Raw genomic sequence first — 53,492 nt, forward strand, 5'->3', positions numbered from 1 at the left:
GATGTTTAATTTATTTATGCGAAGAAACCTTGCACGTGGTATTGAGCAGGGATATTATCGATCCGATGTTGAAATAGAGGAGTATATCAGCTTTTATTACACAATAAGATTTCATATTAATGAGAATGTGATAGATACAATACAAGTGGACAGGCTTGAACTTTCGGCCCTTGTTTACCACATCCAGGCAATTAGTACCGAAAAAGGCAGAAATGAACTTAACAGGCAGTTATCAATCAATGCGTAATCCATTTTAGAAACAAAAATACAGCCAGTTCACGTTGTCTGACTTTCTGAGACACTTGATATGGGGATTCCTAAATAGAACAGCCAGACGTCATCGTGCGCTACTAGTTTGAAAAACATAATATGCTTTTTATAAGATGTTTACTTTTTCATATTTAATGATTCAGTTAAAGTTATCACTAATGAAAATATGATATTAAATACGCAGATTATCAAGTCAGTTATAGAGGTCAATGTACCATTGAAAGAAGTTTTTGTTTCAGTGTTTCATTATGATCTGATGAAGTTTTTTAAGAGACTGCCCTGCTCTCCGGTCTTTACTTATTCAGCTTTTAAGATTGAGAGTTTCAGGCCTGGTTTTGAGCATACTATTTATTTCTTAAATGGGAATGGGGCAAGACGAAGACTGGTTTCTTTTCTGCCAGAAATATCATTTTTGGTTAGTATTGATAATTTTAAGACCGGCAGCTATATTGGATTGTGTGAGATAGAGTATCAATATTATTTTTCCCAAAGTAAAAGCAGGCAGGGGATTACAGTAGTCTGCTGTGAATACCGATTTATGTTCAGATACAGGATTACAGAGATTTTATTTTGCATTTTTTACCGCAGGTCAATTCAAAATCATCTTGATGCTTTTTTGGCTGAAATAAGCGTAGCCTCACAAAAGGATTTTTTTTCAGAAAGCAAGATCTAATTTTAACTTTCTGCCGCTATAAAGAAGTCGTATTTGATTTTGAACTTTAAAAAAAAGGATAATTTATTAAATCTTAATTGTGTTTTTAAATAATTAAATATTCGCCCCTATGCATGAATCAGCGAATCGCTGTATTCTGTGCAAAGGGGCGTATCCGCTTAGAACGCCCCGCAATTGTCCCGACGCAGGAAGTGCAATTGCGGGGCGGCGGGCATCAGCCCGCTTTTATAGGTTCTGTCCTGTAAGAGGCAAGGTTCAAAAAGAACCCCCGATACTCGGTCATCCCCTCACGGAAGAGCTTCCAAAGCAGGGAAAGTCCCATTGAAGCAAGTGTGCTATTTATAAATAAATCCTGTTTTTCCAGAGCCTGAGCAAGGGAACAGCTCGGCTCGCTGTGGTCATCCTGCCCCTGCAACAGTTCGTGAAATTCCTCAGTTATCATCGGAAGGCTGGCTACTGTACTGTATAATTTTGAATCAGGCTGTTTGATTTCCCCAATTGTAGAGAGTACTGCCTGACCTGTATTTTTGGCATTTCCAATGTCAAGCCAGTATAAGGCTTTACTGCGATGATAGGTGTCTGCATTGTTCAAATCCTTAAGGATTTGGGCAATCCCAAATCGTGCCGATATGGTATCCACACAGCTGATGTAAATATTTGCCCTCCCGTTATTTGGAAAGGTTTTTATATTGGAGGTATTGAACTGCTCTGAAACCGCTTTCCAAGAAGTTCCGAAAAAACGATTAGTTCTGTTTATGAGAGCTACGGATTTAGGAAGCCCCACTTCGGCATCGGCAAAAAGCTGTCTGCCTAGATTGGCAGGAGTTATTATATCGTCGTCGTATAGGCAGACGTGAAGACCTGTATGCCCAAGGGTTATAAGACTATGGTTCATTCGGGCAAGTTCTGTGAGCATTCGGTTTCCTGTACCGCCTGCGCCAATTAGGTTTACAGTAATAGGATTGGTCGGGTTTATCAGGTAATTATCTGCAAAGTGCATTGATTTTAGCGTGTTCATGACAAAAGTTTTTTAATGGTTAGACCATTTTGTAAAAGGGATTTAACAGGAAACTGTTTTTTACTGTTTATTAGATTCTGCCACAGAGTAATAATATTACCCTTTACAGGACTTTTCTGCCCGATGAGATGACTGAAATAACTATTAAAGAAATACTTCTGCCAAAGCCCTATAAAATCCTGTAAATAAGTATCAGGTTTGATGTTTATTTTTACTGTTCCCATGCAGACTTTTCCATCATTATAAATATTGAAAAACGGGGCATGGCAAAGGGGAGTTTCTTCGCTGATATTTTTGTCGCAGTGAATTGCATAAACCCAAAGGGCATTTTTGGAGGCTTTCCACAGCAGGGGCGGAATGGATGCCCTGCCGTTAGGAATAGACAAACCCTCGACAAAGAACAGCTCAACCCTTTGGGCGGGAGTATGCCAAATGGCAAAGCCGTTACTGTCTGCGTTTATATAAATTACATTTTTGGGAAGCAAGCCTTTCGGCTTTAAAAAATTGCTTTTTAGTCCCTGTGAAGTATCGAGGGCTTTGGCAAGTGCGGTGCTTTCCCTTAGGGAAAGCGGATGTGCATTTATAGCAAAGCCGTTTTTATCCATGTCGTAACTTTCCACATAAACGTTTTTATCGGTGTTTTCCTGATACACAATAAAGGCTTTTACAGGGTGGTAGAATTTTCCGAAACTATTTGTTATATTTTTCATGGGATTTGGTTTAAAAGTGTGCATAGGTCGTTTATGAGCGGAAAAATTTTGTATTCAAAATCAAGCCCTTCTTTATATGGAATATTTTCATTATCATATACCTGTAAGAGGACAGGCTGTTCCATTTCAGAGCATTCGTTGAATTCATCGTTTACAGCCCTTTCAATGTTGTCGTAAAGTATCCCCTGATTATCGGCAATAAAGGAAATGTACTGCTGTGCCCTTATGATGCCGTCATCCTCGTCGAAATTTTCTTTTGAGGTGTTTCTAAAAATGCTCTCATTGGGATACTGCTCAAAAATTGCAAATGTTTTTTTTGCGATTTCCAGACATTTCTGCCCGAAATAATCACTTAAAGTAAAGCTTTCGATTTTGTGCTTAAAATGATTCAAATAATAAGTGTTATATATTTTTTTAAAGATTATATCTCCATAGTATGAGGCTCTGTTTAATTCCTGACGCATAGTGGTTAATTCTTCTTTTTCATCATTTTCCCATTCTTCCAAAAACCAATCTTCGATAGACTCATAATGATATCCCAATGCTGAATATTCCTCCCTGTAATAAGGGATTCCTGCAATGTGATAGAGGTAGGTAAAAACTGACAATAGCAATTCAGCACTTTTTTTCTGTCTTTTGTCCTGTAATAATCTGTACAGGGGCAGAATAGGGATATAATACAGGGTGTTTTCTGTGTTATATATAGTTTTTCCTGCGAGTTTAACTGTCCGGTCATCGTCCTGCACAATGGAAAATTCAATGTCCTGCCCTGATTTACAGAGTTCCTGCTCAGCAAGGTGATGCGCCAAAAGAATATTATAGGGATAAGGCTTGTCGTGTACTTCCCAGTCTGCGCAGTTATGGGCTTTTTTTAAGACCTTCAGGGATTCAAAAAAGCTTTTTTCTGCGGTTTTCTTATCAGGGAAACCTGCACCCCGCTCAAAGAGGGGCAGAAAAGACTGTCTTAGAAAACCATCGGAAGAAGTTCCAAAGGGACTGATTTTGTTCTGTCTGCCTGAACCTGGTGCGCATCGGGAAGCCTGTCCATATCCTTTGCGAACTTTGCTAACTGCTGATATAATTTCCATTGCTTTTTATTTTTAGGCAGACTGATACTGCCCGTTATTGATTTGGTTTTCATAACTTATCCTTTAGTTCCTATCTGTGATACAAATCTGTACAGAACGGCATCGTTCTGTATAACAGGACCCTCAATGGAGGCTGTGGTTAGGATGGGATAGGTCTGGGCATAAAAATTCAGCACCGCCTCGGGGCTGAATGTTTCTGAGGGGTCAGCCAATTCTATTTCCTGCTGTTTGTCCTTAAAGCAGAAAACCCTTTTTAGATGTGTGACGGTCAGCATGATTCATTTTCTTTAGGTTCATTAAACAGGTCAGGGGCGAACTGACTGGAGAGTTCCATCCTGCGGTCTCGAATAATGGATGCATATTCGGGGTAGCTTTCCACGGGAGGCACTTTGATCCATGCCTCACGGTATTTTCCTTCAGCTTGGAGTTCATCTACTTTTTTCATAGATTCCTCGTACTTTTTCTGCTTGTCGGAGATTTGTCCGCCTGCATTTTCAGCGGCTTGTTTGTGCATCTGCGAGGAAGCTTTTGCGGCTTGTTTCTGTTTTAGGAACTGCTCCAAATTGGTAAAGAGCTGTGCGGTCTGCTTAACAGGTTCTGCAATAGCCCCAAAGAACCCTGCATCGAGTTCCTGAGCCGTTCCACGGAGCAGGATGGGAGGGACTTTTTTGAGTGCATCGTCCCCGATACGGCTGTTGTGGAAGAGTACCGATACAATTAAAGTATCGGCATTCTCCTCTGCTATGCTTATTGTCCAGTCCCCTGCAACGGCAAGGGCTGTGACGGATTTAAAAAAATTGGTTTCCATAGTCTTTAAATTTTAGTTTACTGTTTTTTCAAGTCAGTTCTCAAATACATTGGTGTATATACTATAACAGTATTCTTCAAAACTGAGCCAGCACATAAAGGTGTAATGCGGGCTTTCATAACGGTTTACAATCGGCTCTCCAAAGGAATCCTCCAATTCCTTTTTAATATTTTCCAAGTCGTCAAGATGCTTGATGTAAAAGGCTTTACAATCTGAATGATAGATAAATTCTCCTATCATCCCGCTTACACAGCCTGCCTGCTGGATGTCCTGCAAAAAGGATTTTAACTGCTGTTTCTTTCTGCCCTCATAACCTGCTAAACGGCTTATAATTATTTGGTTAAATATCCCGCTTACCTCATAGTGGCGATACGCTGATTTTTCTAAGGCTTTCATACTGTTTTTTTTTGGTGTTTATATCTTTAAATCGGCATACTGCATTAAAACGGCAGGTCATCAGGGTCTTGGGATGCGCTCTGCTGTGCTTTGGGCGTAGCGGTATTTTGGGCAGTTTCCGTTTTTTTGGCAAAGACCAGAATTTTAAGATTGTTGATGTGAAAGGTCAGACTGCCCAGAGCCTTACCGTCAGAGGCTGAATAGACATTAAGCCCGATACGCCCGAAAAGCTGGACAAGCGCCCCTTTTCTAAGCCATTGGGCTGTTTTTACATTCAGCCAGTAGGAGCAGTCGATATAGGTTACAATTTCTTTGTACTCACTGCTTCCTTTTGGTTTGTAGCTGTCATTGACGGCAATACTGAAATTGACTACCTGTTTGTCACCTGATACTTTATGCACTACGGCATCTTTTGTAATACGTCCTGTGATTTCCATGATTTCAAAATTTTAATGATGAATATTTTTTTAAAATTTCTTTTCCCATGTTCCGCAAAATTGTTTTCAAAAGAAAAAACGGAAAAAAAGAAAGCAAGAACCAAGCGGCCGGCTGGAGGATGCGGAGTGCTATAAGTCCCGAAGGGTGGAGAGGCGGAGCCGGCCATTATGCGCATGCAGCATACGGCGGACGCTATCTTGGCTGTCTTTTTTATGCCGTTTCGATTGAAAATTAGATTTAAGCCTTCTTTTAGTTTTCTATTTTAGAAATATTTAATAATTTCGTGTAAACAAAATTGTTTATTTTTGCAGTATGAAAACGACACTCAACCTGATAAAAGGAATCCATCCGGGCTTTGTCCTGGAGCGGGAACTTCAAAAGCGCAACCTGGGCAAGGGGCAGTTTGCTATTTCACTGGGTGAATTCCCCCAGACACTCACGGCAATTACCAAAGGGAAAAGAAGGATGAACATACCTCTGGCCATGAAAATTGAAAAATCACTTTCAATGGAAGAAGGCTATTTGATGATCCTTCAGGTTTATTATGACATAGAACAGGAAAAGAAGAAAAAAAATAAAAACCAAAACACGGCGCACCCCGATTTTAAAAAGCTGAGAAAGATACTTTTCTGGGATACCGACATGAGCAAAATTGACTGGCAAAAGCAGAAAAAGGCTGTTGTCAAAAGAACCTTTGAGCGGGGCAATGAAGAGGAAAAAAAAGAGATTACACATTTTTACGGCCCGGATGCCGTTACCGCTATTTTAAATCCGTAAGCAGGAAAAAACCAAGAAAACAAACTAAAGATGCCACTACATTTTAATACTGTCACCCCGCTTTTGAAACACATTTTGGACGACCTGATGCAGGCGGAAGAATTCAAATCTTTTCGTCTGGTGGGAGGCACTGCGCTGAGCCTGTACTACGGGCACCGGATGTCTGTGGATATTGACCTGTTCAGCGACGCTGAGTACGGCAGTCTGGATTTTAAGGCCATGGACGAGTACCTGAAGGCACATTATTTTTATGTGGACAGTCTGGATATTACACCGACAGGGATGGGCAAATCCTACTATGTGGGCAGAAGCGCTGAGGAAAGCGTGAAACTGGACCTTTATTACACCGATCCTTTTATTGACCAGATGCAGGAATTCAGCGGCGTCCGTCTTGCAAGCAGGGCTGAGATTGCCGCAATGAAACTTGATGTGGTGCAGAGAACCGGAAGAAAAAAAGATTTCTGGGACATTGACCAGCTGCGAGCAGATTTTACAATCAATGAAATGTTTGAACTGCACGCACAGCGATATCCGTACACGCATGACAGGGAGCTTTTAAAGCAGAAGTTTGCGGATTTCAGCAGTGCTGACGATGACTTTGAGCCATTGTGCCTCAGGGGAAGACACTGGGAGCTTATCAAACTGGATATTGTTGATTTTGCTAGCACGCTCAATGGTTAATTTGTTTGAATTTAATTAAGCGATCGGGTCTTCTGCAGAAAAGCCAGAAGACAAAAAAAGGAACTACATGCTTTTAAAGGATACCAAATAGGAATTTTATGTACAATCATTTTTGAATTTTTGTAATATATTCTCCAGCCTATTTATCAAATCATCATATGTAATAATGTCCATTACATTAGAATATTTACGCTTGATAATCTCAAAATCAAAAAGCTGCTCGTCACATAGATTATCATTTCTTCCCAGGATTATCAGCCCTTTTGGGTTTGTTATTTTTATTCTCATGCCAGAAGGTATATCATGTTGATATTTTTGATTCAGAACCTGTTCACCTTGTGCACCCCATTTATTTAAATGGAATAGATATTTCTCTACCTGCATTACGGTTCCCGATAATTCTTTCATCGGAGTGTAATTATCCCTGTAGGTTCTTTTTGTAACCACACAATTGTTGAAAGGCTTTTTTATTTCGATGACATCAACTGTGCCATTTGCGTCAATAAGCATCAAATCGAGAGAACGAGTGGTTGGTTTACTTGGATTGGTATAATAATCTTTAATTGCAACCTCTGAAAAACATTTAATGTATTTGGGATAAATTATTAGTATGATCTCAATAATTTGATTCTGCCAGTCTTTCTCGCTGAAGTTTTCACTATCAGCGAGCATCTTCTTTAATGCTGCTAATATAAATAAGTACTTTTCATATTCATAATTCCTAATTGATGACAATGTATTTAGATTACCAATCTTGTTTCTTCTTTCAAGATACCTTTCAAATGCTTTGCCAGAGTCTTTAACACCATCCAAATATTGTGACAGAACATTTGTTACTCTGGAATTGACATAATGATTTTGTTCTGTTCGTGATGGGAAAGAATTAATAATATCGTTGAAAATATTTTCAGCTACAGCATTTTCCTTATCTCCGCCAATGATGATCTGCTGGCCGGCAAGTCTTTCGAATTTTAAAAGAACAGATATGTTGCTGTTTACAATAAAATGCTTAATTCTTATGTCGATAGATTTATGAAACAATATGTCATTGTCGGCTGCTAAGACCCTTTTGTATATTTTATAATAGTCATTTTCTAATTCCCCTATAAGAAACTCCATACTGTCGCCGTCAGGACTGTCATCAGTAGGAATCATGTCTTGATTGGTAAGGTAAAATGTTTTTTTTATAATTAAATCTTCGTCCTTATTAAAATTTTCGTTAATCCATCTTACCCCATCCTGAGGATAATACTCCAAGTAGACCCGTTAGTTTTGCAAACTAATTATTAAGCTCATAGTTTTCTTTTAATTTTTCATAACTTCAAAAATAGTTAATACAGTCTTTTAAAGAAAAAACAGAAACTTTATATAATTATGAATGATCTTTACCGCAATTATCAAACTTAAAAATCTCATTATAATCATATATTATTTTTAATGTAAGCCACCATACATATATACCATAATGTTCAATAATAAAAGGCGATAAATTTCCATGACTTAATTCATTTCTGAAATTAACACTACTGTTTTCAGTTAAAAAATCTTTTAACTCGTGAAAGACATCGTGCTGGGTACTTTCAATTAAAATGTCCAATATACCACCTAAGGTTTTATCGTGCTGGACTTCTTCATCAATTTTAAATGATATTATATTTTTTGATTCTAAAATTTGTTTAAAACTGTTTTCCAACTGCGGAATCAGTAAGTGCGCTGCTGTTATAAAATCATTATTGAAACCTGCAAAAATTCCATTTACAAAAATTGCTTTTCTATCGTGAAGGATGAATAGAGGATTTGAATTTTCTAACAGCATCCTGACATAGTTTTTATCGATTTTTTTTTCTTCATCCATTCTCCATTTAGTTTCCCTGATAAATGCAATGACAGATTCTCTTATAAATCCCCTATCGAGTATTTGAAAATAAAGTTCTAATGTTGTTTTGCCAACAATTTTACCTCTATGGTCTTGTTTAACTGCACCGTCAAAAAACTGGGATAAAAAACTATTGTCAGCTATGTTTTTTTCGGCATTATTTAAGAAAGATAAGGGAAATGATAATAAATTATTTAACCCTGATCTGAAATCGTAAGTTACTAGTATTGAAAGCCAAGATTTTGATTGGTCATTTATAAAATTTTCAATTTGGTTATTGTGATCACTATAATGCTTTGCAACTGCAAGATGCATTTTTGCATGTTCTTTCTGCTCTGCGATAATTTTAGCGTGCAGCCTATTTTTAAAATCGTCTTCTCCATTTATGCTCTTTAACTCTCTAGAAGCATTTTTATAGTATGATAATATAGTTGGTGAAAAAGAGTTTGGTACTTTATTCCTGCTGTGGTAATCACCATTTTTTTCGTAATTTCCTGCAAATTTAATTTTAGATTCAGTCACTGAAATTAATTTTATCTCCTTTAATGCAGATAGAAGATGATAAGCGCCGGTAAAGTCATCGGCAATTTGTAAAGTCTCAATCCGATCATTTAAAAAAGCATTAAAATCTTCCTGCACCTGTTTAGGGTTTAAGGAAAAAAGTTGAATTAATATTTCTTTTATTAAAAACGGCTGGCTGATATTTATGTCAAATATTGTATGCTTTGCAATTTCATATATATTTAAAAGCTCATTTTCTTTAAAGAGAGCTTTTGTTGCTCTCACAAGTTTTAGAGTATGTAATAAATAGTAGGGGTCATTATTAAAACGAAAAATATCCAGATAAAGAAATGCAGCTATAGGCAGATGCTCCTTTTTTTTGTTAGGAAACTTAAAAGCCAGGTATTCCCTCCATCTTGCACTTACTTCTTTGTTCTTAATATTAACTAAGGCGGAGGAATTGTCGAGCAGCTCATTTGATGCTGATTGAGAGTTATAGTTATTGATATTTTCGTAGCACAGCCGGATAAAAACATCTATAACATTTGAATCAGGATGGTCTGATTTTAAATTGTATAACAATTGTTTTAGGGATGATCCATAGCAGTTATCTGCAATATCTTGTATCTTCTGCATAATTATACTTATTTCTGATTCCGGCTGTAGTATTTAGAGAAATATATTTGGCAGCTAATTCTACTTAAAAAAGATAGCATTACAGGGTAATTAAATCATTTCTGCATTATCAATAAACAGTATTTTTCGATCTCATCAATACATTTACCTACCTCTAATTCTATCTTATCATTTTCAAAAGAATTCCAAACAATACTTTCATACTTTTCCATTTCCTCCAAGTGTTTATCGAATTGCTCATCGGTAAAATTTTTGCGTCCCTGATCTTTCCAATAACGATTTCCCAATCTATTTGCTGCAAATAATATGTCACTTAAAATTTTTGCCATTTGGTCAAACGGAGCATTTGCATCTTTTCCAAAAATTGCTATGAAACGGAACTTTAATGAAGCTAGTTTTAGAAATGGCTCTTTTTCTTTTTCATATCTTTCATAAAACACATAAGCTTCATCTAAAATTTCTGTTTCCTCAGGTTTTTCATTTTCCCTGCGTTTTCTGGTTTTACCTTCTCCAACATAACTTGCAGGGTGCCTGATAATTGCAATTTTTTCCCTGCATTCATAAAATAGGGAAAGTACTTCTTCGGCTAGCTCATATTTTCGCTTCCATTTAGTTTCTCTTCTCCAGGAAGTTATGCCGTATATTGCGGTTACGGATGCTACAACCACACTGATACATTGAATGAGATTAAATATAAAATTTTCGTTCATAATTTCTTTTACTAACTTTTGTTTTTATGGTCAATGCTTGCCTGTAAAAAAAAACCGAATCTGTTGATTTTTGGCTTGATACAGGTTTCCAATTAAATTTTAATTGTCAGAATCTTTCTCTTACTGTTAATTTTAAATAAGGAAATAGAAGATATTAATCAAAAATTTTAAACCCTTTATTTTCAATATCCCTAGGTGCTTTTCGCAGCCCCATTTTATCAACTTTATCGTCCAGATAGGCTGCAAATGGCAGAAAGCTATTTTGTAAAGCTTGATTTTGGTAGTGCTGGCTGGTAAAAAGCCTGCCTAGTCCGTTGTAGCCAACATAATCAGTCTGATAGTCCGTTAAACAATTTTCCAGTTCAATAATTCTGTCCGCAAAAACATCTTTGTTAAAAATTAGTGTGTCGATATCGATAATAACCAAAGGCCTTACATTTGATACATTTAAGCCTTCATTTTTTAAAATCTGCAGTTCCTCCTGAAACCAAAAGTTTATAAATTTATTAAGCCCTACTGTATTGAACATTCTGTAATGTAATACTAAAACGGGAGAAATTATTACATCTTCAGCTGAATAATCAGTATCAAAACCCAATTTTAAGGTAAGTGTTTTTCTAACGTTGCTTATGAGTTGCATCACCGCTTTACCCGTACCATCTTCTTTTTTATACAGCTTTTCACTTAGTGCATGCTGTATTTCCAAGAAATCCATCGACTCCTTAATTTGAGCATTCAGCATGATGTCTTTAGATTCAAATAAAATTATTTTATTATTGTTTCTAACATAATAATCTGGTGCTCCATCAAAATGGGGGTCTAGCTCTTCACCAGTTTTTTGTACAAACCTCTCTCCAAAAATTTCCTTCAAAACAGTATTTAGAACAAATTTCTCCGAAAACTCAAATGTTTTCAATCCGTAAAGATCCTTTGGTTTTTGCTGCTTTGTCAGTTTATCGTTAATTTCCTTGAATTTCCAATATAGTCCATTGTAAACCAATTCCATGGCAAATAAGGGACTTATGATTCTAAAGGTTCTTTCTGATACTCGGTAAATGGGAGTTGCTCTAATATTTTTAAAATCGAAATCCTCTAATACTCCAACGTTGTCGATTGCGAGCTTATTGAGAAACTCGATATCCTTCTCAGCAGCTGAGCCGTCAAGCACTATATCTGTGTGCGCCTCTTTATCTTTTTTTATGATACTTGATGTCAGCGGCAGGATTCTCTTTAGATATTCTTTATAATCTTCCACATCAAAATATTTGTAAAATTCTTGTAGAAGTGTTTTGCAATCTTCCCTCTTGTGCAGAAAATCAAAAAACATTAATGCTCTTAGGAATTGGGTAACAAAAAGCTTATCTATATCGTAATTTGTAAGGTCGAAATTATGCAACTGCAGGAAAAGCAGTATTGCTGTTGCTTTTTTATGAAGAGGTAAAAGATTATCAATTTGGTGAATTGTAGCGTCCCTTACTTTTGTCAACTGTTCATTTAATAAAAGATAAGCTTTAAAAATATCTATTTCTATCTGCTGCTCAGATTTATTGTGGCCGCCTGCTGTACCATCTGTATTAAAAGCAAATTCAAAAAATTTGAGGCTGCTGACAACATATGGAATTTCTGCATTTTCGAGCGTATGGCCATTCTGTTCAAGGTAAGCCATTATATTTTGGGAAGCGATCTGCATTATTTCAGAGTTCTGAGGGGAAAAAAACATCTGCATAAAAGCAATAGGATCTGAATATTGCGATCCTCGATGATTGAATCCAAGAAAAAACGACCCAATTTTCATTAATGTTTTCCTGTCTATACCCAGCAAATATTCGTGCAACTGTTTAGGATTTTCGTTTGGAAATACTTCCGAAAAACTTAAAACCAATTTCATAGAAAATTTCATAATTTACTTTTATTATTGCAATAGTAATATTACATAAATTCATGGAAATAAGAATTAAATTTTGATACTGATTTTATCATTTTTATTTTAGAAAGGAAAAAAAAGTATACTCAAAATTTTATTTATAATCAAGAATCTAAACCTCATTGCTTGCAATCAGATTTATATACTGCTTATTAATATAAATAAAATATATTACTCATTGAATAATTTCGAATATAAAACGAAATAAAAATAAATCTATATTTACCAAAGAAGACTATTTTGATTTTTAGGAATAATCAGCTGTTAGTTATTATTATGTTTCATAAATGCGTAACAGCAATTTTAGTATTATCTGCTGAATTCAAAAAATTAAATTAAAATGCATTTAACAATGAGTTAAGTAAATGATACTTTAGAAATTTACTGATTATAATATTGTTTTCCTATGAGCTGGCACAATTACGTAATAAAGAATACAAATATTGAAGGTGCCCGAGCTTCCTTTGAAGCAGACTGTGGTACCTTATTCAGAACAATGTTTCCTGAAAATGATGTCCGACGTGTTGAAGTAAAACGAGGAGATGGAGGGGTTGATATTTTCATTGGTAATATTGGAGTGGAACCAATCACTGTGATACAATGCAAATTCTTTTTGAATGATTTTGGAAATGCACAACATCAGCAAATCTCCAAATCCTTTAAAACTGCGATAGAATCTACCGAATACAAATGCAAAGAATGGATTTTGTGTATTCCTGGAATACTGGATTTGAAACAAAATTTGTGGTGGAGCAATTGGGTTGAAAACCAAATAACATTATATAATTTAAAAAAAGGTTCGATTAAACTGAAAGATGGAGAGATATTAATCGATTTATTTAAAAAGTATAATTTGTTCAATCAGGTTTTTAAGATTGAAGAAATGCTGCAGCTGGAAAAAATTGACGATAAGTTCGATTTACTTTCAAATGGGAACCAGCTGACTTTTGAACAGGCTGAATTTGAGATAAAAAAAGGATCATATTATCTTGAAAATGTTTCTAATTTTTTTGGGGACAATATGACTACACATTTGGAACGAGAAGAAACGATTAAAATCTATGATTGGGTAAAAAGAGATCTGGTAGTTAACGAAAAGAACGTTTTTATTGTTGAGGCTGAAAAGGGCTATGGAAAAACAGTAATCTTAAAAGATTTGTTATTAAAACTGAATGAAGAGAAGATTGATGCCTTAGGTATAAAAGCTGATAAATATTACGCTTCGGACAGACCGGGTCTTGAACGAATAATTTTTCAGAAAGAAAATATTCATATTGAGGATATTGCCAGACTTTATAATGAGAAAGGAAAATTACTGGTAATTATTGTGGATCAATTAGATGCATTATCTCAATCACTTTCTTCAAATAGAGAATATCTCCAGACGTACAGCAGGCTGATTGCCGATTTATCTTATTTTAACAACGTACGTATTATTATTTCTACGCGATCATTTGATTTAAATTATGATGCTGAGATCAGCTTGTATAAAAAGGCTGAATATTCTAAACTAAAAATATCATTGATCAGTAAGGAAAAAGTGAAAGAAATATTAGCTAAATATCAAATTCATAATCCTTCTGAAAAGTTATAATACCTAACCATTTAGATATTTTCTGCAGAATTCCCGATAAAAAAGACCGTGATACATTGTCATCATTAAAGGATTTATTTGACGCACTATGGGATCAGCTTATAAATAGTAAGAAAGAATTGAATCTGAAACAGATACTATATCAAATTTCAAATAAAATGTATGAGCAGCAGCAAATTATTACAATTAATTTATTTGATGGTTCGACAAGAGAGCTCAGTTATCTTAAAAGCAATAGTTTATTAATTGAAAGTGATAGGGAACTTCAATTTTTTCATCAAACTTTTTATGATTATACATTTTCCAGACAGTTTGTTGAGAGTAAAAAATCTTTGGAAAAGTATATTAAAGAAAATTCACAAAGTCTTTATGTAAGATCTGTTATTAAGATGGTAATTGAATATTACCGTGAATATGACCATAAAGAATATATTAGATTATTAAGAGTGCTTGTCACATCTGCCTCCTATAGGTTTCACTTAAAAACACTTGTAATTTCCAGTTTTGCGACGATAAAAAAACCTACAGCGGATGAAATGAATATAGCTTCCAAATATATTCTTCCAAATTTTAATTATGCGCAACTATTTATAAGTGAAGTTCACTCTTCTGGATGGTTTAATTTTTTGCTAGATAAAGATGTTCCTTCGAACTATTTTCTATATTCAGAAAAATGGTATCACAGGCTATATAAAAAATTGGTTTTAAAAAAGATTATTAGTGTTGATTATTGGCCAGACTACAACTATAAAAAACAAAGTACCGATAGAGTAACTTTAAACTTACGATTGTTTGTTAGTAATTCAAAAGATAATATTGAGGCTATATTAAATTATCTGATAAAAATTCCAGAATTCGAAGGTAAACAGAATTTTATGGAGCACTTTTTAACAGATATAGACCACTGGGATAACCCAAAACTGCTGCCGTTGTTTGATATTTATTTAGCCCCTGAAGATTCAGATACAGTAAAAGATAACTTTTGGTTTTATCATACCCTGGAAAAGATTATTGTGCATGATCCCATTTTTGTTTTCAATAAAATTAAGAAAATTATACTTCGCGATTTTGATGAAGACGGGATGTTTGCTGATTTCAGTCATGATCAGGTGACGCTTTTTGAAAAGATTAATGAAATTCATCCAGATAAATCTTTTGATTTTTTCTTTGAAATTTACAATAGTGTAGCTGAGGAAACCAGATTCGCAGGGAGCTATGAGGAAGTAGGAAGTGTATTATATGACAGCTATACATTTTCCTCCGATATAGAAGATGCAGAGAATGAGCGTGCAGATTTTTTTTTACAGAAAGTTCTAGTAAATTATATTAAATCAAAGGTAAAGGACTACCCATTCTTTATTACTTTTTTCAATAAATATAAAAATTCAGATTCGGTCAGTATACTGAAAATATTGATTCTTGGACTTTTAGAATATACAGAGCTGTATAAAAAGGAAATACTTGACTTGATCAAAATCATTTATTTAAAAAATGGTTTTAGTGCATCAGATGATAAATTTCAATTCTATTTGAGAAATCTTATAAGTAAGAGCATTTCGATGTACGATAGTTACGATAAAGAAAAAATAGTAGAAATATTATTATCTGTTAAGGACCCGCATGAGATGTATTCTTTTTCTGGGAAAGAATCACGAAATGAATTTGGCAGTTACTATGGTAAAAAGAAATATTTATTTTTAGATATACTTCCTAAAACCGAGAGAAACAGTTTTCCGGTCCTAAAAAAAACTCATATGGAACTGCAGAGAAGATTTCCGGACCTGCAAATTAGGGAGTTTAGAAATAATCGCGTCAGATGGTCAGTGGTAGGTGCTCCTTTACCATCCAAAGCCTATGACAATATGAAGATGCAGGATTGGAAAAAGACAATTTTGAAATACGGTGACACGTATATTCGTAAAAGAAATTCACACTCATCCGAGGGCGGTAAAACAGAACACTGCAGAGCATTTGGAGACGCTGTAACTTCTAATCCTGAAAAATTTTATCCATTTCTTGCTGAATTGTTAAAGGATAATAATGTGTCTGCAGATTATCTGGCTTCGGGTATTGAGGCCCTAATTAAATCTAATTTTGACACTGAAATGCTGCATACTCTATATAAGCAGCATATCAGTAGAAAGCTTGATTCCGTTAATTCTCTGCACGCTGTTAGGAATATTGATTATTTTATAAATCATAAAAGTGTCGATGCAGAGATTATGACATTTTTATGTGAATTACTATTAAGTGTTACTGAATCTAATATGATTAAAAATTCAAAAGATCTCCTTAATGCCAGTTTAAATTCTTTGAGAGGTGCCGCAGCACACAGAATAATTAAGTGCAGTTATGATTATTCATTACAGGAGCAGATTTTCTCTACATTAGAACAGATTACAGAGGATCCTGATGATTCAGTGATAGCTGCGATACTATACAATTTAGCTTATTTGAATAATTTTAATTTAGAAAGATCCTTTAAAATATTCTTAAAGCTTATTGATACTGATAATTTAGAAATTCTTAAAAATGCATTTAGGCCTGCATCATATTTTAGAAATAAATATTATGAAGAAATGAAACCCTTTTTTAATAAAATTATTGAAAATGAAGAACTGCATAAAGATGGAGGTATTCTAATAGCTTTAAACTGGTTTTCAGGATTTGATAAAGATAAAATTTGTTTCAATAAGTTTATGTCAAAGAGCAGTACAGCAAAATTAGAAATATTAAGGACAGCGGAGGCTAACATTTTTACTGACGGCCAAATTGATGTAAAATGCCTGGATGTTTTTTTCCATTTTTTAGAAGGAGATAAAGAATTTTCCAGTGCTTATGCAGGATTTGTTCTACGGAAATTTAAAAGGTCAAATTTTAAAGTATTATTGCCATTTATGAAAAAATATGCACAATCAGAAGTGTATAATAATGAGCCGCGATATTTTTTACAATATCTTTTAAAGTGTTCAAAAGACTATCCCATTGAATGTTTGGATTTAGTTAGAAAAATGAATTTTAAAAGAGTTCCGAATGTGCAGCAAAGAGGGCGTTATGATTCTGAACCAGTACAATTGATTCTTTCTATTTACAGCAGTCTTAATAATCATTTTAAAAACAATAAGAAGCAAATTGAAGTTTCCTTAAATATTTTTGACAGCATGATGAAGTTAGATCATCTGAGATTTTCTGCTAATAATGCCTTGGATAAACTTTAAAATAGATTTCTAATTTATAGTATAAACGTAGATTAAACTATAATCAAATCTTCAATATAGGCCGAGCAAATTTAATTTTTAATCTTAAGCCAATTAGTACGATCTGCGTTTGTATTTTTCACTATAATGGCAGCTATTTTTATAGCTATGATTCGCTTATAAGAATGGGGCATTTAAAAACAGGGAATAAAAAATCTGAGGAAATTTTAATGTTTTTACTTTTTTAATACCAAATACGAAAGTGAAGGATCACTTAAAAGCCGTTCCATTTCGGAATGAACAATATCCTGAATATCCTGTTTTATCTGCAGATAATTTCGTTGAATCATGACATTGTCCAGCTTACGAACAGCCGGAATATCTTTATAATTTTCTTCCTCTATTTTAAGGGCCTGATGATCGTTTATAATTTCTGAATGAAATGTTTTAAGTTCAATCCTGCAGTCGGGATTGTCTGCCACCATACCCACAAATTCGCCTGAACTCAATGCTGAAATTTTAGAAGGAGGTATTGCGGATTCCAATTGTTTGGAGCGGCTGATGGAAGTACCACTGCTGTTTATGGAAAGACTTTCCCGATCCTGCATTATTTTGCCGAAGCGCTCGGATAACTGCTTGGAGGTGTCCCCAGTAACCTGTCCGCTTATAATGTTTCCCGTAATATTCATTATTACATCAGCCTGTTCGCGTCCATAGTCTTTTCTGAGCTGGCTGAAATCCTGTATGCCCAGACAAGTAGCCACCTTGTTGCTTCTTGCAGTTGCTATAAGGCTGTCCATATTGTTTAGGTAAATAGTAGGGAATTCATCAAAGATTAAACTTGATTTCATCTTTCCTTTTTTATTGACAAGTTTCACCAATCTATTGACATAAAGAGATAAAACGGCGCCATAAATTTGTATTTTCTGAGGGTTGTTGCCCATACATATAATCTTTGGTTCCATTGGATTATTAATATCCAGAGTAAAGTCATTTCCCGATAAAACATAGTACAGAGAAGGTGAGGAGAGCCTTGCCATTGCAATTTTCGCTGTTGCAATCTGTCCCTCCAATTGATCCATTGCATCGTTTAGGTAAGCAGGTTAAAAATAGACTTTAAAGACGCGGATACCAACGGTAACTTCAAAATAAATCATTATCATCAAAATTACGGGTATGATCTTGAGGCAAGTTTAGCTAAACATCCAATAAAAGAACTAAAAAACAGCGAATTCAGGGAAAACCTTATTTCTTCATTAAAAAAAGGTAACATACAGTCAGTTACTTTCCTGATTAATGGTACTGAGAAGAAACAGTTTGTAGAGGCTAATCCTCATTTTAAAAATATCAATATTTATGATGGCAGTATGCAGCGTATCAACAATCGTGAGAGTAAAGAACAGAGACAGGGAAATGCAGAAGACAAATCAACAGTGAAGGACAAAAAAACTGATCAAGATGTAAATACTCAGGAGTCAGACGCAGGAGAAAGGAAAAACCTTAAAAAGAAAAGGATATCCAATTCAATTTAGTTGTATTAAAATCCAATCTTTATGAATAAACCGCATGAAGTTAACCGAGTAGAAATAGAACTGGCGCATTGGCAATCAAAAGAAGCACGTTTTGAAAAATATTTCCAAGGAAAATTGGCCGATAATAGAGCCCTTCTTACAGCAAAGTTGCAACATTATGAAGGTATCATTGCAAAATATAAATCCTCGAAAAGTCTGGAAGAAGTATTTGCAGTTCGGCTTGTGCTGCATGAACGCAAAAAAATAGTTAAGCAGCTGTTTCCAAATTTCTATGCAAGAATATTAAGGAAGCTTATTCATGTTTTATTTGTTGGAAAGATTAGAGAAGCGAGATATAATAGGGAACAGCAGCAAAATCGCGAGAATGTGATAAAGACTATTATGAAAACCGGCTTTAAAGATGCTGTTCCTAAAGTTAATGAGCAAATGCGAAATGGACTTTCAAAATTTGAGGTGCCGGTCAATTATTATCTTAATGAAAATGAACGCGTAATTCACCGACTGTTTTTTTCTAAAAACCAGAACGAACAGTATGAATTTGACGGATACAGAATGACGATGTACAATGAGTTAAATCCAGATGGGTTTAAAGAACATTTCTTTAAGGCTGATGGCTCCAATGTCTTTAATCTTAAAGAATCATTTAATTTATTGTCAGGAAGAGCAGTGGAGAAAGATGGAAAGTGGCTGCAATTGGATCTGTGCGATAGAAATGGTGAAGATAATTACAGGGTTAAAGAGTTTCACTCAGATTTTGCTTTTGATCTGGAAAAAACTATTCTCAGCCTTCCGTTAGAACAGCTTCGTGACGAATCTTCTAAAACAAAACTGTTTCAGTCATTAAGAGAAGGTAATCTGGCTGAAGTTACTTTTTCGAAGAACAAATCAGAGACAAGGTATATTGCATGCAGCCCTCAGTTCAGGTCAGTAAACATTTATAACGAGAATCTACATAAAATAAGTCTGGCTGAGGCTGTGAATAAGAAATACAGCAGAACTGTCAGACAAAATGAAAAGCCTGTTATAAAGTTAGAGGAAAAAGAATCCCGTAATAAAGTAAAAAAAATAATCCGATAAAATTTATAACTATGGAAAGTTTAAATGCATTGTCAGATTTTTTCACTGCAATTAAAAAAGATTTCAGGATCAGTACGACGCATATCGCTATATATGCCGCTCTGCTGCAGTGCCGGGCAGATAAGGGTTTTATAAATCCTATAGAGGTATACAGGCATGAAGTTGCACTTGTAGCCAAAGTGCTATCTGCCTATACCTATCATAAATGTATCCGTGAATTAAGTTCATATGGATATTTAAAATATGAGCCATCTTTTAAGAAGACTCAGGGGAGTAAGATTTATTTTATGGATAGTATCAATTGACAATACAATTGATTTTAAAATAGGATTATGAAAGAGTGCACATTTGAAAATCTACCATATATAATTGGAAAATTATATTCAAAAGTTAGTAAAATAGAGAAATTAATTAAAATCAGTCAAATCTCTGCAAATAATTCCGATGAAGAATTGATGACAATAGAAGCTGCTGCTGAATTATTAAAATTATCTGTAGCTACAATATACACTAAGGTCTCCAAGAATGAAATTCCGGTAAATAAGCAGGGAAAACGTCTTTACTTTTATAAACAAGAGCTTCTAAATTGGATAAAATCAGGAAGAATAAAAACTATAGATGAAATTAAACAAAATGTTGAGGTAAAATTTAGTTCAGATAGATATTCAAAATAGTTTTATTTACCTGTTAATGAAGTAAGATAAAGACATCACGATTTATACGTGATGTCTTTTTTATAAATGAAGCACACAAATTATATAAAAGATATCCTAGAGGTCGTTTCCCTTTTTTTCTCATCTATAATTTTGGCATAAATTTGAGTAGTCTTTACACTTTTGTGACCTAACATTTTTGACAGTGTAAAGATATCTGTACCGGAAGAAACCTGCAAAGTAGCGTAGGTATGCCTGAAACAATGAAATGTAATATGTTTCATTATTCCTGCTCTGGCAACCCAAACAGGCAGTACTCTGTCAACCTCCCATTTTTTTAGACCGTGAAAAACTTTCTCATTTTCTCCCTGTATTCCTAATATTTCGAATGCCTGTTCTGAAATTGGCATTGTCTGAAGACCTTCTGTTTTCTTCTGCTTGAATCTAATATAGTACCCATCATTTTCAATATATTCAATTTCGGCCCATGTTAATTTTGCGATATCAGAGTATCTCAGCCCGGTCATAACAGAGAATACCGAAATTCTATATACGATATCATTAGAACAGGGGGTTGAAAATAGCTTTTTGGCTTCTGCGTGAGTTAGAAAATTTCGTTGAGATTCCTGCTCTTTTATAGAGTCGACAGAAGCATTTATATCCTTTCTTAACTTACCTTCTTTATGTGCCAGCTTCAATGTAGCTTTGATTTTATTATGATAAGACAAAGCTGTATTTCGGGACAAAGTTTTTTCCGGATCCCTCAGACTTTTAGCTTTTAATAAATAATATTTAAAATCTTCTATAAAAGATACTGTTATGTCTTTGAAAGCAACTTGCCGGCCTTTAAGAAATGATTCAAAATGGATAATGGAACAATTCCAGTTTTGGTAATTATTTCCTTCTTTCTTTTCCGCAGCTTTTTTAAAATACTTTAAAAATGGTTCATTTTCATTTTTTTGAATTTCCATTTGTTCTTTTTCAAAAGCGGAATATATCGCATCCTTGTACAATTCATTTTGTTTTCGAATTCTTATTAATTCAGCAGTATGGCTGATCTCAATATTTGAGATTTTTTGAATTTGATTCAGTGGTTTTTCATACAGATACAATTTAAGGAATTCTCTTCTGGTATATTCATTTGTCTGATGATTTAGTATTGGCGGGTAATAATCTAAATAAAGAGATATTTTGCCTCTTGAAATTACTTTTTGTCTCAATGTTACACTTGTCTTTTTCATATTCTTCCTGCATTAAATATAATATCAATATCATTTTTCGCTACATAATTAAATTTTCCAACAGAATATTTAGATATGCCATGCCGCTGTATCAGCATATACAAAGCTCCTGGAGATATTCCGAACTTTTGCTGGATTTGGGTTATAGTATAACAATTATCCAATCCTGGGAATTCCTGTATTGGGCGAAGTACAGTTTGATCTAAGGGGAGTGTAAAGAAGGTGTCCATATCACTTCTTCGGATTACGGTTCTTGTCCCAAATTTTGCGATGTCAAGTTCTCCTCTTGATATAATTCTGTAAATAGTCCTTCGGCTGATTCCAAATAGGGCACTAGCCTGTTTCACGCTAATGAAATCTTTTGTCTTTATGACTTCAAGCTGGGGGTTTTTGGCAATTTCAGTCTGCCTGTTGCTTTCATCAATTTTTGATTGTCTGGTTCTTGCCTTGTAAGCTCTGCTGCTGCATTTTAGGGAGCAGTACTGTGTTTTTGTTGTCTGTGCTGTAAATTCATTTTGACAGAATTGACAAATACGGGCAATCTTCATGTTTGTACTCATAGAAATGTGACTTTAAGTGTCCCACTGTGACTATGTGTGTCTCTACGTGCCATGATTTGGCCAAAAAAAAATAATTTTTGTACCTCAATAAAACGAGGTACAAATGCGGTACAAATTTAAGCAAAATATCACTTAATATCCAAAAGATAATGTAAATAAAAAACAGTTAAAATATTGATAATCAATATTTTAACTGTTTTACTTGTTGTTATTTTGTGATGTTTTGTCCTGCTACTTTCCGATGCAAAAGTTAGCAAAAATATTCCCCAGTAATTCGTCATTACTGACTTGTCCTGTAATAAGTCCGAATTGATACAAAGCTTCACGAATATCCAGAGCTATTAAGTCGCTTGATAAATTTGTTTCAAGACCAAATTTTACTTTTGTAATTTCATCTAACGCTTTTAGTAACGAGTCATAATGTCTTGTATTTGTTACAATTGTTTCATTATTTCGAAGCGCACCTGTATTTACAAATGAAAGTAATTCATTCTTTAAATCATCAACACCAATTTTTTCTTTAGCAGAAATTTTTAAAAGTTTCAAGTTTAAAGTTTCAAGTTTTTGGTCGATGTTTTTGATTTCATTTTCGCTTAATAAATCGACTTTATTTACAACAACTAAAATTGGTTTAAGTGGATACTTATTTTTAACTTTTTCAATTTCGATAATATAGTCAGAACCTGAAACCTGAAACCTGAAACCATCAAACAAAAAGACTACAACTTGTGCCTGTTCTATTTTTTCGAAGGTTTTTTTGATTCCGATGCTTTCTACAACATCTTTTGTTTCACGGATTCCTGCAGTGTCAATAAATCTGAAACCTATTCCGCCAATAACAAGCTCATCTTCAATTGTATCACGTGTGGTTCCTGCAATTTCAGAGACAATCGCCCGTTCTTCGTTTAATAAAGCATTTAATAAAGTCGATTTTCCAACGTTTGGTTCTCCAACAATAGCCACAGGAATTCCGTTTTTAATTACATTTCCAACCGCAAATGAATCAATTAAACGTTTCAAAACAAACTCAATCCTGTTTAATAATTCATAAAATTGGGTTCTGTCCGCAAATTCTACATCTTCTTCTGCAAAATCTAATTCCAACTCAATTAGAGAAGCAAAATTCAAAAGTTCTTCACGCAATTTGGCTATTTCATTACTAAAACCGCCACGCATTTGTTGCATAGCAATTTGATGTGAAGCTTCATTATCTGATGAAATCAAATCGGCAACAGCTTCAGCTTGTGATAAATCCAGCTTTCCATTCAAAAAAGCTCTCAGGGTGAATTCCCCAGGATCTGCCATACGGCATCCTTTTCTTAATAATAACTGAATAATTTGCTGCTGAATATAAGTAGAACCGTGGCAGGAAATTTCGACAGTATTTTCACCTGTATAGGAATTAGGGCCTTTAAATACTGAAATTAATACTTCGTCCAGTGTTTTGTTATCATCAACGATATGCCCTAAGTGCAGGGTATGTGTCTTTTGTGTGGTTAAATCTTTATTTTTTATTGATTTAAAAACAGAGTTCCCAATAGCAATAGCTTCTGAACCTGAAATTCGAATGATGGCAATAGCTCCGGCTCCGGAAGGCGTAGCCAAAGCAACTATAGAATCTTGATTTATCATAAGGCAAAGGTATAAAAAAAGGCTCAATTTTGCCAATAAGACTGCCAGACTTAAACCTGACTTTTAAGCTTTCAAAAAGTGGTATTTAAGAAATTATTAACTGTTAAATTACTGATAATTATCAGGTTAAAATCTTTTCAGAATCGTTAAATTTGAGTAGAAACTAATTAATCCAATATAAAATGAAAAAGATATTATTTCCAACCGATTTTTCTGAAGCTGCAACAAATGCATTTATTCATGCTTTAGAATTTGCCAAAATTGTTAATGCTGAGCTTATCTTACTTCATACTTTTGAAATTCCGGTATATGACAGTCAGTTTTTTCCTGAAAATTATGCAGCAATTTACAGTTCTATTGAGTTGGCGAAATTTGAAATGTTTAAGGACGAAATACCAAAATTGAAAGCTATAGCTACGGAACGAAATTTAGAAGGTATTGTGATTAAACATCGTTTAATGGATGGTGATTTGATATATAACTTGAAAAATGTTGTTGCCGAGGATAATATTGACTTTGTAATTATGGGGACAAATGGAATTTCAGACTGGACAACATTCTTTTTAGGATCCAATACAAGTTCTGTCATTTCAGGAGTTGAAGTTCCGGTTTTATGTGTGCCGATAGATGCTAAATTCAAAAAAATAAAAATAATTGGTTTTACAACTCGTTATCGTGAAAAAGATAAAAAAGAACTGAGGAAAGTATTGAAAATAGCCAAAAAAACTAATGCCAAAGTTCGAAGTTTATATGTTAAAACTACAGCTTCAGATGTTTCTCTGGAAACCATAAAAGAATGGGAAAGAGAGTTTTCTGATGAAAATGTAGAATTTTTAGTCCTGCCAAGTGACGACGTAAAAGAAACAATAATCGATTTTATACTCTTTAAAGATATTGATATCCTCACCACTATTACCCATAAAAGATCCTTTTTTGAAAGTCTTTTTGATTCGGGTTTTACTAAAAAAATAACAAAAGAAGTTTCAATTCCTGTATTAGTGATGCATGATAATTAAATTTCTGAAGTAATTAAGGGGCAATTTTGTAATGGTATAACTTATATTTGTGTTTCATTAAATTATAAACATGGATTTTTATCAAAACAAGGTTGTTCATTACACAGAAGCATTAAGTAAAACCAATAAAAAATATAATAGTATCAGTATTTTAAGGCTTTTCAGTATTTTTATTTGTTTGTATTTGGGATTTTATTATATAAAAACAAATGAAATCTTATACTTAATATGTGCTTTTATATTTTTTATGGGTTTTGTTTTTTTAATGCGTTTTCATTCACGTTTATCTTTTCAAAAACAACTTACTACAGCACTTTTGAAAATTAATGAAAACGAAATTATTTATTTAAAAAGAGAAAAAATTCCGTTTGAGAATGGTATTGAGTTTAATGATTTTCACCATCCTTATGCTTATGATTTAGATATTTTTGGAGATCATTCACTATTTCAAAATTTAAACAGAACAGCTACTTTTATTGGAAAAAAGACACTTGCTAATCAATTATTGTCACAATTTCAAAATAAAGCAATTTTAGAAAATCAGCAGGCTGTTAAAGAGCTCAAATCAAAAATAGAATGGAGACAGGATTTTTATGCTCTTGCGGCTGTCAGTACTGACACGAAGGAAGCTTATGAGTCTTTAATGTATTGGAAATCATTTAAAAATGATAATTTACCTAAAGTTTTAATTGTGGCTTCTGTAGTGCTTCCAGTGTTGTTTTTTGGACTTTTAACAGCCTATTTTATCACTTCAAAAATAATTTTATTATCTTATTTAACGTATGTTTTTATTGCCAATTTGGTTGTTTTGGGAAGATCATTAAAACGAATTCAATCAGAAATAGCTAAAGCAGATAATATTGATAAAATTATTAAACAGTATAGTTTATTAGTTCAGAAAATTGAAACGGAAAATTTTCAATCTAAAAAATTAATGGATTTACAGCAGCAGCTTATTTTTAAAAATGCAACAGCAAGCAGCCATTTAAAAGATTTATCCGAATTGTTTTCGAGAATGGATACCATTGGAAATTTTGTAACGGCAATTTTGTTTAACGGGACATTTTTATTTAATCTTCATGTATTGAGATCGCTTTTAAAATGGAAGGAAAACTATTCGGCTGAGCTTGAAAAATGGATTGCCGTTATTGGTGAATTTGAGGCTTTAAACAGTTTGGCGAATTTGAGTTACAATAATCAGGATTTTGTTTTTCCTGAAATTAATTCAGAATATAAAATTGGTTTTAAAGATTTAAGTCATCCATTGCTGAATCCGGCAACAAGGGTAGGGAATGATACTCATTTTTATCCGGAATCGTTCATGATTTTAACGGGTTCTAATATGTCGGGGAAGAGTACTTTTTTGAGGAGTTTGGGTATAAATATGGTTTTGGGAGGAATTGGTTCTGCAGTTTGTGCTTCAGAGGCAACAATTCATCCTTTGCCGGTTTTAGTTTCAATGCGATTATCTGATTCTTTAGCGGATAGCGAATCGTATTTTTTTGCCGAAATAAAACGTTTAAAACAAATTATGGATGTATTGGAAGAAAAACCCGCTTTTGTTCTATTGGATGAAATTTTGCGTGGGACTAATTCAGATGATAAACGCAACGGAACCATTGAAGTTGTAAAAAAAATAATAGCGAAAAAAGCAATTGGAGCAATTGCAACGCATGATATCGAGGTTTGCCTGACAACTAATGATTATCCTCAAATTTTAACAAATCAATGCTTTGAAGTAGAAATTAAAGATAATGATTTACACTTTGATTATAAACTTCGAAACGGAATCTGTAAAAATAAAAGCGCTACTTTTTTAATGAAAAAAATGGGAGTAATTTAAATTTGAGGTTATAAAAAAACTTTTTCTGCTTTTTCGAAAATGAAAGGAGGCAGAAAAAGTTTTAACAGATAAAACAAAATTTAGGTTTTATAGCTATTTATAAGTTTGCTTTGATTTTTTCAATAGTGGTTTCATATTCTGTATCAGTCAAATATGTTTTTTGAGGATTCATTTCAAAAACGCTTCCAAATCCATAATCATCTTTATATTTAGGAACAATATGTACGTGCAAATGCGATAGCGTATCACTAAATGCACCATAATTAATTTTGGCTGGATTGAATGTTTTTGCAATTGCTTTAGCAACAGTAGCAACGTCTTCCATAAATAAATTACGTTGTTCGTCACTTAACTCATAAAGTTCCACGGCATGATCTTTGTAAACTACATTGCAGCGTCCTGTATAGGATTGTTCTTTAAAAAGGAAAAGCTGAGATACTTTTAAATCTCCAATTTTTATCATTAATTGATGTAAGGTGTCATTATTTTGGCAATAAAGGCATTCTGAAACGGGACTCGGCATATTTTTTAATCTGTAAAGGTTCTGTAATAATTGAAATTTCTCTCTGTAAAAATACTTTTTATTTCAAAAGAAAAAACTTTTTCTGCTTTTCAAAAATGAAAGAGACAGAAAAAGTTTTTTAAAGAAATGAAAATTAAATTTTGATCTTAGAATTTATATTTCAAGCTTGCCATAACCTGGCGTGGTGCAATTGGGTTAACACTGTAATTTTCGTGTACTGTATAATTCAACTCGTTTGTAATATTGGATACTTTACATAAGATTGAGAATTTTCTCCATTCATAACCAGCAGAGACATCAATAGTTGTATATCCTTTTATCGGGATATCGCGATCTCTAATGGTTACTGTATATGGAAGTGCTGGTGGAGCTGGCGTTGGTGTAATAGGTGTCCATAGATAGTCATCATTCCATCCGCCTAAACGGTCACCAATATAGTTTCCGATTGCACCAAAAGTAACTCCTTTTAACATTCCGTCTGGCAATTTGTAGAAGAAACTTAAATTAGCTGTATTTGCTGGTGTTCTTGCTACACGATCTCCTTCAATAAAACTTCCGTTAGTTCCTGAAGTATTGGTATAACGCATATCATTATAACTATAACCTGCAATTATATCAAGACCTTCTACTGGTCTTGCCGTAATGTCAACTTCGATACCTTTACTTTTTGTTGCTCCGCCTAATATTTTTATAGAAGTATCTGTATTTAAACTTCCATCTGCTTTATTAGGAGCAGTCTGTGCTAAATTACTGTTGGTAATTTGATAAACAGTAACGTTTGTACTTAATAATCCTTTGAAGAAATCGGTTTTAATACCAGCTTCATATTGGTCAATGATAGAAGCATCTATCGTTTTTAAATCAGGAGTTGTTCCTGTGTTTGGTGTAAATGAGCTGGAATAGCTACCAAATAATGAAATTTCTTTTGTTGGTTGGTATATTAATCCAACTTTTGGAGAAAATGCATTATCCAGTTTTTTAGCAGCAACTGTAGGTATTGCGTCTTGTGGTTTTCCGTTTCCGGATGTTTCCTTGTAAGTGCTAACCTCAGCTTCCTGCCAAGACCAACGAATACCTGCTAATACTTTTATTTTTTCTGTAATAGAAACTAAATCCTGAAAATAGACACCAAAACGATTTGTTTCAGTTTTTACAATTTGAGTAGCTCTGGCATTAGGAATATCATTTCTTTGTGTTGATGGGTCAAAATTGTAAAGATTGATAGTGTCATATATACTTGGGTCGTATATTGGAGTGCCGTCAGATTTTGTACCTGTTTGTAAATATTTTTCATTAAATGCATATGTGTATGCTGTTGCAAATGAATTTTCCCAATCTGCACCAGTAAATAATTGATGTTTAACACTTCCTGTATTAAAAGTACCTTGTAAACTTAATTGGTCTCCAAGTATTTGTTCTAAGTTTTTATTTTGAGTTAATCCTCTGTTCCAGTCTCCATTTGCTTTTACAGTTGATAATTGAGCTGTCGATTTAGAAGTTCTGTTATAATTTTGAAGGGAAGAATTGAAATTAAGCTTCCAGTTTTTGTTGAAATCATGGTTTACTAATACAGAAGTACTGGTTAATTTTGTATTTCCATTAGACCAAAGTGATCCATAAAAATTGTTACGAGGTAAATCTAAAATCTCCTTTCCAACAATTCCTGTTCCAAAATCAGGAGTCCAGTCTGCAGTTAGGTAATCTCCTTGAAGTGTAATTTGTGTTTTTGGACTTATTACGAAAAGTAAGGAAGGATTAACATATAAACGTTCGTTTTTTACGACATCTCTAAAGCTTTCAGAGTTTTCATAAGAGCCATTAATTCGAAAAGCGACTGATTTGCTAAGAGGTCCGTAAAAATCAATAGATGGTTTGTAGTAAGCATAGCTTCCCATTTGCATTGATATTTCGCCGCCACTTGTGAATGATGGTGTTTTGGTGACTAAATTTAATATTCCGCCTGGTGCAACATTTCCGAATAATAAAGCGGCCCCTCCCTTAAGAAATTCAACTTTATCTAAACCGGAAATATCCGGAATTGAACCTGCATTATAACGAAATCCATTTTTAAACATATTATTAGCAGACATATCATATCCTCTGGAGAAAAATGATTCCTGAGCTCCACCACGAGCTGAACTTACATAAACACCGTTGGCATTTTTTAAAACTTCACTCAAACGAATTGCTTGTTGTTGATCAATAACTTCTGAACTAATAACTTGTATGGCTTGTGGGTTGTCCATTGGTTTTAGACCTGAGCGGACAGCTGTTACAGGTTTTGGCTGTTTGTTTGTGGTAATGATTACATCTTTCAGGGTTTCACCTTTTTTATTTTTCACAGTGTCATTAATTGCAGAAGCAGTATCATTACTTGAAGAATCCTGACTGTATGAGGCTAAACTTAAAAATGATAAACTTAAAAGTAAGATGTATTTCATAACGTTTATTTAGAATAATTTAAAATAAAATTTTCTGCAAATATAATAGGTAAGTTTTTTATTTAAAAGTTTATTTAGATTAATTATTGTTAATTATGTAACTGTTTAATTGTTAATTGTTTGTAAAGTTTTTTATCTGGTAAAAATGTAAAATAGCAAGAAAAAGTATGTTTTTGAAGCCAATTTAAAACAAAAAAAAAGCCGTTTTCTGATTGAAAAGGCTTAAAACAGATAAAATTTTAAATTCTCAGAAACAAATTCAATATTATTTGACGGCCATTGGGTATGTAGCCATTTTTCAAATTTCAGAATTCATTTTATGACAAAATTTATACAGGTTATGATTTTTTATAATTGAGGAATATATGATTTTACCTTTGTAATGTTAAAAATCAAAAGGAACAAATCTTTAATAAATTAGTTCCTTTTGAGGCTAAGTTGTTATTAGAATTTATAAGAAAAACTAGCTACTGCATTTCTTGGTTTTTGTGGATTAACAGTTGACCAGCCACCATTAAAATACTCTTTGTTTGCAATGTTATTAATGTTTAAGGCAACTCTGAATTTGTTTGTACCATAAAAAACAGATCCATTTATAACGGTGTAAGATGGGAGTACAAATTTACCGAGTATTTCACTATTTACGATTGCATTTTCACTGGCATAATTTCCTCCAAAACCTAAACCAAAACCTTTCAAAGATCCATAATAAAATTTATAGGTTGCCCAAAGGTTTACTAAATTTTCAGGTCCTGACCACATTGGTCTTTTACCTTCTTCCAGCCAAACATTGCCTATATCTCCTTTTGTTACTTTACTGTCATTATAGCTGTATCCGGCAATAATATTTAAACCTTTTACAGGCGAAGCATTCATATCAAATTCAAAACCTTTGCTTTGTGACTTACCACCTTGTAGGCTTCTGCTTATATCAGCTGGATCGGCAGTCAGTAAATTAGCAACGTTGATATCGTAATAACTTACGGTTGCATTTAATTTATCGCCTAAAAGATTTGTCTTAATTCCAAATTCTAATTGATTGGCATGCTCCGGTTCGAAAGTCTGACCTTCTGTTGCACGATCAGGCGAAACATTTTTAAAACCATTCATATAATTAGCAAATAAGGCTAGTTTATCTTCAAATGGCTGGTATAATAATCCAAATTTTGGAGATAATGCCGTTTGATTATAATCATCTTCATCTGTTGTAATATCACGTTTTGTGTCAAAATAATCTACACGTAAACTTGTCATTGCAATTAATTTAGGTGTAATGTTGATTACATCAGATGCATAAATGCTATAAGTATTATCTCTTAAATTATAATTGCCCGTTTCAGTATTTGAAAGCAATTTATCAACTGATGACTGAGTCAAATAATTTGGATTTTGATCATCATATTGCCTGATTTCTCCCTGAGGCGTAACGTTGTAAACACCATTCCATCCGGTTCCTCCGTACATTACATCTTTTTGAAAATAATCAAGACCAATTACAATTCGATTGCGCATATTGCTAATTTTGAAATCACCAATAAAGTTCTGCTGAATATCAGTGGTTGTAGTAAATGAATTTTCTTTGGTTATATAAATAGAAAAATCTCCCTGTCCGTCTTGATTATCGGAAAGATATGAGTAATATCCATTAGATTTTGTAGATCCTCTGGATAATGCCGTTTGCGAAGTCCATTGATCCGATATTTTATAATTCATTTGTGCCTGTAAGTTGTATTTTGGGTTTTTTATCGATAAGTCATTGTTAGTAAAAGACAACTTTGTGTTATAATTTAATTCATCAATATTGGAAAATTGTAAAGATTTGCTTCTTCCTAAAAATAGCATTGCAGGTGTTGTTTTTTCTTCCTGCATAAATTCGGTATTAATTAGGAAAGATAATTTTTCGTTAACCTTGTAGGATAGGACAGGAGCCACAAAATAAGAAGTACGGAAACCTGCATCCTGAAAACTGTTTTCTGTTTGATAAGCTGCATTTACTCTTATGGCAACATTATCAGATTCATTTACAGAAGTATTTACATCAGCGGTAACCCGGTTAAGACCAAAACTCCCGGCAAGATAAGAGACTTCTGTGCCAAAACCCGAATAAGGTATTTTAGTTACGGTATTTATAAGTCCACCATAAGAAATAAGGCTGCTTCCAAATAAAGTTCCTGATGGGCCTTTTATAACTTCAATTCTTTCAATGTTAGCAGGATCTAAACTACCGTTTGTTAATCCTGGCAATCCATTTACAATATTCGCCTGTGTTGCAAAACCACGAAGGGTATAAAAGGATCCACCGCCTCCGGCACTCCCTGTAGATTCCCATAACTTTTGAATTCCGGGTACATTTTTTAAGGCATCTTCATAATTAGTAATGGCTTGCTCTTTCATTATTTCTGATGAAACTACATTGTAAACCTGTGGATTTTCAATGTTTTTTAAAGGCATTTTAGAAACATACACACTTTGCTTCGGAAAAGTTTTTCCCCTGTCATTGGTAATAATAACTTCTTTTAATTGTTTATTAGAAATGGTTAATTGTAATTGGAGCGTTGTAGTTTGATTTTCGGTAACCGTTATATCCTGAGTAAGTGTTTCGTAACCTGTTAATGAAACTTGTAAAGTATAAGCGTTAGGTTTTACTCTGTTAAATTCGAAACGGCCATCATCATTGGCAGTTGTAGTATATTTTGAATTTTTAAGAACAACATTTACACCAGCTGCGGGATCACCATCGGATGTGGTTATAATCCCTTTTATTTTTCCATTGCTTTGTTGAGAAAAAACACTGGCAGAAGAAATTAAAAATAAACAAATTATAAAAATAAAATGCAAAATTCGGTGGTTAGAATAGTTCATAGAGTTGTGGTATTGTTTAAATGGTATTAGTGGTTTTTGAAATAAATCAATCGATACAAATGTAAAAAATTAGCCTGTACGAAAAAAAACTTAATTTTGCTGCCAAATTAAAATAGAAACAACTAAATGATTATTCCATTTTTAAAAAAAATACAAAACACTCCCAAAGGATATAGAATAGCCAATACTGTATTTTTTTTCGTTTCAGGATTTGGATATTCTTCCTGGGCATCCCGAATTCCCGATATTAAAACACAATTAAATTTAACCGAAGCCCAATTTGGAGCCGTGCTATTTGCTTTTCCGATTGGACTGATGTTTACAATGCCTTTTACAGGAAAATTATTAAACAAGTACAGCAGTCGATATTGTATGCTTTTGGGAGCTGTTTTGTTTAATATTGTTTTGGCCTTTCCTGGATTTGCTGCTTTTGTCTGGCAATTGATACTTATACTTTTGATATTTGGGGCTTCCCGAAATATTTTTAATCTGTCGATCAATGCTCAGGCCCTTGAAGTTCAGAAACTGTACCCAAAATCAATTGTGACACGTTTTCATGCCGTTTGGAGTCTGGCAGGATTCGCAGGAGCAGGTTTAGGATATGTGATGGTAACGCAGCATATCGCACCTTCTTTTCATTTACTGGGAATAAGTGTCGCCATGATGGCGGTAACAGCCTGCTTTTACCCAATGTCGATTCATACTGAACCTATACCGCAGGAAAAGAAAAAATTCCTGTCCATGCCAGATAAGAATATGATTAAGTTTGCCTTAATTTGTTTTGTTTCAATGGCCTGTGAAAATACGATGTACGACTGGAGCGGCATCTATTTTCAGAATATATTGCACGCTTCGCCAAAATTGACAACAGCGGCATTTGTGTTTTTTATGACAGCCGTAACTTTAGGGCGTTTTTTAGGAGATTATGGCGTGATGAGATTTGGTGTTAAACAAATCCTGTTTTACAGTGGAATTTTAATTACACTGGGATTTTCCATTTGCTTTATAATGCCATATGTTTACCCTACAATTTTTGGTTATGTTTTGATTGGAGTAGGAGTTTCCTGTGTAGTTCCGTTGGTTTTCAGCATTGCCGGAAGATCAACAAAATTAAGCAGCGGTTCTGCTTTGACTTCTATTTCAACAATTGGCTATCTTGGTTTTCTGTTAGTTCCGCCAATGGTGGGTTTCATCTCTGAATTTCTAAGTATGAAATGGGCGTTTTTGGTAATGGCTTTATTAGGCGGTCTTATGATTTTGATGGTGAATAAGATTGGGACAGAGGAGTAGGGTTATTTGTTCTCACAAAGTCGCAGAATAAAAAAATCTTTCTTAGTGACTCTGCGACTTTGTGACAGATTTATTTCTTCACCATAATAAATCTCTCCGTAGTCAATTTCCCTTGCAATTTCCCTGTAACTTCAGCAGTTAAAGTATTATTTACGCCTTTGGTATATGTGATTTTTTGAGGATAATCGTGTTTTGGGTTTTCAAAAACCAATTGTTTATCCGATGCAGCAGTTGATGGAAACGCGACAGGTTTATCATCATTTTGCCCTTTTACAGTGGCAAGATAGCTTAATGTTTCTCCTTTTTGTGCCAAAACAATGCTTTCAAAATGTATGGTGTCTTTTCCCTTTATTAAATAGGATGCTGCACTAAAAGTACTGTCATTTAGTTTTTGCCAGTTTTCAGTCAGAACGCCGTCCGGTGAAGTGTTTTCCCAGTTTCCAATAAGCCAGTCGGCTATTTTGATTTTATCTTTTTCGGCAGAATCTTTTTTCTGACAAGAAACAACTGCTAACAAGAGCGTTAAAAAAGTAATTTTCTGAAACATATGTTTGAATATTTGGTGTTTATATTGAAGTACTAAAGTATGAAAAAAATGATAGTTGTTTGCAGTCATTATTGAAAACGTCAGTTCGAGTGTTTTTTGAGTAGTGAAACGGAACAAAAAATGTATCGAGAACCATTTTTAATTCTAATTTTTCTTGTTCTCGATACAATTCCGCAAAAAAGCGGAATCACTCGAACTGACGAAAAATTATAATCAAAAATTCGTTTATCCAATTAAAAGCTTTCGTTCAAAATTGAATAAACCAGTTCCTTAGTAGGTTTTTGATTTTTTAGTTTAGCTCTCACTTCATCAAAAGTTACTTTAAAGTCACAGCCTAATTTATAATCACCACAGCCGTAAGCAGTTTTACCTTTCAGAACCGTTCCCTTTTTACATTTGGGACATATTAATGTATCTGATATTGCTTTCGGAGCTGTTTTCTTCGTTTCTAATTTAAGTTTGAAGCCTTCCTCAAATCGTATTAATCCTTCGACTGTGCCGTCATTGGTTTTAAAGTCTTTCAAATTTACAGTTGATCCTTTTTGAAGCAATCTTAAATATTGGTTTTCTGAAATCTTTTTCTCAGCAAAAACATAAGGCAATACAAAATCACAACCCGACTTATATTCGCTGCATCCGTAAGCCGATTTACCTTTTATGAGATTCCCTTTTTTACATTTTGGACAAGTTTCTGCCAAAATTCCTGCTGCTTTCTTTTTCTCAACTTTAGGCAGCTCTTTTTGGATATTTCCTGCATGCGAAATATTAGCGTGAGTAGTTTCACTCCGTACTTCATATACCAAAGCTTCAACCATGCGTTTCATGTTTTTAATAAATGCAGCTGCGGTAAAAGTCCCTTTTTCAATATCTTTCAGTTGCTTTTCCCAGGAACCTGTTAATTCAGCTGATTTTATTAATTCATTTTGAATGGTATCAATAAGCTGAATTCCGGTTGGTGTTGGCAACACCTGTTTTTTATTTCGAACAATGTATTGACGTTTAAAAAGCGTTTCAATAATATTAGCTCGTGTTGACGGACGCCCAATACCATTTTCTTTCATCAATTCGCGTAAATCTTCATCATCTACTTGCTTTCCTGCAGTTTCCATGGCACGCAATAAAGTAGCTTCCGTAAACTGATTTGGTGGTTTGGTTTCTTTTTCTAAAAATGAAGGCTCGTGCGGACCTTTTTCTCCCACAACAAAACCTGGTAATAAATCCGCTTCTTTTTCTTTTGCGTTTGGGTCTTCGAAAACAACACGAAATCCTTTTTTCAGGATTTCTTTTCCGGTGGTTTTGAACATTACATCGGCTGCTTTTCCAATTACTGTGGTATTGGCAACCAAACAATCGTCGTAAAAAACGGCAATAAAACGTTTTACAATAATGTCATACACTTGCTGCTGATTGTGTGGCAAATTGATTTCTATTCCGGTTGGAATAATTGCATGGTGATCCGTTACTTTTTTGTCATTAAAAACCTTAGGCGATTTTTTTATTTTTTTTTCTAAAAGCGGTTGTGTCAATGTACTGTAATTCGATAATTTTTGTAGAATTCCGGGCACTTTCGGATAAATATCACTTGGTAAAAACGTAGTATCGACTCTTGGATACGTAACGACTTTTTGTTCGTATAAACTTTGTGCGATTTTAAGTGTTTCATCTGCCGAAAACCCAAATTTTGTATTGCAATATACTTGTAAACCAGTTAAATCAAATAGTTTTGGTGCAAACTCATTTCCGTTCTTTTTTTCAACAGAAACAATTTCAAACTCACTTTCTTTAACTTTATTAGCTAAAATTTCACCGTCTTCTTTATTCAAAAAACGGCCTTCTTCATAACTAAAAAGTATTTCTCTGTATAAAGTCTGTAATTCCCAGTAGGGTTGCGGTTTAAAATTTTCAATTTCTTTAAATCGGTCCACAACCATCGCTAAGGTTGGTGTCTGTACACGGCCAATAGACAAAACTTGTTTGTAACCGCCATGTTTTACGGTATACAAGCGCGTAGCATTCATACCCAATAACCAGTCGCCAATTGCTCTTGAAAATCCGGCGTAGAATAAATTATCGTAGTTGGCAGATGGTTTCAGGTTTTCGAAACCTTCTTTTATGGCTTCGGTGGTTAGGGACGAAATCCATAAGCGCTGAACTTCTCCTTTATAATGCGCTTCGTTCATTACCCAACGCTGAATCAATTCTCCTTCTTGCCCGGCATCCCCGCAGTTGATTACCAATTCGGCTTTGTCAAATAAGCTTTTTATAATTTTAAACTGCTTTTCAATGCCCGAATTCTGTACCACTTTGGTTTCAAATTTCTCCGGAAGCATAGGCAGGTTATTCAAATCCCAGCTTTTCCAATGCGGTTTATAATCGTTAGGTTCTTTTAAAGTACATAAATGCCCAAAAGTGTAAGTCACGGCATAACCGTTGCCTTCGTAATAGCCATCATGCTTGGTATTGGCTCCCAAAACGGATGCGATTTCTCGTGCTACACTTGGTTTCTCGGCAATACAGACCTTCATTTTTTTCTTCTAATTTTGAAGGTGCAAATTAGGAATTTAGAATTTGGTATTGAAATGAAATTTTTATGGAGTTTTGCTAGCAGTATTTATTTACGTGAAGAAGGTATTTTAAATATAAATAAATTTCTCACAGCTATTATAATTGTGACACCTTTTGTCAGGTTCTGGCAAAATTAATTAATCGTTTAATATTTCCTTTGTCAGCTTCTCTGATTGATTTTATATATTCTGCTCGTGTTTCGTTGGCCTTTACCATATTTGAATGATTCCAGGTGAAAATAGTTTCTCCAAAAACAGATTCAATTATTATGTCAGCCATTATTCTGGAATGTCTTCCATTTCCATTTGGGAAACAGTGAATATTAACTAATCTATGCTTAAAACGTATGGCTATTTCATCTGGAGGAAATGTTTTATTTTCAATCCAAAATTTTGTATCATCAAGTAATGTTCTTAAATCGATTCCAATATTGATCCATTTTACACCAATGTTTTTTTCTGATCTTCTAAATTCTCCTGCCCATCGCCAAACTTTTCCTAACATTTTTTTATGTAAAGTTTTTATAAATTCTTCCGTTAATATTCTCTCTTTTTCCAGTTTCAAACCAATTACCCATTCAATGGCTTTTTCAATGTTTAATTGTTCATGTTCGTCCAATTCGCCATGGGTAGTTATTGATTTTATTAATATTCCTTCTTTTTCGTCATCATTTAGTGGTGTTTGACCATCCTCATAAACAAATTCTATTCCCATAATGATTTACGCATTTCTCTTTTTATTTCACTTGCTAATTCTTTTATGGCTCTATCTATCTGTTCATCACTATTTTCCTGGTTTTCTAATTTCATATTGTTGCTGGTTCTTAGAACAATTTTTTTTGCCAGTTCTGATGCTTTATAATTGATGAGATTTTCAATTGTCCCATGGTTAGGAACAAATCCATATACAAATTTCATGTCTAATGCATTACCAATCTCTTTAAGGGATTTAATTGATATCGCTTCAGAAGATTCTCTTTTTTCAATGTTTTTGGCACCTTGCTTAGTCATGTTTAATTTATTGCCTAATTGTTCAAGTGTCATATTTAACGTAGTTCTGATAGTATAAACCCAGCCTTGTGATGGAATAATTACTTTTTCAGTTCCTTGATAAGGTTTTAGTTTTCTATCCAGTTGCTCAATTAGCAATTTTTTTTGATTACGCATAGTAATTGTGTTTACAATTCAATACAAAAGTAAACATATTTATTTACAAATAAAAAATAAAGTCAATTTATAAGTTTATATTTTTATAAAAAAGTAAACAAATAAGTATACATTTTTAATTTAAAGTAAATCTATACGTTGACTAATAAGGCTTAAAACTTAGAGGAAATAGGAGTGTGTCTCTAGCTGAATCTAACCTTTTCATAAAATAATGAGAAAGGCAATGGCTAAATTTATTTAATGTTCGTTAAAAAATTCCAGCATTGTTTTCAACGCCTCTTTCGAGTGCATTTTCTCACCATTTTCAAGGGATTCCTGTGCTGCTTTTGATGCTCTTTCACGCATATTTGATTCATAAAAAGAAATAGCCTCCTGTACTGTATTATATTGATCAGAGGTCAGGCATTCGCTTAATTCCAATGCATCAAGCATGGCCATATTAGCGCCTTCGCCTGCAAAAGGAGGCATTACGTGTGCGGCATCACCAATTATTGTTACATTAGGCAAAGTTTCCCAGGTTTGATCTAAAGGCATGCAATAAATCGGACGTGGAATAAAAGGTGCTGAAACATTTTCGAATAGTTCATACCAAATACTGCCCCATTCAGGATAGTCTTTTTTAAACCATTCTAACATTTGTGTTTTATCAGCATAATTCAATTCGTTGGTTACAGCCCAATTTTCATTTGCTTTAAAGCTCGCGTAAAAACCAAGGTCACCACCGCCTTTTTGTCCCATTAATATGTTTTTTGTATTTCCGAATGCCATTATTTTACCGTCATTTAGTAAGGAATCGATATAAGGTGCTGCTTTTTTGGATTCGTAAATACTGCCTTCAAGCATCGTTATGCCAGAATAGTATGGTTTGATGTCTGTGATGTAAGGTCGGATTTTAGAGTTGGCACCATCAGAACCAATTACAATGTCAGCGTAAGCATATGAGCCATTTTTGAAATGCAATAACCAGCCTTCATTTTGTTTTTCCATCGAAATAAAATGACTGTTCCATACTACCGTTTCCGGCGATAAGGATTCCAGCAATATTTTTCGTAATACACCACGATCGATTTCAGGACGAAAATGTTCATTGCCAAAATCTTGCTCAGGATTCGTTTCATGGTCACTGAAAAATATAGTGCCATTTTCGTCCAGGATGATCGTTTTGTCTGCACCAGGCATAAAATTATTTTTAAATTCTTCAAATAAATTAGCTTTGTGAATAGCAGCCAAACCTGATTCATCGTGCAAATCTAAAGGTGAGCCTTGTACTCGTGCATTTTTATTCAAATCTCTTTCGTACACTTTTACATTTACGTTTTGCAATTGTAAAAGTCTGGCTAAGGTAAGTCCGCCTGGACCGCCGCCGATGATGGCGACTTGTTTGTTTTCTGGTAACATTCCGTATAGTTTTTAAATACGGTTCAAAATTATTGCTGTTTCAGGACGGATAATAGTATAAATCGGTCATCTTTATTTTTTAGCAATTCGCTGGGTACTACACCTGAAAATTTCCTGATCTCTTTTATGAAATGGGTTTGATCAGTGAAGTTTAACTCCGGGAAAAGTTTTCCTTTTGCAATATGCTGCAATGATGCCTTAAAGCGTAAAATTTTGCAGAATGCGTTTAATGAAAGTCCAAATTGCTTGTTGAAATAACGGTTGATCTGCCTGCTGCTCCAGATTATTTTTTCTGAAAGTGCTTCTACTTTTATTTCGCCGTTTGAAGCATAAATCAATTCAAATAGTTTGCGTTTTCTTTCGTCAATTTCGCTGGGCAAAAGTTCGTTTAGTTTTAGTACTGTTTTTTGATGAAACGCCTCAAAATCTTTCAAATCATCGGTATTGATATTCCAAAAGTTTTTTGGTAGATTTTTTGCACTGTTTAAAATATCAGCAATAGAAGTTTGTAAAATATATTCAACTCCCAGTGGTTTAAAACTGACTTTATAGGCAAGTGTGTGTGGTGGAATAATTCTTTCTTCCGGTACCGTTTCCAAGCCAATAAGCGTAACCTGAAAAGGGGCTGATTCAGATTGCATAAAAAACAAATCAACTCTTCCGTCAGGCATCAGAACCACTTCTTTTGCTCTGTCTGATTGATTATGAAACATCCCGATATTTTCTACAAAGTCAGCTAGTGGCTTGTCCGGGAGGATGAATTTGTAATAGAAGTCATTGTTCATGTTTTTGATTAATTTTTTGCCGTTTGTTGTACAAAGTCAAACCTTGCAATAACAATGTCAAATTTATATCAAAAAAATGAAGTTGATACTTCTATATTTCAATCAAAAACGTAATTAGAAGTTAATATTTTAAAATCCATTAAGATATGTTAGTAATCACGTAACAAAAGCTGCGATTGCATTATAAATAAAAATTGGCACTCGTTATAAGCGAGCGCCAATAATAATAGGTTTACAGTACAGGAACCCAACCGTTGAATATTTTGGAAACAGTATATTCTTTTGCTTGTGCGTCTGAGAGCGGGTGTGACCATTTTACCCTTGAACTCATATTGCCGCCCAATCCGGTAGATTTGTACTCGCCATAAAAAGTTGTTGATTCGGCTTCCGGTTTACTCCAGTTGTGCCATCCCTCCGGTTTAATATGGTTGGCCATGTCGCAATTTATAAAAACTGTTTTGGCATAATTACCCCATGGACGGCCCAAATAATAAGTTGCCTTGCCCGAATCGGTCCTTAAATTACAATTTAGGAAAACGTACCCAAATTTACTGGTTTGACTGGTACTTGCAGCTGTAATATAGGTGCCGCCTTTTTTAGCGAAAATTTGACATTGGTCAAAAACCGCTGTCGATGCGCCAAAAATAAAGTCGGTAGCACCGGCAATGTAGCATTTGTAGTAATATTGTCTGCTCGTGTCTGTTCGTGTGTATAATGTGTCCTGAAATCCTAAAAAATTGCAATTATTAAAAATAGCTTTGTCACCATCTACACGAACAGCTACAGCCTGTCCAACATTGCCCGAACTGTTCTCAAAAGTAACCGAACTGGCTTTGAAATTACTCCCCGTAATAACAAAACTTGCCGATCCGCTTGTGCCTATTGCTGTTCCAGCACTATTGAGTTTAGATGCATAATCGTTATAGGTAATAATCACGCCGTCTTTGCTTTCGCCCACAATGGTGACATTGATTTTGTCTTTTGGCAGTACCAATTTCTCTTTATATCTTCCGTTTTTTATAAAAATTTTTGTTTCGGCAGTATTGTTTGCGGTTACGGCAGTAAACGCTTGCTGAATTGTTTTATAATCTCCTGTACCATTGATATCTACAACCAGGTTATATCCGGCCATTTTTTGTGTCGATACGCTGGTTTTGGTATTTGATTCCGGCATTGCTGCATCTGATTCCAACGTTGGACTTGTGCACGCAACAACGATGGTTGCCAGAATACACTGGGTTGTTTTAATAAATTTTGATTTCATAATCAGTTTAAGTTTGGTTAATTGGTTAGTAATGATTGCTTTAAAAAAAATAAATTTAACATTTTTTTTGTAATTGTAATATTTTTCTCCTTCTTATTTTGTATTATTCGTATATTCGCTCTTCCTAATTAACCATAACCAACTATAATGAATATAAAACAAGCTACTACTATAGACGAAGTTATCCAGCTATTGGATGAAATAATTGAAATATCAAAAAAAGAACAAAACGCTATAGGTTTGTTTACTATGCTATATCGTGAAGTTACTGTAAGAATCAAAGAAGGGATTGGCAATGGTTCTTTTCAAAATGGGGAGCGAATGGAAAAACTGGATGTCATTTTTGCCAATCGGTATTTAAAAGCCTATTACCAATATAAAGCCAAAGAAAAACCATCCGAATGTTGGGAATTCTCCTTTCAGCAAGCAGAAACTTTTTGGCCAATAGTTGTTCAGCACTTACTGCTCGGAATTAATGCACATGTGAATCTGGATTTAGGAATAGCTTCAGCCCAGGTCAGTACGATAGAAGACATTGAAGACTTAAAATCTGATTTCGATCAAATAAACACCATTCTTAGCAATCTGGTTGGAAGTGTCGAAAAATGCTTAATCAAAATTTGGCCAACGCTCACGATTATACTAAAATTAACGGGTAAAATAGACAACTTCTTTATTGATTTTAGTATGGAAACCGCCAGAGATGGTGCCTGGAAATTTGCCAATGAATTTGTGGCACTTCCGGAAAACCAAAGAGAAGCCTGCATAAAGCTAAGAGATGAAAGAATTACAGAAATCGCCCGATTAGTTTCAAACCCGGGGTATTTTGTTAGTGCCGTTTTCAAATTCATTCGCTTATTTGAAAAAGGAACTGTTGCTCAAAAAATAATTGATTTGAAGATAATTCAGGAAAAAAAGATTGAATGTGCTGTTGTATAATTTCAAAAATTACACAAAGAAAAACTGCAAAGTTCGTTGCAATCACATTTAGTGGTGTTTATAGGATAGCTGTCATGGAAAGGAATTCTTAAAGTAAAGTAATCGCGTTGCAAACGCTACGATTACGCTATAAATAAACACTCGATACAAACGTAGTAGAAACTTTGCAGAGCAATCGCGATTTTCACCAATGAACACTCGCAGGGAATTAAAATTTATGTCTATTATTTCAATAAAGATTGTTTTTAATAGCATAGTCCCTTAATTCATTTTTATAAATTACTTTTGCCGTTTCATAATTTTTTAAAGCAATATTTACTTTTTCTATGTTTTCATCGCTAAAGTCCTCGCCAATTATGAGTTTATGTATTTTATCAAATAAAATTGGCAAGACAACTTCTATTTTTTTTATAGATTCTAAATATTTTATGCCGATATTGAAAATTTCTTCATTATTATCATTTTTAAATTCATTTTTCAAAATTAACAATTCTTCATTATTATTTTTTTGTATTTTAATTGTAAGCCCTTTGATACTGTCAAATTTTACTAGATTTGATCCTCTCAGGGATGAATCAAAATTGAATTTTTTAATAAGGTCATTCCTCATATTATAATCTTTAACTACATTTTCAACAGCATCAAGAACAATAGCTATTTTTTCTCCTTTTTGCTCTTTTTTGTTATTCTGTGCGTTGCAAATAGAAACAATCAACAATAAGATTATAAGACTGGATACTTTTAAAAATTTCTTCATATTTTTTTGGGGTTTAAATTACGTGGATTATTCAATCTTGTTTATAACGTTCCGCGACTTGGCGAAGTCGGCTATAAAATTATCACTAATTATTCCAAGCACAAAGTTTTTTTTTCTCAAATTCTAAAGAATTCGTGATGTGGATCTACTATGTGCGCCAAACGACTGCTAGCGGTAGTTTTACTTAATTAGATTATGTAAAGTACTACTTATATCTTCAAAAAAACTTTTTAAATCCTGCTCAGAGTTTTTAAATAGGTTCATATATTTAAGGTGAATAGTTTCGATTTGAATTTCTAATTCTTTTAATTAGTTTAATACTTTAAAATAAAATCTACTGAATTATTTTCTAAACCGGTATAATATCCCATGAATAAAACATAAAAAAAACCACAAACAGAAGCTTGTGGTTTTTTGTACTTATAATTTTTTTGCCGTACATTAAAAGATAAAGTGGCTTGCTATTTAACTATTTTACTTTTAGGCGTAAGTTATAATCTGCCATAATTTCATTAACATGTTCCTGTTTGATTTGTTTTCTGTTTAAACCCTGCAGGCTTCCTACATATCCTGTAAAGACATGGCTAATAAAAAGCGGCGAAAGATTCGATCTATGAGATGTGTTATGACAGGAGAAGCAATTAACAATATTATCAACTGTATTTGCATGTATAGACGATGGTTTTCCAAATCCTACCTGAACATAGGTTTCCATGGTAATATTATAGGCCGCAATGGAACCTCTTGTCAATTTTCCTGGTGTAGATTCTGAAAGAGTACCACTTAACGAGTCTAATAAAGCTGCTTGTGCCGGAGTTCCATTGTATCCTTCTGTATTAATCCATAATGAACCGTTGTAAAAATAATTATTCCAAATACCTTTCAGCTGTGACTTAACACTTTGGTTAATAATCCGAATATTATTGAAGTTCTGCGAACCATTTTGACTTGTTTTCATATAAAGCTGAACATTATAAGAACCTTTCATTGCTTTTTCAACAGGAACGCCATATTTGTAAACGGAAAAGACATCTGTATAAATCCCGTTTTTTGAAGTTATATTCGTAACCGTTGCAGTGCTGCTTTTATTAAAAAAAGGATAATCAACCGTACTCGTCACCGGTGCATCAGTTGTTGGCGTAGCTTTTGACCAATCGTAAGCAGGTGCAAGATTTTCATGTTCAAAAGTAGCCCATACAAATTCGGGATGATTCTCTACAACTCCAACTACATGCATTCCCAAAAGAGCCACTTTGGTTTTTACTCCATTGATTACTCCCTGAGTAATAAAATAAGAAGAAGGGTCTTTAAGAACACTCGCATCAATCCAGGAGGTTTTAAGTTCTAATGAACCTACAGGAAAAGTGATGCCTTTCACTTTAGAAGGGTCATTTTTTGCTATTGGACCATATTTTAGCATTGTTGTGTACATAAGTCTGTCCATAAATATAGAATAATAGACCGTAGTAGATTTAGGAACACCCGATGGATAATTAGGTGTTTTTAAAATATCAGTAGTAGAGCTTGCCTGAGCAGTATCTGTCAAAACAATTCCATTACCTGGATCTAATTTCTGACCTGCGGCATTCACCTGAATCAGATTGGTCATAAAAAATGGCACTCCATTGACCTCATTGGTGAGCCAAAGAAATTTTTGCCAGGACCATTGATGAAAGTCGCAATTCGTTACAGTTGCATTGTTGGCAAATACGCTTGTTGGTCCTTCATTTGGCGGAGGAGTCTGGCGAGTGTTGTTTACGATCGTAAACCAATCAGCAGGAGCTAAACACTCAGAAGCAGTGGCACTTTTTTTTATATTTGTATAATTGCCTTTTTCTCCGTTTGATTCCTTTTTACAGGCACAGAATGAGATTAGCGTGATTAAAAGTAATACCTTTTTTGTAGTTTTCATATTGGTTTTTTTTGGTTAATTTTTGTAGTTATCTCTTTTGAATACCTGAAACTAAGCAATTAAGAAACTGACTTCTGAAAAAATGTCTTAAGCCTTCCATATTTAGGTATAAAGACGAGAAAAATGTGTATAAATAAAATAGTATGACTTGTGCCCACACAGTATTTCATTGCTCACCATTAAGTAATTATAAATTTTCCGAAAATTCATAATCACTAAACTTATTTCCATACAATTATACTACAAAATACTCCCCAACTACCAAGTACTTATACCTGTTTTTAAAAATAAAAAAGCTCAACTTTTATGGTTGAGCTTTTCAAATTATCTGGCTGGCTAGCGTCCTGTTTGTGAACCTAATATTTTTTGAGGTTATTTCTTTAATTTATGATATCTAAAATTGTGTATAATAATTTTGCTCCTTTTTAATTATATTCTGATAGCGCGAAGACATATTCACGCCATCAGAGTTATCATTGTTGCTACTAAGTCAGGAGACTTCGCAGAGTGTGAGTTGCAAATACGAGTGATCAAACCGACAGATATATCCGCGCGATCTGGTCTAAGATTGTGGACATGAGCGGGCCGCACGCGCTAGCGGAGGGTTTTGATTACCTGTTGTATTGCCCGCTTAATTAGTTTGTTTTATATCAAGTAGAAAGTTCGGGTCAACTGAAAATGGCTTTAACGGTTTGTTCTTTAATTTGATTTCTGTCCAATTTGTTGTCGCAGTAATCCACATGTCGGGAGAATTTAATTTAATGGGAATTTCCAAGTCCGGAACGCCTGCAACCAGTCGATACTTCAATTCATTGTCGGTTATGCTGTACTCAAGGATGGGTAATGATGGAAATCTCAAATACTGGTTAAAAATCTTAGTAAAATCCCTTTTAAAGAAGCTGCTGCAGAATTCTTCCAATTGATAGGAGTAAATAGTTTTATGATAAAACTTCTTATTCAGTGCTCTGAGAAAACCTTGAAACTTTTTGTCGTCATTGATGATTTCCCGTAACATATGAATAATTGCCCATCCTTTGAAATACATGTCGTCTCCTGCATCCTTGAATATCCCGTAGTCCGAGATTAGTGGAGTTCTATTCTTTATTTTATTCGGTAGCCTCGTTAGAAAGAAATCCCTGCCTGCGCTTCTTCCCAGGAGTTCTTCGATAAACAGTTCTTCTCCATAAGCAGCAAATCCTTCCTGAACCCACCTGTCAGCAATGTCTGACATGGTTATATTATTACCGAACCATTCGTGAGCCAACTCATGAACTATCAGGCGATCGGTTTGTAAGTCAAGGTCTGTTAGATTCTTAAATGAAAAACGTCCTTTCCTAAATTTATTTCCGTACGCTATTGCACTTTGATGTTCCATTCCTATATAAGATGATTCTACCATTTTAACTCCATCTTCATAAAAAGGATAAGGACCAAACCATTTTTCAAAAGCTTTTATTGTCTTTTTTGTTTCAGGAATTAAATGACCAATTGCTTTATTTCGGTTGTAGTCCAATACCCAGAAATCCAGGTCTAAATTTCCTTTCTCTCCTTTATAAACCTCATTGATGTTAACATACTTTCCTATATAAAACGAAATACCATAGTTATTGATAGGGTTTGTTACAGCCCAGGTATATTCAGTTTTGCCATTTACACTTCTTCGGGATTTCAGTCGTCCATTTCCAATTAAAACTCCCAAAGAGTCATTTATAGAAATTGTCAAAGAAGCTCCGCGGTCAGGCTCCTCACTATAATGGTCTTTGCATGGATACCAAATACTTCCTCCAACCATTTGACATGCCACAGAAATCCACTCTCGATTTAAAGAATCCTTTGCCCATACAAAGCCACCATCATAAGGTGGGTTTTTCGATTCTTTTGGAGTCCCGGAATAAAAAATATCAAGTTTACCATTTTTTTTATTCAGTTTAGGAGCGTCAATTATATATGCAGCACCATACCTCTTAAACTTTAATTTTGTTGTACCCGTTTTGATACTGTCAATTAATAATGGTTCCTGAAGGTCAATCTGCATAAATTGCGAATGGAGATTTTGAACGATCTTAAAGTCGATTGTATTCTTTCCTACAATTCTTCTTTTGTCAAAATCTATTTCAAGACTTATGCCGTAGTGTTGAACGTCCCACCATAGTCTCTCCTTTGTAATTGTCCCCTTTAATGAATCCTGGCTTACGGGCTTGAACGAATCCTGAGCTGTTGCTATAATTGTCGTGAATGTCAGAAGTAATAAAAGAAGTGACTTATTAATCATTGTAGATAATTTAAACTTTTTAATTATACTCTAATTCGATCGCGCGGATTTGCAATCCGTGCCTGCAAGATTGATGTTTTTCTGTTTATAAATATAGAAAAAAGCTACATAAATTTGTAGCTTTTTTTACTTTGAGTTTTTGTATTGTGTCTCACTGTTGTGGGCACGGATTGTAAATCCGCGCTATCTAGTTGTTTTCACGAGCGACACTCGCACCAGCTAGGAAGAGTTATTGAAAAATTTGATTTGGATATTCAATTTCTAACCACTTTTCTAATTTTTGACTTTTTAAACATCCTAAAAGAATTTCTTGCGATACAAAATAGTCTTCAATTGAAATTCTACCGTCATTATCCATATCTACGGCGTTGTCAGTCATAAAATCTAAAATAGAATTTAATATAAAAGATAAATAGTATTTCAAGTGCGAAATATGAGTATAAATTCCATTTTTAATTGCAGCATTATGAACAATTTCATTACGGATCCTATATAATCTTGTAATATTCCATTTTATGTTATTTTGATGTCTATCAATAACTTCCTGAATTTTATTAGGCTCTTGATACCATTTTTGAAAATATTCAGCTCTAAATTTTAAAAGTTCGGACTCTGTATTGTTTTTAATATCTTCAAAGGTTTTGTTTGTCAATAAATAGTCCATATCCTCTCCATAATTAATTATAGAAGATGAAACGCCCAGCCTTTCTAAGGTAGAATGGAAATCAAATAAATTTCTTTTTACATATATTAAACTGTGGCATTTTGAAAAATAATCACGGATTCTATTGATTGTCTTTTCCTCTATAGTAAATGATGTAAATATAAATTCAAGTCCAATCCAATAATTTAAGAATTTTGTTTCTAATTCAGGAGATTCACTTCCAGTTCGATAATAACGAATTGCGCTCAAAATTTTTTGATAACTTTCCTCTTCGATATTACTTCCTTGAAGTTTTTTAATTTTTTCTAAAAGATTATTAAATACTAATGCATTGCTATTAAATTTTCCATCAATTTGAAAATTGCTAGGAACCGCAGTAGATTTTAAAGGCTCATTTTCCGCAATAGTTAGACAATGTGATTCAACCTTATAGTGTCTAACATTATACCCTAAATGATAAATGTCTAAATCCTTAGATAGCTTATCAATTCCTTGTTGAACAGATTTGAAATGATCTTTTGTTTTATACTCTAAACCTATTAAAATATTGGCTGCATTTTTTTCTAAAAATATTTTTCCTTCTTCTGAAATAATTGGTTTTAATTTATTTCTTTCTTTCCTATCAATTAAAAAATATGAAGAGTCAATTCTATTCAATTCATGAAATTGAAAGGATCGATCCTTGAAAGCAAAAATAATTTTAAAATTTTCATCTTTTTTAAATATTATACTCTCAAAAATTTTAAATTGAATATCAAAGTTTGTTGAGGATTTTCTATGAAATTTAAATATGCTTTGAAATATTTTATATAAATATTGTTTAGAGAAACCATTTGTAAGTAATTCAATGTAAAAATAATCAACTAGTACAATTAGTCTTTTTTTAACCATATTTAATTCCTTTTCCTTTGCTGAATCAATTTGATATTTATTATTTAGAAAATATTTAAAGGAATCTAAAATTCTATAAATTTCATCAAAAATTGTTGTAAAATAATCCTGATTGTATTTTAAGATAAATTTACTTGATTGTTGAATTAATTTATAGTTGTTTCGAGTTGGTTTTGATAATATATCCAGATAATGTTTTTTACTAACACTTTTAAAAATTAAAACATCAGTATCATCTTCTAATATTTTTTTAAGTTCTTTTGATGTAAATTCTACATATTCGTTGTTTGTGAGTACACCATTAATTGATGAATTTATTACAATTATTAATTCTTCGATCAATGATTTTGGATTGTGTAAACGTAATCTATAGCTATCTATTGAATTATAAAAAAGACATTCTATAGATTTGTCTAAAAATATTCGTTCTAAAGGATTAACCTCATATTCTAAATTAAGATTTTGCATTTTGAAATTTTATTTGTATTTTTGTACAATAATACTATAATTCGAAAACTATCAAATTAAACATACAGAAAGGGGCTCGAGTTTTACCTCTGTAAAGTTGTAAACTACAAGTCTAATTCGTTCCCCTAAGAGTTAAAGACCGACTTTATGTCGGTCTTTTTATTACTGTTTTTAAATTTAATCGTCTTTTTAGAATGGTAAATCTGGCTCATTTGTTAAGTTTTTTGTTCTAAATTCTAGTTGATCTTGATTTGATAGAATCCAATGTTCTCCTTTTTCTAGTAACTTACAAGCAAAATATTCTTCTCCATTATTCCAATGCTCATATTCTTTAACGATCTCTATTAAGCCTAATTTATTTAGAGTTCTAATACCAACGCTTGTTGCTATATCGGTATAGCCAGATTTTGCCATTTCATTTTTTAATCTATATACTGATGAACTATCTTCTGATGAAACTTGGTCTTCCATCATTAAAATTAACAATGCAATTTCGTGCCCTTTTAAGCCTTCAGTTTCTACCACAGGCGTAGTATTTAATTGTTTTACTGTTTTTGATTTTATTTGAAATGCTTTTATTTTTCGAGTTATAGTATCTCCTAAAATATTAAAATCACTTGTAGAACTTGTCTTGTAAGTTATAATATGTCTATGCTGAATATCAAATGGAAATTTTCCAATTCTTTCATCAGAACATACCATTATGACATCTTTATTGCACGCAAATGCATATCCCAATTCATACCAAACATTTGGATTGTCGCTTGTAATTTCCGCAAAGCAAATACCACTATCAATAATTCCTTTTTCAATATCATCAATTGGAATCCTAACACTGAGATCTTTGTCAATTCGGTATGGCTTAAATTCAGCTTTTATAATTGCGGGTTCAAAAATATCGACAAATCTTTTGTCAAATTTATCATTATCGAAAGGTTGTATTACAAAACATTTTTCCATATAATTTCATTATTTTATTAGTGTATTATTTGCACCTTATTTTTAAATTTATAGATCTAGTGTTTTTTAATTCTATTACTACGAAAACTATTTCTAATTCCTCAAATATATAAATTAACCTCGAAAAACTGGTTAAAATTATTTTATAAACATAAATGCTTTAAAGAAATCCAAAACCTTACAAAAACCTTGAAACTTCTTTTTAAATAACAAATGCCCCCTAGCCCTGATAGAAGCGGCATCCTTTTTAGGCAAACGAAAATATCTCATTCAACCGAAAATATTATGCCTAAAAAGATATAGCGAATAGCAGGAATCAGCTCCTAAAAAAACCATCAACGAACAACTTTTAACTATCAACTATTTTTCGTAAATTTGCACTCCAATAAAAGGAATTAGAAAATGTTAGATAGACTTCAAATAGTAAAACAGCGTTTTGACGAGATTTCGGATTTGATTATCCAGCCGGATGTTATTTCTGATCAGAAACGTTATGTGCAATTGAATCAAGAGTACAAAAACCTGAAAGCATTGGCTGAAAAGCGTGATGAATACGTGCTTTTGATGGCTAATATAGATGAGGCAAACGAAATTATTGCTGATGGAAGTGATGCAGATATGACCGAAATGGCCAAAATGCAATTGGACGAAGCAAAAGAAAGACTGCCGGAACTTGAGGAAGAAATCAAATTTATGTTGATCCCTAAAGATCCTGAAGATGCTAAAAACGTGATGGTTGAGATTCGTGCCGGAACGGGTGGGGACGAAGCGAGTATTTTTGCCGGGGATTTGTTCAGAATGTATACTAAATATTGTGAGAATCAAGGCTGGAGAACTTCGGTTGTGGATATGAACGAAGGAACTTCGGGAGGTTTCAAAGAGGTTATTTTTGAAGTTACCGGAGAAGATGTTTACGGAACTTTGAAGTTTGAAGCGGGTGTTCACCGCGTTCAGCGTGTTCCTCAGACGGAAACTCAGGGTCGTGTGCATACATCGGCGGCTACGGTAATGGTTTTGCCGGAAGCGGAAGAGTTTGATGTTCAGATTGATATGAATGATGTTCGTGTAGATTTCTTCTGTTCATCAGGGCCTGGTGGGCAATCGGTTAATACAACAAAATCTGCTGTACGTTTAACGCACATTCCAACCGGATTGGTGGCGCAATGTCAGGATCAGAAATCACAGCATAAAAATAAAGATAAAGCATTGACGGTTTTACGTTCTCGTTTGTATGAGCAGGAATTGGCCAAAAAAGAGGCTGAAGATGCTACAAAACGTACATCGCAGGTAAGTTCGGGTGACCGTTCGGCTAAGATTCGTACGTACAACTACGCTCAGGGCCGTGTAACAGATCACAGGGTTGGTTTGACTTTATACGATCTAGGAAATATCATGAATGGTGATATCCAGAAAATTGTTGCCGAGTTGCAATTGGTAAACAATATGGAGAAACTGAAAGAAGCTTCTGAAGTGTTCTAAAATTTTGGAGTATAGAAAATAGAGTAAAGAATAAAGATAAAAGCCGGACTATGAACATGCCCCAAAAAGTTAGACACTATTTGGGGCATTTTTTATGGAAAGAAAAACAAAGTATGACTATGCATTTAGATTAGAATGTGTAGAATTGGTTTTAAAGGAAAAATATTCAGCTGGATATGTTTCAAAATTGAAGCAGACTGCAAGATGGAATATTCGTAAGTGGGTCAGTTTTTATAAGATATATGGTGAAATTGGTTTATTGCCACGAATTAATCAAAGCTATTCAGCCGAATTTAAGCTAAAAGTGCTCAAAAGCATAGAAAAGGAATCTCTTTCCTTGATGCAGGCTGGCATAAGATTTAATATTCCCAATATTTCCATGATTTTAAAATGGAAAAAAGATTTTGCTAACTTTGGGCTAACAGGATTAAAACCAAAACAAAGAGGCAGACCCGTATCGATGAGTGACCATAAAGGCAAAAAACGCAAATCAGACAAGCCCTTGACAAGAGAGCAAGAGCTACTAAAAGAGAACGAGAGACTTCGCTGTGAGAATGAATTGCTAAAAAAGCTTCAAGCCTTAATTCAAGCCAGGAAAAATCCAAAGCCATAAATGAATTAAGGCATAAATTTGGTTTGGAATTACTTCTGAACCTGGCAAATATGGCGCGCAGCAGTTTTTATTATCATCAAAAACAAAGTAAATCACCTGATAAATATAAAGAAACTAAAGAACTGATTAAAGTCATTTATCAAAAGCATAAAGGACGTTATGGCTATAGAAGGATAACCGATGAACTGCAAAACAGAGGGTTGCTTATCAATCATAAAACAGTTCTCAGATTAATGAATCTATTAGGGCTGAAAAGTATTATTAGAGTAAAAAAGTATAAATCTTATAAAGGTGAAAATGGTAAAATAGCTCCAAATATACTAGAACGAAATTTTAAAGCAGAAGCTCCAAATCAAAAATGGGCAACCGATATCACAGAGTTCAACGTAGGGGGAAACAAATTATATTTATCACCAGTAATTGACTTGTTTAACGGGGAAATAATCAGCTATGAACTCACAGAGAAACCAGTGTTCAATCAAGTAGTTATGATGCTGAAAAAAGCCTTTAGGAAAATACCGGATAATACAAATTTAATACTTCATTCTGACCAAGGCTGGCAGTACCAGATGAGCCATTACCAGCATTTATTAAAACAAAAAGGAATCAAACAAAGTATGTCAAGAAAAGGAAACTGCTTAGATAATGCAATTATTGAAAACTTCTTTGGAATATTAAAATCTGAAATGTTTTATACCCAAAAATTCAAATCAATAGAACAATTAAAAAAAGAAATTAATAGATATATAATCTATTACAATAACGAAAGAATTAAATCAAATTTAAACAAAATGAGCCCGATAAAATATCGAGCTCATTATTATCAAATTTAATTATAAATTTGT

Annotated in this window: 47 protein-coding genes (1 of these 47 only partly in view); 17 read left to right on the top strand and 30 right to left on the bottom strand. The window is 33.7% G+C overall.

Annotated elements, in window-relative coordinates:
• Window positions 1-247 carry the 3' end of a TetR/AcrR family transcriptional regulator gene (locus PMI10_RS13345; RefSeq protein ID WP_007808753.1) on the top strand. Its footprint begins 347 nt before the window's first position, so only the last 247 of its 594 coding nucleotides appear in the window; its start codon lies off the left edge, out of view; the stop codon is at window positions 245-247.
• Between the two features lie 189 nt (window positions 248-436).
• On the top strand, window positions 437-943 hold the full coding sequence (locus PMI10_RS13350) for a hypothetical protein (protein WP_007808754.1): 507 nt from the start codon (window positions 437-439) through the stop codon (window positions 941-943).
• Window positions 944-1,157: 214 nt separating this feature from the next.
• Here PMI10_RS13350 and PMI10_RS13355 read toward each other — a convergent pair whose 3' ends face one another.
• From PMI10_RS13355 to PMI10_RS13385, 7 genes are read right to left on the bottom strand one after another with little or no spacing between them, the layout of a single operon-like run.
• Window positions 1,158-1,961: a PRTRC system ThiF family protein gene (locus PMI10_RS13355; protein ID WP_007808755.1), complete on the bottom strand. Its 804-nt coding sequence runs from the start codon at window positions 1,959-1,961 to the stop codon at window positions 1,158-1,160.
• On the bottom strand, window positions 1,958-2,671 hold the full coding sequence (locus PMI10_RS13360) for a hypothetical protein (RefSeq protein ID WP_007808756.1): 714 nt from the start codon (window positions 2,669-2,671) through the stop codon (window positions 1,958-1,960). Before PMI10_RS13360 ends, PMI10_RS13355 begins: the two co-directional genes overlap by 4 nt.
• Window positions 2,668-3,759, bottom strand: a complete 1,092-nt coding sequence (locus PMI10_RS13365; RefSeq protein ID WP_007808757.1) for a hypothetical protein — start codon at window positions 3,757-3,759, stop codon at window positions 2,668-2,670. Before PMI10_RS13365 ends, PMI10_RS13360 begins: the two co-directional genes overlap by 4 nt.
• Window positions 3,760-3,815: 56 nt before the next feature.
• On the bottom strand, window positions 3,816-4,034 hold the full coding sequence (locus PMI10_RS13370; protein ID WP_007808758.1) for a PRTRC system protein C: 219 nt from the start codon (window positions 4,032-4,034) through the stop codon (window positions 3,816-3,818).
• The gene (locus PMI10_RS13375) at window positions 4,028-4,567 is read right to left on the bottom strand and encodes a PRTRC system protein E (protein WP_007808760.1); all 540 of its coding nucleotides are present in this window, start codon (window positions 4,565-4,567) and stop codon (window positions 4,028-4,030) included. Before PMI10_RS13375 ends, PMI10_RS13370 begins: the two co-directional genes overlap by 7 nt.
• A gap of 33 nt (window positions 4,568-4,600) precedes the next feature.
• Window positions 4,601-4,963: a DUF7222 domain-containing protein gene (locus tag PMI10_RS13380; RefSeq protein WP_007808761.1), complete on the bottom strand. Its 363-nt coding sequence runs from the start codon at window positions 4,961-4,963 to the stop codon at window positions 4,601-4,603.
• 44 nt (window positions 4,964-5,007) lie between these two features.
• Window positions 5,008-5,400, bottom strand: coding sequence for a single-stranded DNA-binding protein (locus PMI10_RS13385; protein WP_007808762.1), 393 nt, complete (start codon window positions 5,398-5,400; stop codon window positions 5,008-5,010).
• A gap of 313 nt (window positions 5,401-5,713) precedes the next feature.
• On the opposite strand from PMI10_RS13385, the gene PMI10_RS13395 reads away from it, so the two are divergent.
• Together PMI10_RS13395 and PMI10_RS13400 are read left to right on the top strand one after the other, a co-directional pair.
• Complete coding sequence (locus tag PMI10_RS13395; RefSeq protein WP_007808764.1) at window positions 5,714-6,178, top strand: helix-turn-helix transcriptional regulator; 465 nt, start codon at window positions 5,714-5,716, stop codon at window positions 6,176-6,178.
• Between the two features lie 30 nt (window positions 6,179-6,208).
• A complete protein-coding gene (locus PMI10_RS13400; protein WP_007808766.1) occupies window positions 6,209-6,859 on the top strand; it encodes a nucleotidyl transferase AbiEii/AbiGii toxin family protein in 651 nt (216 codons plus the stop codon).
• Window positions 6,860-6,955: 96 nt separating this feature from the next.
• Here the strand turns inward: PMI10_RS13400 and PMI10_RS13405 are convergent, their stop codons facing one another.
• The 4 genes from PMI10_RS13405 to PMI10_RS13420 form a co-directional block, all read right to left on the bottom strand.
• Window positions 6,956-8,116, bottom strand: a complete 1,161-nt coding sequence (locus PMI10_RS13405) for a Shedu immune nuclease family protein (protein ID WP_007808767.1) — start codon at window positions 8,114-8,116, stop codon at window positions 6,956-6,958.
• A gap of 115 nt (window positions 8,117-8,231) precedes the next feature.
• The gene (locus tag PMI10_RS13410) at window positions 8,232-9,872 is read right to left on the bottom strand and encodes a DUF4209 domain-containing protein (protein ID WP_007808768.1); all 1,641 of its coding nucleotides are present in this window, start codon (window positions 9,870-9,872) and stop codon (window positions 8,232-8,234) included.
• Between the two features lie 95 nt (window positions 9,873-9,967).
• A complete protein-coding gene (locus PMI10_RS13415; RefSeq protein ID WP_007808769.1) occupies window positions 9,968-10,582 on the bottom strand; it encodes a hypothetical protein in 615 nt (204 codons plus the stop codon).
• Between the two features lie 154 nt (window positions 10,583-10,736).
• Entirely contained in the window at window positions 10,737-12,482 is a 1,746-nt protein-coding gene (locus PMI10_RS13420; RefSeq protein WP_007808770.1) for a hypothetical protein, read from the bottom strand.
• Window positions 12,483-12,912: 430 nt separating this feature from the next.
• On the opposite strand from PMI10_RS13420, the gene PMI10_RS21720 reads away from it, so the two are divergent.
• Both PMI10_RS21720 and PMI10_RS13430 read left to right on the top strand, forming a co-directional pair.
• Window positions 12,913-14,100: an ATP-binding protein gene (locus PMI10_RS21720; RefSeq protein WP_007808773.1), complete on the top strand. Its 1,188-nt coding sequence runs from the start codon at window positions 12,913-12,915 to the stop codon at window positions 14,098-14,100.
• A gap of 56 nt (window positions 14,101-14,156) precedes the next feature.
• Window positions 14,157-17,318 (top strand): hypothetical protein, encoded by a 3,162-nt coding sequence (locus tag PMI10_RS13430; RefSeq protein ID WP_157489829.1) that lies wholly within the window; start codon window positions 14,157-14,159, stop codon window positions 17,316-17,318.
• 215 nt (window positions 17,319-17,533) lie between these two features.
• Here PMI10_RS13430 and PMI10_RS13435 read toward each other — a convergent pair whose 3' ends face one another.
• Window positions 17,534-18,379, bottom strand: coding sequence for a TraM recognition domain-containing protein (locus PMI10_RS13435; RefSeq protein WP_007808776.1), 846 nt, complete (start codon window positions 18,377-18,379; stop codon window positions 17,534-17,536).
• Window positions 18,380-18,664: 285 nt separating this feature from the next.
• On the opposite strand from PMI10_RS13435, the gene PMI10_RS22095 reads away from it, so the two are divergent.
• The 4 genes from PMI10_RS22095 to PMI10_RS13455 are packed head-to-tail and all read left to right on the top strand — an operon-like array spanning window position 18,665 to window position 20,580.
• Complete coding sequence (locus PMI10_RS22095) at window positions 18,665-18,829, top strand: hypothetical protein (protein WP_157489831.1); 165 nt, start codon at window positions 18,665-18,667, stop codon at window positions 18,827-18,829.
• Between the two features lie 21 nt (window positions 18,830-18,850).
• A complete protein-coding gene (locus tag PMI10_RS13445) occupies window positions 18,851-19,906 on the top strand; it encodes a hypothetical protein (protein WP_007808778.1) in 1,056 nt (351 codons plus the stop codon).
• 11 nt (window positions 19,907-19,917) lie between these two features.
• Entirely contained in the window at window positions 19,918-20,211 is a 294-nt protein-coding gene (locus PMI10_RS13450; protein WP_007808781.1) for a hypothetical protein, read from the top strand.
• A gap of 27 nt (window positions 20,212-20,238) precedes the next feature.
• Window positions 20,239-20,580, top strand: coding sequence for a helix-turn-helix domain-containing protein (locus PMI10_RS13455; RefSeq protein WP_007808784.1), 342 nt, complete (start codon window positions 20,239-20,241; stop codon window positions 20,578-20,580).
• Between the two features lie 80 nt (window positions 20,581-20,660).
• Here PMI10_RS13455 and PMI10_RS13460 read toward each other — a convergent pair whose 3' ends face one another.
• The 3 genes from PMI10_RS13460 to mnmE all read right to left on the bottom strand — a co-directional run bounded on the left by PMI10_RS13460 (window position 20,661) and on the right by mnmE (window position 23,992).
• Window positions 20,661-21,800 (bottom strand): tyrosine-type recombinase/integrase, encoded by a 1,140-nt coding sequence (locus tag PMI10_RS13460; protein WP_007808787.1) that lies wholly within the window; start codon window positions 21,798-21,800, stop codon window positions 20,661-20,663.
• The gene (locus PMI10_RS13465) at window positions 21,797-22,360 is read right to left on the bottom strand and encodes a helix-turn-helix domain-containing protein (protein ID WP_007808789.1); all 564 of its coding nucleotides are present in this window, start codon (window positions 22,358-22,360) and stop codon (window positions 21,797-21,799) included. The genes PMI10_RS13460 and PMI10_RS13465 overlap by 4 nt, the downstream gene beginning before the upstream one ends.
• A 231-nt stretch (window positions 22,361-22,591) precedes the next feature.
• A complete protein-coding gene (gene mnmE / locus PMI10_RS13470; RefSeq protein WP_007808792.1) occupies window positions 22,592-23,992 on the bottom strand; it encodes a tRNA uridine-5-carboxymethylaminomethyl(34) synthesis GTPase MnmE in 1,401 nt (466 codons plus the stop codon).
• A gap of 182 nt (window positions 23,993-24,174) precedes the next feature.
• On the opposite strand from mnmE, the gene PMI10_RS13475 reads away from it, so the two are divergent.
• Together PMI10_RS13475 and PMI10_RS13480 are read left to right on the top strand one after the other, a co-directional pair.
• Window positions 24,175-25,008, top strand: coding sequence for a universal stress protein (locus PMI10_RS13475; RefSeq protein WP_007808795.1), 834 nt, complete (start codon window positions 24,175-24,177; stop codon window positions 25,006-25,008).
• 70 nt (window positions 25,009-25,078) lie between these two features.
• Entirely contained in the window at window positions 25,079-26,851 is a 1,773-nt protein-coding gene (locus PMI10_RS13480; RefSeq protein ID WP_007808797.1) for a MutS-related protein, read from the top strand.
• A 97-nt stretch (window positions 26,852-26,948) separates the two neighbouring features.
• On the opposite strand, the gene PMI10_RS13485 is transcribed toward PMI10_RS13480, so the two are convergent.
• The 3 genes from PMI10_RS13485 to PMI10_RS13495 form a co-directional block, all read right to left on the bottom strand.
• The gene (locus PMI10_RS13485; protein WP_202948190.1) at window positions 26,949-27,314 is read right to left on the bottom strand and encodes an HIT family protein; all 366 of its coding nucleotides are present in this window, start codon (window positions 27,312-27,314) and stop codon (window positions 26,949-26,951) included.
• A 206-nt stretch (window positions 27,315-27,520) separates the two neighbouring features.
• A complete protein-coding gene (locus PMI10_RS13490) occupies window positions 27,521-29,815 on the bottom strand; it encodes a TonB-dependent siderophore receptor (RefSeq protein ID WP_007808800.1) in 2,295 nt (764 codons plus the stop codon).
• A 444-nt stretch (window positions 29,816-30,259) separates the two neighbouring features.
• Complete coding sequence (locus PMI10_RS13495) at window positions 30,260-32,677, bottom strand: TonB-dependent receptor (protein WP_007808801.1); 2,418 nt, start codon at window positions 32,675-32,677, stop codon at window positions 30,260-30,262.
• 126 nt (window positions 32,678-32,803) lie between these two features.
• On the opposite strand from PMI10_RS13495, the gene PMI10_RS13500 reads away from it, so the two are divergent.
• On the top strand, window positions 32,804-33,967 hold the full coding sequence (locus PMI10_RS13500; protein ID WP_007808802.1) for an MFS transporter: 1,164 nt from the start codon (window positions 32,804-32,806) through the stop codon (window positions 33,965-33,967).
• Between the two features lie 70 nt (window positions 33,968-34,037).
• Here the strand turns inward: PMI10_RS13500 and PMI10_RS13505 are convergent, their stop codons facing one another.
• The 7 genes from PMI10_RS13505 to PMI10_RS13535 all read right to left on the bottom strand — a co-directional run bounded on the left by PMI10_RS13505 (window position 34,038) and on the right by PMI10_RS13535 (window position 41,692).
• Window positions 34,038-34,514, bottom strand: a complete 477-nt coding sequence (locus tag PMI10_RS13505) for a DUF6265 family protein (protein ID WP_007808803.1) — start codon at window positions 34,512-34,514, stop codon at window positions 34,038-34,040.
• A gap of 233 nt (window positions 34,515-34,747) precedes the next feature.
• Window positions 34,748-37,039 carry a DNA topoisomerase 3 gene (locus PMI10_RS13510; protein ID WP_007808804.1) on the bottom strand — a complete coding sequence of 764 codons (2,292 nt, stop codon included), beginning with the start codon at window positions 37,037-37,039 and terminating at the stop codon, window positions 34,748-34,750.
• Between the two features lie 157 nt (window positions 37,040-37,196).
• Window positions 37,197-37,793: a mobile mystery protein B gene (locus PMI10_RS13515; RefSeq protein ID WP_007808806.1), complete on the bottom strand. Its 597-nt coding sequence runs from the start codon at window positions 37,791-37,793 to the stop codon at window positions 37,197-37,199.
• The gene (locus PMI10_RS13520) at window positions 37,784-38,245 is read right to left on the bottom strand and encodes a mobile mystery protein A (protein WP_007808807.1); all 462 of its coding nucleotides are present in this window, start codon (window positions 38,243-38,245) and stop codon (window positions 37,784-37,786) included. Before PMI10_RS13520 ends, PMI10_RS13515 begins: the two co-directional genes overlap by 10 nt.
• A gap of 237 nt (window positions 38,246-38,482) precedes the next feature.
• Window positions 38,483-39,643 (bottom strand): FAD-dependent oxidoreductase, encoded by a 1,161-nt coding sequence (locus PMI10_RS13525; protein ID WP_007808809.1) that lies wholly within the window; start codon window positions 39,641-39,643, stop codon window positions 38,483-38,485.
• Window positions 39,644-39,672: 29 nt separating this feature from the next.
• Window positions 39,673-40,428 carry a helix-turn-helix domain-containing protein gene (locus PMI10_RS13530; protein WP_007808811.1) on the bottom strand — a complete coding sequence of 252 codons (756 nt, stop codon included), beginning with the start codon at window positions 40,426-40,428 and terminating at the stop codon, window positions 39,673-39,675.
• Window positions 40,429-40,660: 232 nt separating this feature from the next.
• A complete protein-coding gene (locus PMI10_RS13535; protein ID WP_007808813.1) occupies window positions 40,661-41,692 on the bottom strand; it encodes a pectinesterase family protein in 1,032 nt (343 codons plus the stop codon).
• Window positions 41,693-41,839: 147 nt separating this feature from the next.
• Here PMI10_RS13535 and PMI10_RS13540 point away from each other — a divergent pair, with 147 nt between their 5' ends.
• Window positions 41,840-42,631, top strand: coding sequence for a DUF5995 family protein (locus PMI10_RS13540; RefSeq protein WP_007808815.1), 792 nt, complete (start codon window positions 41,840-41,842; stop codon window positions 42,629-42,631).
• Window positions 42,632-42,860: 229 nt separating this feature from the next.
• On the opposite strand, the gene PMI10_RS13545 is transcribed toward PMI10_RS13540, so the two are convergent.
• From PMI10_RS13545 to PMI10_RS13565, 5 genes are all read right to left on the bottom strand, one after another.
• Window positions 42,861-43,388: a hypothetical protein gene (locus tag PMI10_RS13545; RefSeq protein WP_007808816.1), complete on the bottom strand. Its 528-nt coding sequence runs from the start codon at window positions 43,386-43,388 to the stop codon at window positions 42,861-42,863.
• A gap of 469 nt (window positions 43,389-43,857) precedes the next feature.
• Window positions 43,858-45,300 carry a hypothetical protein gene (locus PMI10_RS13550; RefSeq protein WP_007808818.1) on the bottom strand — a complete coding sequence of 481 codons (1,443 nt, stop codon included), beginning with the start codon at window positions 45,298-45,300 and terminating at the stop codon, window positions 43,858-43,860.
• Between the two features lie 631 nt (window positions 45,301-45,931).
• Window positions 45,932-47,572, bottom strand: coding sequence for a M1 family metallopeptidase (locus tag PMI10_RS13555; RefSeq protein ID WP_007808820.1), 1,641 nt, complete (start codon window positions 47,570-47,572; stop codon window positions 45,932-45,934).
• 229 nt (window positions 47,573-47,801) lie between these two features.
• A complete protein-coding gene (locus tag PMI10_RS13560) occupies window positions 47,802-49,595 on the bottom strand; it encodes a HEPN domain-containing protein (protein WP_007808822.1) in 1,794 nt (597 codons plus the stop codon).
• Window positions 49,596-49,784: 189 nt separating this feature from the next.
• Window positions 49,785-50,555 carry a hypothetical protein gene (locus PMI10_RS13565; protein WP_007808823.1) on the bottom strand — a complete coding sequence of 257 codons (771 nt, stop codon included), beginning with the start codon at window positions 50,553-50,555 and terminating at the stop codon, window positions 49,785-49,787.
• Window positions 50,556-50,957: 402 nt separating this feature from the next.
• Between PMI10_RS13565 and prfA the strand changes: the two genes are divergently transcribed.
• The 3 genes from prfA (at window position 50,958) to PMI10_RS13580 (ending at window position 53,480) form a co-directional block, all read left to right on the top strand.
• Window positions 50,958-52,034, top strand: a complete 1,077-nt coding sequence (gene prfA / locus PMI10_RS13570; protein WP_007808826.1) for a peptide chain release factor 1 — start codon at window positions 50,958-50,960, stop codon at window positions 52,032-52,034.
• Window positions 52,035-52,128: 94 nt separating this feature from the next.
• Window positions 52,129-52,647, top strand: a complete 519-nt coding sequence (locus PMI10_RS13575) for a helix-turn-helix domain-containing protein (RefSeq protein WP_007808827.1) — start codon at window positions 52,129-52,131, stop codon at window positions 52,645-52,647.
• Window positions 52,644-53,480 carry an IS3 family transposase gene (locus PMI10_RS13580; RefSeq protein WP_238539472.1) on the top strand — a complete coding sequence of 279 codons (837 nt, stop codon included), beginning with the start codon at window positions 52,644-52,646 and terminating at the stop codon, window positions 53,478-53,480. The genes PMI10_RS13575 and PMI10_RS13580 overlap by 4 nt, the downstream gene beginning before the upstream one ends.
• Window positions 53,481-53,492: the final 12 nt, after the last annotated feature.

Origin of the sequence: Flavobacterium sp. CF136 (genome assembly GCF_000282055.1) — a bacterium.
Taxonomy (GTDB): domain Bacteria; phylum Bacteroidota; class Bacteroidia; order Flavobacteriales; family Flavobacteriaceae; genus Flavobacterium.

What these genes read in the sequence shown, in the direction of transcription:
- PMI10_RS13350 (WP_007808754.1), top strand. Translation starts at nt 437, where the DNA reads ATGATATTAAATACGCAGATTATCAAGTCAGTTATAGAGGTCAATGTA.
- PMI10_RS13355 (WP_007808755.1), bottom strand. Translation starts at nt 1,961, where the DNA reads ATGAACACGCTAAAATCAATGCACTTTGCAGATAATTACCTGATAAAC.
- PMI10_RS13360 (WP_007808756.1), bottom strand. Translation starts at nt 2,671, where the DNA reads ATGAAAAATATAACAAATAGTTTCGGAAAATTCTACCACCCTGTAAAA.
- PMI10_RS13365 (WP_007808757.1), bottom strand. Translation starts at nt 3,759, where the DNA reads ATGGAAATTATATCAGCAGTTAGCAAAGTTCGCAAAGGATATGGACAG.
- PMI10_RS13370 (WP_007808758.1), bottom strand. Translation starts at nt 4,034, where the DNA reads ATGCTGACCGTCACACATCTAAAAAGGGTTTTCTGCTTTAAGGACAAA.
- PMI10_RS13375 (WP_007808760.1), bottom strand. Translation starts at nt 4,567, where the DNA reads ATGGAAACCAATTTTTTTAAATCCGTCACAGCCCTTGCCGTTGCAGGG.
- PMI10_RS13380 (WP_007808761.1), bottom strand. Translation starts at nt 4,963, where the DNA reads ATGAAAGCCTTAGAAAAATCAGCGTATCGCCACTATGAGGTAAGCGGG.
- PMI10_RS13385 (WP_007808762.1), bottom strand. Translation starts at nt 5,400, where the DNA reads ATGGAAATCACAGGACGTATTACAAAAGATGCCGTAGTGCATAAAGTA.
- PMI10_RS13395 (WP_007808764.1), top strand. Translation starts at nt 5,714, where the DNA reads ATGAAAACGACACTCAACCTGATAAAAGGAATCCATCCGGGCTTTGTC.
- PMI10_RS13400 (WP_007808766.1), top strand. Translation starts at nt 6,209, where the DNA reads ATGCCACTACATTTTAATACTGTCACCCCGCTTTTGAAACACATTTTG.
- PMI10_RS13410 (WP_007808768.1), bottom strand. Translation starts at nt 9,872, where the DNA reads ATGCAGAAGATACAAGATATTGCAGATAACTGCTATGGATCATCCCTA.
- PMI10_RS13415 (WP_007808769.1), bottom strand. Translation starts at nt 10,582, where the DNA reads ATGAACGAAAATTTTATATTTAATCTCATTCAATGTATCAGTGTGGTT.
- PMI10_RS13420 (WP_007808770.1), bottom strand. Translation starts at nt 12,482, where the DNA reads ATGAAATTTTCTATGAAATTGGTTTTAAGTTTTTCGGAAGTATTTCCA.
- PMI10_RS21720 (WP_007808773.1), top strand. Translation starts at nt 12,913, where the DNA reads ATGAGCTGGCACAATTACGTAATAAAGAATACAAATATTGAAGGTGCC.
- PMI10_RS13435 (WP_007808776.1), bottom strand. Translation starts at nt 18,379, where the DNA reads ATGGATCAATTGGAGGGACAGATTGCAACAGCGAAAATTGCAATGGCA.
- PMI10_RS22095 (WP_157489831.1), top strand. Translation starts at nt 18,665, where the DNA reads ATGCAGCGTATCAACAATCGTGAGAGTAAAGAACAGAGACAGGGAAAT.
- PMI10_RS13445 (WP_007808778.1), top strand. Translation starts at nt 18,851, where the DNA reads ATGAATAAACCGCATGAAGTTAACCGAGTAGAAATAGAACTGGCGCAT.
- PMI10_RS13450 (WP_007808781.1), top strand. Translation starts at nt 19,918, where the DNA reads ATGGAAAGTTTAAATGCATTGTCAGATTTTTTCACTGCAATTAAAAAA.
- PMI10_RS13455 (WP_007808784.1), top strand. Translation starts at nt 20,239, where the DNA reads ATGAAAGAGTGCACATTTGAAAATCTACCATATATAATTGGAAAATTA.
- PMI10_RS13460 (WP_007808787.1), bottom strand. Translation starts at nt 21,800, where the DNA reads ATGAAAAAGACAAGTGTAACATTGAGACAAAAAGTAATTTCAAGAGGC.
- PMI10_RS13465 (WP_007808789.1), bottom strand. Translation starts at nt 22,360, where the DNA reads ATGAGTACAAACATGAAGATTGCCCGTATTTGTCAATTCTGTCAAAAT.
- mnmE (WP_007808792.1), bottom strand. Translation starts at nt 23,992, where the DNA reads ATGATAAATCAAGATTCTATAGTTGCTTTGGCTACGCCTTCCGGAGCC.
- PMI10_RS13475 (WP_007808795.1), top strand. Translation starts at nt 24,175, where the DNA reads ATGAAAAAGATATTATTTCCAACCGATTTTTCTGAAGCTGCAACAAAT.
- PMI10_RS13480 (WP_007808797.1), top strand. Translation starts at nt 25,079, where the DNA reads ATGGATTTTTATCAAAACAAGGTTGTTCATTACACAGAAGCATTAAGT.
- PMI10_RS13485 (WP_202948190.1), bottom strand. Translation starts at nt 27,314, where the DNA reads ATGATAAAAATTGGAGATTTAAAAGTATCTCAGCTTTTCCTTTTTAAA.
- PMI10_RS13490 (WP_007808800.1), bottom strand. Translation starts at nt 29,815, where the DNA reads ATGAAATACATCTTACTTTTAAGTTTATCATTTTTAAGTTTAGCCTCA.
- PMI10_RS13495 (WP_007808801.1), bottom strand. Translation starts at nt 32,677, where the DNA reads ATGAACTATTCTAACCACCGAATTTTGCATTTTATTTTTATAATTTGT.
- PMI10_RS13500 (WP_007808802.1), top strand. Translation starts at nt 32,804, where the DNA reads ATGATTATTCCATTTTTAAAAAAAATACAAAACACTCCCAAAGGATAT.
- PMI10_RS13505 (WP_007808803.1), bottom strand. Translation starts at nt 34,514, where the DNA reads ATGTTTCAGAAAATTACTTTTTTAACGCTCTTGTTAGCAGTTGTTTCT.
- PMI10_RS13510 (WP_007808804.1), bottom strand. Translation starts at nt 37,039, where the DNA reads ATGAAGGTCTGTATTGCCGAGAAACCAAGTGTAGCACGAGAAATCGCA.
- PMI10_RS13515 (WP_007808806.1), bottom strand. Translation starts at nt 37,793, where the DNA reads ATGGGAATAGAATTTGTTTATGAGGATGGTCAAACACCACTAAATGAT.
- PMI10_RS13520 (WP_007808807.1), bottom strand. Translation starts at nt 38,245, where the DNA reads ATGCGTAATCAAAAAAAATTGCTAATTGAGCAACTGGATAGAAAACTA.
- PMI10_RS13525 (WP_007808809.1), bottom strand. Translation starts at nt 39,643, where the DNA reads ATGTTACCAGAAAACAAACAAGTCGCCATCATCGGCGGCGGTCCAGGC.
- PMI10_RS13530 (WP_007808811.1), bottom strand. Translation starts at nt 40,428, where the DNA reads ATGAACAATGACTTCTATTACAAATTCATCCTCCCGGACAAGCCACTA.
- PMI10_RS13535 (WP_007808813.1), bottom strand. Translation starts at nt 41,692, where the DNA reads ATGAAATCAAAATTTATTAAAACAACCCAGTGTATTCTGGCAACCATC.
- PMI10_RS13540 (WP_007808815.1), top strand. Translation starts at nt 41,840, where the DNA reads ATGAATATAAAACAAGCTACTACTATAGACGAAGTTATCCAGCTATTG.
- PMI10_RS13545 (WP_007808816.1), bottom strand. Translation starts at nt 43,388, where the DNA reads ATGAAGAAATTTTTAAAAGTATCCAGTCTTATAATCTTATTGTTGATT.
- PMI10_RS13550 (WP_007808818.1), bottom strand. Translation starts at nt 45,300, where the DNA reads ATGAAAACTACAAAAAAGGTATTACTTTTAATCACGCTAATCTCATTC.
- PMI10_RS13555 (WP_007808820.1), bottom strand. Translation starts at nt 47,572, where the DNA reads ATGATTAATAAGTCACTTCTTTTATTACTTCTGACATTCACGACAATT.
- PMI10_RS13560 (WP_007808822.1), bottom strand. Translation starts at nt 49,595, where the DNA reads ATGCAAAATCTTAATTTAGAATATGAGGTTAATCCTTTAGAACGAATA.
- PMI10_RS13565 (WP_007808823.1), bottom strand. Translation starts at nt 50,555, where the DNA reads ATGGAAAAATGTTTTGTAATACAACCTTTCGATAATGATAAATTTGAC.
- prfA (WP_007808826.1), top strand. Translation starts at nt 50,958, where the DNA reads ATGTTAGATAGACTTCAAATAGTAAAACAGCGTTTTGACGAGATTTCG.
- PMI10_RS13575 (WP_007808827.1), top strand. Translation starts at nt 52,129, where the DNA reads ATGGAAAGAAAAACAAAGTATGACTATGCATTTAGATTAGAATGTGTA.